General features: G+C 47.2%; 59 protein-coding genes, 2 tRNA genes and 2 pseudogenes (1 of these 63 only partly in view). 35 read left to right on the top strand and 28 right to left on the bottom strand.

The genetic code is table 11. The features are described 5' to 3' along the window. The 7 genes and pseudogenes from ACQ4M5_RS17785 to ACQ4M5_RS17815 all read left to right on the top strand — a co-directional run. Positions 1-648 (top strand): hypothetical protein (locus tag ACQ4M5_RS17785; protein WP_430676996.1); only part of this gene is annotated, 648 nt, incomplete at its 5' end. Further along, a complete protein-coding gene (locus tag ACQ4M5_RS17790) occupies positions 648-914 on the top strand; it encodes a hypothetical protein (RefSeq protein ID WP_430677192.1) in 267 nt (88 codons plus the stop codon). The genes ACQ4M5_RS17785 and ACQ4M5_RS17790, both read left to right, overlap by 1 nt. A gap of 53 nt (positions 915-967) precedes the next feature. Continuing rightward, positions 968-2,200: pseudogene (locus tag ACQ4M5_RS17795) on the top strand (ISKra4 family transposase). 382 nt (positions 2,201-2,582) lie between these two features. Then, a tRNA-Met gene (locus tag ACQ4M5_RS17800) sits at positions 2,583-2,655 on the top strand. Between the two features lie 127 nt (positions 2,656-2,782). Then, the gene (locus ACQ4M5_RS17805; protein WP_430676997.1) at positions 2,783-3,943 is read left to right on the top strand and encodes a tyrosine-type recombinase/integrase; all 1,161 of its coding nucleotides are present in this window, start codon (positions 2,783-2,785) and stop codon (positions 3,941-3,943) included. An 891-nt stretch (positions 3,944-4,834) separates the two neighbouring features. Then, complete coding sequence (locus tag ACQ4M5_RS17810) at positions 4,835-5,092, top strand: hypothetical protein (protein WP_430676998.1); 258 nt, start codon at positions 4,835-4,837, stop codon at positions 5,090-5,092. Positions 5,093-5,489: 397 nt separating this feature from the next. Continuing rightward, positions 5,490-6,521 (top strand): AAA family ATPase, encoded by a 1,032-nt coding sequence (locus ACQ4M5_RS17815; protein ID WP_430676999.1) that lies wholly within the window; start codon positions 5,490-5,492, stop codon positions 6,519-6,521. Positions 6,522-6,723: 202 nt separating this feature from the next. On the opposite strand, the pseudogene ACQ4M5_RS17820 reads toward ACQ4M5_RS17815, so the two are convergent. The 7 genes and pseudogenes from ACQ4M5_RS17820 to ACQ4M5_RS17850 all read right to left on the bottom strand — a co-directional run. Then, positions 6,724-7,539: pseudogene (locus ACQ4M5_RS17820) on the bottom strand (type I restriction enzyme endonuclease domain-containing protein); the annotation flags it as partial. Positions 7,540-7,771: 232 nt separating this feature from the next. Beyond that, positions 7,772-8,167 (bottom strand): hypothetical protein, encoded by a 396-nt coding sequence (locus ACQ4M5_RS17825; protein WP_430677000.1) that lies wholly within the window; start codon positions 8,165-8,167, stop codon positions 7,772-7,774. Between the two features lie 75 nt (positions 8,168-8,242). Further along, positions 8,243-9,628 carry a tetratricopeptide repeat protein gene (locus tag ACQ4M5_RS17830; RefSeq protein ID WP_430677002.1) on the bottom strand — a complete coding sequence of 462 codons (1,386 nt, stop codon included), beginning with the start codon at positions 9,626-9,628 and terminating at the stop codon, positions 8,243-8,245. 3 nt (positions 9,629-9,631) lie between these two features. Beyond that, positions 9,632-10,458, bottom strand: a protein-coding gene (locus ACQ4M5_RS17835; RefSeq protein ID WP_430674732.1) for an IS5 family transposase whose coding sequence is annotated in 2 segments (ribosomal slippage) — positions 9,632-10,071 and positions 10,071-10,458 — 828 coding nt in all. Because the reading frame shifts where the segments join, the coding sequence is not laid out codon by codon here. 75 nt (positions 10,459-10,533) lie between these two features. Beyond that, on the bottom strand, positions 10,534-11,157 hold the full coding sequence (locus ACQ4M5_RS17840; protein ID WP_430677003.1) for a hypothetical protein: 624 nt from the start codon (positions 11,155-11,157) through the stop codon (positions 10,534-10,536). Between the two features lie 139 nt (positions 11,158-11,296). Beyond that, on the bottom strand, positions 11,297-12,046 hold the full coding sequence (locus ACQ4M5_RS17845; protein WP_430677004.1) for a hypothetical protein: 750 nt from the start codon (positions 12,044-12,046) through the stop codon (positions 11,297-11,299). A gap of 152 nt (positions 12,047-12,198) precedes the next feature. Next, on the bottom strand, positions 12,199-12,447 hold the full coding sequence (locus ACQ4M5_RS17850) for a hypothetical protein (RefSeq protein WP_430677005.1): 249 nt from the start codon (positions 12,445-12,447) through the stop codon (positions 12,199-12,201). A gap of 108 nt (positions 12,448-12,555) precedes the next feature. On the opposite strand from ACQ4M5_RS17850, the gene ACQ4M5_RS17855 reads away from it, so the two are divergent. The 3 genes from ACQ4M5_RS17855 to ACQ4M5_RS17865 all read left to right on the top strand — a co-directional run bounded on the left by ACQ4M5_RS17855 (position 12,556) and on the right by ACQ4M5_RS17865 (position 13,548). After that, positions 12,556-12,768, top strand: coding sequence for a hypothetical protein (locus ACQ4M5_RS17855; protein WP_430677006.1), 213 nt, complete (start codon positions 12,556-12,558; stop codon positions 12,766-12,768). A 316-nt stretch (positions 12,769-13,084) separates the two neighbouring features. Further along, positions 13,085-13,279: a hypothetical protein gene (locus tag ACQ4M5_RS17860; RefSeq protein ID WP_430677007.1), complete on the top strand. Its 195-nt coding sequence runs from the start codon at positions 13,085-13,087 to the stop codon at positions 13,277-13,279. 196 nt (positions 13,280-13,475) lie between these two features. After that, positions 13,476-13,548 (top strand) — tRNA-Met (locus ACQ4M5_RS17865). 57 nt (positions 13,549-13,605) lie between these two features. On the opposite strand, the gene ACQ4M5_RS17870 is transcribed toward ACQ4M5_RS17865, so the two are convergent. The 6 genes from ACQ4M5_RS17870 to ACQ4M5_RS17895 all read right to left on the bottom strand — a co-directional run bounded on the left by ACQ4M5_RS17870 (position 13,606) and on the right by ACQ4M5_RS17895 (position 18,256). Further along, positions 13,606-14,424: a site-specific integrase gene (locus ACQ4M5_RS17870; RefSeq protein WP_430677008.1), complete on the bottom strand. Its 819-nt coding sequence runs from the start codon at positions 14,422-14,424 to the stop codon at positions 13,606-13,608. Positions 14,425-14,520: 96 nt separating this feature from the next. Beyond that, positions 14,521-16,947 carry an AAA family ATPase gene (locus ACQ4M5_RS17875; protein WP_430677009.1) on the bottom strand — a complete coding sequence of 809 codons (2,427 nt, stop codon included), beginning with the start codon at positions 16,945-16,947 and terminating at the stop codon, positions 14,521-14,523. A gap of 151 nt (positions 16,948-17,098) precedes the next feature. Then, entirely contained in the window at positions 17,099-17,320 is a 222-nt protein-coding gene (locus tag ACQ4M5_RS17880; protein WP_430677010.1) for a hypothetical protein, read from the bottom strand. Beyond that, on the bottom strand, positions 17,317-17,640 hold the full coding sequence (locus ACQ4M5_RS17885; RefSeq protein ID WP_430677011.1) for a hypothetical protein: 324 nt from the start codon (positions 17,638-17,640) through the stop codon (positions 17,317-17,319). Before ACQ4M5_RS17885 ends, ACQ4M5_RS17880 begins: the two co-directional genes overlap by 4 nt. Positions 17,641-17,729: 89 nt before the next feature. Then, complete coding sequence (locus tag ACQ4M5_RS17890) at positions 17,730-18,002, bottom strand: hypothetical protein (protein WP_430677012.1); 273 nt, start codon at positions 18,000-18,002, stop codon at positions 17,730-17,732. After that, positions 17,999-18,256 (bottom strand): hypothetical protein, encoded by a 258-nt coding sequence (locus ACQ4M5_RS17895; RefSeq protein WP_430677013.1) that lies wholly within the window; start codon positions 18,254-18,256, stop codon positions 17,999-18,001. The genes ACQ4M5_RS17890 and ACQ4M5_RS17895 overlap by 4 nt, the downstream gene beginning before the upstream one ends. Positions 18,257-18,530: 274 nt before the next feature. Between ACQ4M5_RS17895 and ACQ4M5_RS17900 the strand changes: the two genes are divergently transcribed. The 5 genes from ACQ4M5_RS17900 (at position 18,531) to ACQ4M5_RS17920 (ending at position 21,393) form a co-directional block, all read left to right on the top strand. Next, positions 18,531-18,770: a helix-turn-helix transcriptional regulator gene (locus ACQ4M5_RS17900; protein WP_430677014.1), complete on the top strand. Its 240-nt coding sequence runs from the start codon at positions 18,531-18,533 to the stop codon at positions 18,768-18,770. A 241-nt stretch (positions 18,771-19,011) separates the two neighbouring features. Further along, on the top strand, positions 19,012-19,206 hold the full coding sequence (locus tag ACQ4M5_RS17905) for a hypothetical protein (RefSeq protein ID WP_430677015.1): 195 nt from the start codon (positions 19,012-19,014) through the stop codon (positions 19,204-19,206). Further along, a complete protein-coding gene (locus tag ACQ4M5_RS17910) occupies positions 19,190-19,579 on the top strand; it encodes a hypothetical protein (protein ID WP_430677016.1) in 390 nt (129 codons plus the stop codon). The genes ACQ4M5_RS17905 and ACQ4M5_RS17910 overlap by 17 nt, the downstream gene beginning before the upstream one ends. Next, the gene (locus ACQ4M5_RS17915) at positions 19,576-20,871 is read left to right on the top strand and encodes a hypothetical protein (RefSeq protein WP_430677017.1); all 1,296 of its coding nucleotides are present in this window, start codon (positions 19,576-19,578) and stop codon (positions 20,869-20,871) included. The genes ACQ4M5_RS17910 and ACQ4M5_RS17915 overlap by 4 nt, the downstream gene beginning before the upstream one ends. Before the next feature lie 195 nt (positions 20,872-21,066). Then, positions 21,067-21,393, top strand: a complete 327-nt coding sequence (locus ACQ4M5_RS17920) for a hypothetical protein (protein WP_430677018.1) — start codon at positions 21,067-21,069, stop codon at positions 21,391-21,393. 146 nt (positions 21,394-21,539) lie between these two features. Here the strand turns inward: ACQ4M5_RS17920 and ACQ4M5_RS17925 are convergent, their stop codons facing one another. Next, positions 21,540-21,986, bottom strand: coding sequence for a hypothetical protein (locus ACQ4M5_RS17925; protein ID WP_430677019.1), 447 nt, complete (start codon positions 21,984-21,986; stop codon positions 21,540-21,542). 117 nt (positions 21,987-22,103) lie between these two features. On the opposite strand from ACQ4M5_RS17925, the gene ACQ4M5_RS17930 reads away from it, so the two are divergent. The 10 genes from ACQ4M5_RS17930 (at position 22,104) to ACQ4M5_RS17975 (ending at position 29,021) form a co-directional block, all read left to right on the top strand. Further along, a complete protein-coding gene (locus tag ACQ4M5_RS17930) occupies positions 22,104-22,406 on the top strand; it encodes a hypothetical protein (protein WP_430677020.1) in 303 nt (100 codons plus the stop codon). Between the two features lie 81 nt (positions 22,407-22,487). Beyond that, positions 22,488-24,848, top strand: a complete 2,361-nt coding sequence (locus ACQ4M5_RS17935) for a hypothetical protein (protein ID WP_430677021.1) — start codon at positions 22,488-22,490, stop codon at positions 24,846-24,848. Beyond that, positions 24,849-25,682 (top strand): hypothetical protein, encoded by an 834-nt coding sequence (locus tag ACQ4M5_RS17940; protein ID WP_430677022.1) that lies wholly within the window; start codon positions 24,849-24,851, stop codon positions 25,680-25,682. It abuts the gene before it with no gap. 121 nt (positions 25,683-25,803) lie between these two features. Beyond that, positions 25,804-26,334, top strand: a complete 531-nt coding sequence (locus ACQ4M5_RS17945; protein ID WP_430677023.1) for a hypothetical protein — start codon at positions 25,804-25,806, stop codon at positions 26,332-26,334. Further along, positions 26,334-26,618 (top strand): hypothetical protein, encoded by a 285-nt coding sequence (locus ACQ4M5_RS17950; protein WP_430677024.1) that lies wholly within the window; start codon positions 26,334-26,336, stop codon positions 26,616-26,618. The genes ACQ4M5_RS17945 and ACQ4M5_RS17950 overlap by 1 nt, the downstream gene beginning before the upstream one ends. Continuing rightward, complete coding sequence (locus ACQ4M5_RS17955; RefSeq protein ID WP_430677025.1) at positions 26,615-27,064, top strand: hypothetical protein; 450 nt, start codon at positions 26,615-26,617, stop codon at positions 27,062-27,064. Before ACQ4M5_RS17950 ends, ACQ4M5_RS17955 begins: the two co-directional genes overlap by 4 nt. After that, positions 27,061-28,368, top strand: coding sequence for a hypothetical protein (locus ACQ4M5_RS17960; protein ID WP_430677026.1), 1,308 nt, complete (start codon positions 27,061-27,063; stop codon positions 28,366-28,368). The genes ACQ4M5_RS17955 and ACQ4M5_RS17960 overlap by 4 nt, the downstream gene beginning before the upstream one ends. Further along, a complete protein-coding gene (locus ACQ4M5_RS17965; protein ID WP_430677027.1) occupies positions 28,365-28,520 on the top strand; it encodes a hypothetical protein in 156 nt (51 codons plus the stop codon). Before ACQ4M5_RS17960 ends, ACQ4M5_RS17965 begins: the two co-directional genes overlap by 4 nt. Further along, complete coding sequence (locus ACQ4M5_RS17970; RefSeq protein WP_430677028.1) at positions 28,507-28,833, top strand: hypothetical protein; 327 nt, start codon at positions 28,507-28,509, stop codon at positions 28,831-28,833. The genes ACQ4M5_RS17965 and ACQ4M5_RS17970 overlap by 14 nt, the downstream gene beginning before the upstream one ends. Continuing rightward, on the top strand, positions 28,830-29,021 hold the full coding sequence (locus ACQ4M5_RS17975; RefSeq protein ID WP_430677029.1) for a hypothetical protein: 192 nt from the start codon (positions 28,830-28,832) through the stop codon (positions 29,019-29,021). The genes ACQ4M5_RS17970 and ACQ4M5_RS17975 overlap by 4 nt, the downstream gene beginning before the upstream one ends. A 340-nt stretch (positions 29,022-29,361) precedes the next feature. On the opposite strand, the gene ACQ4M5_RS17980 is transcribed toward ACQ4M5_RS17975, so the two are convergent. Continuing rightward, on the bottom strand, positions 29,362-31,182 hold the full coding sequence (locus tag ACQ4M5_RS17980; RefSeq protein WP_430677030.1) for a peptidoglycan DD-metalloendopeptidase family protein: 1,821 nt from the start codon (positions 31,180-31,182) through the stop codon (positions 29,362-29,364). A 794-nt stretch (positions 31,183-31,976) separates the two neighbouring features. Then, positions 31,977-32,438, bottom strand: coding sequence for a tRNA (cytidine(34)-2'-O)-methyltransferase (locus ACQ4M5_RS17985; RefSeq protein WP_430677031.1), 462 nt, complete (start codon positions 32,436-32,438; stop codon positions 31,977-31,979). An 804-nt stretch (positions 32,439-33,242) separates the two neighbouring features. Here ACQ4M5_RS17985 and nadA point away from each other — a divergent pair. Then, positions 33,243-34,202 (top strand): quinolinate synthase NadA, encoded by a 960-nt coding sequence (gene nadA, locus ACQ4M5_RS17990; protein ID WP_430677032.1) that lies wholly within the window; start codon positions 33,243-33,245, stop codon positions 34,200-34,202. 114 nt (positions 34,203-34,316) lie between these two features. After that, positions 34,317-35,651 (top strand): D-alanyl-D-alanine carboxypeptidase/D-alanyl-D-alanine endopeptidase, encoded by a 1,335-nt coding sequence (gene dacB, locus ACQ4M5_RS17995; protein WP_430677033.1) that lies wholly within the window; start codon positions 34,317-34,319, stop codon positions 35,649-35,651. Between the two features lie 225 nt (positions 35,652-35,876). Here dacB and chlG read toward each other — a convergent pair whose 3' ends face one another. The 3 genes from chlG to petP all read right to left on the bottom strand — a co-directional run bounded on the left by chlG (position 35,877) and on the right by petP (position 38,301). Next, on the bottom strand, positions 35,877-36,869 hold the full coding sequence (gene chlG, locus ACQ4M5_RS18000; protein WP_430677034.1) for a chlorophyll synthase ChlG: 993 nt from the start codon (positions 36,867-36,869) through the stop codon (positions 35,877-35,879). 7 nt (positions 36,870-36,876) lie between these two features. Next, on the bottom strand, positions 36,877-37,974 hold the full coding sequence (locus tag ACQ4M5_RS18005) for a Get3/ArsA fold putative tail anchor-mediating ATPase NosAFP (protein WP_430677035.1): 1,098 nt from the start codon (positions 37,972-37,974) through the stop codon (positions 36,877-36,879). A 72-nt stretch (positions 37,975-38,046) separates the two neighbouring features. After that, positions 38,047-38,301, bottom strand: coding sequence for a cytochrome b6f subunit PetP (petP, locus tag ACQ4M5_RS18010; RefSeq protein WP_430677036.1), 255 nt, complete (start codon positions 38,299-38,301; stop codon positions 38,047-38,049). A gap of 245 nt (positions 38,302-38,546) precedes the next feature. Between petP and ACQ4M5_RS18015 the strand changes: the two genes are divergently transcribed. Further along, a complete protein-coding gene (locus tag ACQ4M5_RS18015) occupies positions 38,547-39,296 on the top strand; it encodes an SH3 domain-containing protein (protein WP_430677037.1) in 750 nt (249 codons plus the stop codon). A 495-nt stretch (positions 39,297-39,791) separates the two neighbouring features. On the opposite strand, the gene ACQ4M5_RS18020 is transcribed toward ACQ4M5_RS18015, so the two are convergent. Together ACQ4M5_RS18020 and ACQ4M5_RS18025 are read right to left on the bottom strand one after the other, a co-directional pair. Further along, positions 39,792-40,412: a superoxide dismutase gene (locus ACQ4M5_RS18020; RefSeq protein ID WP_430677038.1), complete on the bottom strand. Its 621-nt coding sequence runs from the start codon at positions 40,410-40,412 to the stop codon at positions 39,792-39,794. Between the two features lie 276 nt (positions 40,413-40,688). Beyond that, positions 40,689-41,891 carry a M20 metallopeptidase family protein gene (locus ACQ4M5_RS18025; RefSeq protein WP_430677039.1) on the bottom strand — a complete coding sequence of 401 codons (1,203 nt, stop codon included), beginning with the start codon at positions 41,889-41,891 and terminating at the stop codon, positions 40,689-40,691. Between the two features lie 379 nt (positions 41,892-42,270). Between ACQ4M5_RS18025 and ACQ4M5_RS18030 the strand changes: the two genes are divergently transcribed. Both ACQ4M5_RS18030 and glgP read left to right on the top strand, forming a co-directional pair. Further along, the gene (locus tag ACQ4M5_RS18030) at positions 42,271-42,588 is read left to right on the top strand and encodes a helix-turn-helix domain-containing protein (RefSeq protein ID WP_430677040.1); all 318 of its coding nucleotides are present in this window, start codon (positions 42,271-42,273) and stop codon (positions 42,586-42,588) included. A 233-nt stretch (positions 42,589-42,821) separates the two neighbouring features. Next, positions 42,822-45,041 (top strand): alpha-glucan family phosphorylase, encoded by a 2,220-nt coding sequence (glgP, locus tag ACQ4M5_RS18035; RefSeq protein ID WP_430677042.1) that lies wholly within the window; start codon positions 42,822-42,824, stop codon positions 45,039-45,041. Positions 45,042-45,108: 67 nt separating this feature from the next. Here the strand turns inward: glgP and ACQ4M5_RS18040 are convergent, their stop codons facing one another. The 3 genes from ACQ4M5_RS18040 to ACQ4M5_RS18050 are packed head-to-tail and all read right to left on the bottom strand — an operon-like array spanning position 45,109 to position 46,359. Continuing rightward, positions 45,109-45,435, bottom strand: a complete 327-nt coding sequence (locus ACQ4M5_RS18040) for a DUF3593 domain-containing protein (protein WP_430677043.1) — start codon at positions 45,433-45,435, stop codon at positions 45,109-45,111. After that, on the bottom strand, positions 45,432-45,737 hold the full coding sequence (locus ACQ4M5_RS18045; RefSeq protein ID WP_430677044.1) for a DUF2499 domain-containing protein: 306 nt from the start codon (positions 45,735-45,737) through the stop codon (positions 45,432-45,434). Before ACQ4M5_RS18045 ends, ACQ4M5_RS18040 begins: the two co-directional genes overlap by 4 nt. A 52-nt stretch (positions 45,738-45,789) precedes the next feature. Continuing rightward, positions 45,790-46,359 (bottom strand): Uma2 family endonuclease, encoded by a 570-nt coding sequence (locus ACQ4M5_RS18050; protein ID WP_430677045.1) that lies wholly within the window; start codon positions 46,357-46,359, stop codon positions 45,790-45,792. A 96-nt stretch (positions 46,360-46,455) separates the two neighbouring features. Here ACQ4M5_RS18050 and ACQ4M5_RS18055 point away from each other — a divergent pair, with 96 nt between their 5' ends. Together ACQ4M5_RS18055 and csaB are read left to right on the top strand one after the other, a co-directional pair. Continuing rightward, positions 46,456-47,013, top strand: coding sequence for a Uma2 family endonuclease (locus tag ACQ4M5_RS18055; RefSeq protein WP_430677046.1), 558 nt, complete (start codon positions 46,456-46,458; stop codon positions 47,011-47,013). Between the two features lie 141 nt (positions 47,014-47,154). Next, complete coding sequence (gene csaB, locus ACQ4M5_RS18060) at positions 47,155-48,198, top strand: polysaccharide pyruvyl transferase CsaB (protein WP_430677047.1); 1,044 nt, start codon at positions 47,155-47,157, stop codon at positions 48,196-48,198. 197 nt (positions 48,199-48,395) lie between these two features. On the opposite strand, the gene ACQ4M5_RS18065 is transcribed toward csaB, so the two are convergent. Next, entirely contained in the window at positions 48,396-49,979 is a 1,584-nt protein-coding gene (locus tag ACQ4M5_RS18065) for a glucose-6-phosphate isomerase (protein WP_430677048.1), read from the bottom strand. A gap of 370 nt (positions 49,980-50,349) precedes the next feature. On the opposite strand from ACQ4M5_RS18065, the gene ACQ4M5_RS18070 reads away from it, so the two are divergent. Next, on the top strand, positions 50,350-50,712 hold the full coding sequence (locus tag ACQ4M5_RS18070) for a hypothetical protein (RefSeq protein WP_430677049.1): 363 nt from the start codon (positions 50,350-50,352) through the stop codon (positions 50,710-50,712). 54 nt (positions 50,713-50,766) lie between these two features. Here the strand turns inward: ACQ4M5_RS18070 and ACQ4M5_RS18075 are convergent, their stop codons facing one another. Together ACQ4M5_RS18075 and ACQ4M5_RS18080 are read right to left on the bottom strand one after the other, a co-directional pair. After that, positions 50,767-51,069: a cytotoxic translational repressor of toxin-antitoxin stability system gene (locus ACQ4M5_RS18075; protein WP_430677050.1), complete on the bottom strand. Its 303-nt coding sequence runs from the start codon at positions 51,067-51,069 to the stop codon at positions 50,767-50,769. Beyond that, positions 51,066-51,284, bottom strand: coding sequence for a hypothetical protein (locus ACQ4M5_RS18080; protein ID WP_430677051.1), 219 nt, complete (start codon positions 51,282-51,284; stop codon positions 51,066-51,068). Before ACQ4M5_RS18080 ends, ACQ4M5_RS18075 begins: the two co-directional genes overlap by 4 nt. A gap of 113 nt (positions 51,285-51,397) precedes the next feature. Here ACQ4M5_RS18080 and ACQ4M5_RS18085 point away from each other — a divergent pair, with 113 nt between their 5' ends. After that, on the top strand, positions 51,398-52,519 hold the full coding sequence (locus ACQ4M5_RS18085) for a branched-chain amino acid ABC transporter permease (RefSeq protein WP_430677052.1): 1,122 nt from the start codon (positions 51,398-51,400) through the stop codon (positions 52,517-52,519). A gap of 2 nt (positions 52,520-52,521) precedes the next feature. After that, positions 52,522-53,286 carry an ABC transporter ATP-binding protein gene (locus tag ACQ4M5_RS18090; RefSeq protein WP_430677053.1) on the top strand — a complete coding sequence of 255 codons (765 nt, stop codon included), beginning with the start codon at positions 52,522-52,524 and terminating at the stop codon, positions 53,284-53,286. A gap of 2 nt (positions 53,287-53,288) precedes the next feature. Here the strand turns inward: ACQ4M5_RS18090 and ACQ4M5_RS18095 are convergent, their stop codons facing one another. Then, positions 53,289-56,373, bottom strand: the 3' portion of a protein-coding gene (locus ACQ4M5_RS18095) for a response regulator (protein WP_430677054.1). It continues 77 nt past the right edge of the window; only the last 3,085 of its 3,162 coding nucleotides appear in the window; its start codon lies off the right edge, out of view; its stop codon occupies positions 53,289-53,291.

Genomic DNA, 56,373 nt, shown 5'->3' on the forward strand with positions numbered 1-56,373 from the left:
GGAGCCATGACGGTTTCGGAGGGTTGGGCGAAAAGTCGTCACAAGTATGCAGGCAAAGACTTCAAAATCCTGGATGATGAATCTGTGGAATGTCCTGATGGGCATCGCATGTACCGCCGTGAAATTCGCTATACACGTCGGGGCGATATGCAAATGCTGTTTAGTATGAATCCGCGCATTTGTGCCAATTGTCCCGTGAAGCAACATTGTCTGTCCGAAGATTCCAAAAACACCAATGGCAGAAGAATTTCGGTGATGCGAACGAAGCTGCCTCCGGTTCCGACGGTTGCATTAGAACCTGAGATTACGATCATTGCTCAAGCTCCGATACAGACCGTACAGGGGACCCAAGCTTTGATCTGGACAGACATTCCAGCCACTCTACTGCGGCGAGAAATTCGACAACACTTGAGGCGACACCAAACTCGAATTGAACACCGCGAGTCAACCATTCAGACTATCGAATCCGCGATCTCCTGCTTGACTCGCAGCCAACGCGCTCATCGACGACTTGCTTGGGCAGAACGATTGAAACGAAATGCAGCCCGATCCAATACACGACAGATATCTGTTGAGATTTTTGGCGTGTCGCCCAGGTTGATTGATTTACTCAACCGTCTATCTGACAAGCGTTCTGAGTCCTCTTAATGCACTGGTTGCGTATCTCGTGGGGACAACACCAGTTAGCCGCCACGCTTCTCACGCTCAACCTTCTGGCATTCCTCTTTCACACCGTCTTGCACCTCGTTGATGACTCCTATCAGCAGATGCGGCTCAAGCGCGGAACCCGCAAGGACTTTTTCCAGGATATTCTCGCGCTGACCAAGTACCTCTGGTTTGAAAGCTGGCAACATCTCTTGGATTTCATGCGCTCTGACTCCCCACTTGCTCAAACGGGTGCGACCTCTACTTGATTTAGCGATTGATTCATGATATTACATCAGTAATGCGACTAAGAGAGGGAAGGATGGGTGCCCAGTTGCTAGGTCAATCCGGGACGCAGGTGACGATAGAAGTGACCATCGAACTGAGTCATTCCCTGCTGACAAGTGAAGAAACCATTCAGGCAAGCCTCAACGATGCAGGTCGTGTTGCAACCAAAGCCGCTCTTGAGTATTTGGACACCGATGGTTCTGCCATCGAGATTGCCGGAGAGGTGATGCGAACCAAAGGCAAGCAACCGAAAGCGTATCAAACTCCCTACGGAGAAGTGGTAATTGAACGCCATGTCTATCAGCGCTCTGGAGGAGGCAAGACGGATTGTCCATGAGAGTGAGCGTCCAGAATCATCATCACCTCGACTCCTATGTTTGCGAAACAAGTGTCCTCGAAACTTGCCTATGGTTCGGCACGAGAGGTGCAACGAGATCTTGATGAGAATCATCAACGTCCGGTCGCCGTTTCCTACATTCAACGAGTCAGTGAAGCGGTCGCCACGATCATTGAAGTGAAAGAAGAAAGCTGGAACTATGTTCCCCCTCAATTAGAAGTGGAAATTGCCAGTGTCGCCATCGGCTTAGATGGCACTGGTATGCTGTTGTGTGAAACGGGATGGAGAGAGGCAATGGTCGGAACCATCAGTCTTTATGACGCATCTGGAGAACGAGAACACACCATTTTCGGAGCCACCCCTGAATATAGCAAGACGAAGTTTCTAGAGCGGCTAGAGCGAGAAATTGCGCGCACGAAAGCTCGTTATCCCCAAGCCATCTATGTCGGGATTGCGGATGGGGCAGCCTCAAACTGGCAATTCCTCAAGCCCCATGTTCATGAACAAGTGCTGGATTTCTATCATGCCTCTGGTGATCTAGGTGCGGCGGCTATAGCACTCTATCCCACTGACTTAGCTCAGCAACGACACTGGCTTCAGCAGAATTGTCATCCTCTCAAACACGATCCAGGAGCCGCCGTCCAACTCTATCAACAGATGCTGGAGTTATCTCAATCCTCAGAACGCTCGAAGACGATTCAGGACAACTTGGCAGCAGCAGTGACCTACTTCCAAAATCATCACCATCAGATGGACTATGCCCTTTATCGAAGCAGAAACTATCCGATTGGTTCTGGAGTGACGGAAGCTACCTGCAAGACAGTGATTAAGCAACGCTTATGTTGTTCCGGGATGCGTTGGAAGGAGAAAGGAGCTGCCGCGATTCTGAGTTTGAGAGCCTTGGTCTTAACCTCAACTCGTTGGAATTAATTCTGGAATAAGCTGAATCAATACGGTTTCTCCATTACGCTCTAAGAGGGTGTTTGAAAAGTATAAAAAGCGGCTTTGCTGCGTTGCCAGTCCGCCCGGAAATGAATCTCCGGGCTAATGGAAGAAACCCCGCTGAAGCGGACTGGGAGAATCATTCGGAGTTCTTAGCCCAGTTTAGTGGGCTTCCCTGATTAGCCCGGAGATTCATTTCCGGGCGGGTGAATGCGATGAACGATTACTTTTCAAACACCCTCTAAGGGTATCAAATAGAGGTCGCGCCCGCTCAAACTGCCGATTCTTCCTAGTTTTTGAATTTAGAATTGCTGATTTTTTGTGCGATCGCTTTGTTCGCGTTCTCAGTTATGGTACTATTACTTTATACGGCTCAGTAGCTCAGTGGTTAGAGCAGGGGACTCATAAGCCCAAGGTCGCAAGTTCAAATCTCGCCTGAGCCATTCTATAATTCAATCCTGGTAAGGGTTTCAACCGATAGTCAAGATTCGGACTTATCGGGATTCGTATCGAAAATCTGAATTTTGACTATGAAATGACTACGCAAAAAGTTCTTTCATAGTCGGCATCATGGACAAGCAAAAACGATCGTCAAAAGGATCTGTAGGAGTTGAAACCTTCCAGAATCGGTTACGGCTACGCTTACCGCGTCAACTCTTTGACGGTAAGCAGAAATATTTAACGCTGGGACTTGAAGACACGATCGCGAATCGAAAAATCGCTGAAGCGAAAGCGAAGCAGATCGAATCTGATATCGTTCTAGAAAAATTTGATTACACGCTAGAAAAGTATCGACCAGATCACTCTAAATCCGTTAGTTCGGAAAAAGTGATCGATCTTTCCGAGTTGTGGAGTCGTTACACACAATTCAAATCGACTCAGGTAGAAAAGACAACGCTGATCCGAGATTATGGCAAAATCGAGAAACGAATTCGCAAGTTTCCCAAGCGGGATTTAGATTCTGCCGTCATTATTCGGGATTATTTGCTTAAGACCTATTCCGCTGAAATTGCTAAGCGAACGCTAAAAGAGCTTAACGCTTGCTGTAATTGGGCTGTGCGCTCCAAATTAATCGACTCTAATCCGTTCCTCGGAATGGTCAGAGAAATCAGAACTAAGAAATCAAGCAATTCCTCAAGAACACCCTTCGCTAGAAAAGAGAGCGAAGCGATCATCCAGGCTTTCGAGAATAACACTTACTGTTCTCGATTTGCGCCATTGAAGCACTCCTATTACGTACCCTATGTAAGATTCCTTTTTCTAACGGGTTGTCGTCCAGAAGAAGCGATCGCGCTGAAGTGGAAACATATTCAAGGTAACGAGATTATCTTCTGTGAGGCTGTAGCAACCGATTTGCGAATTAGGAAGGACACAAAAACACACGAGTCCAGGTCTTTCCCGATCAACGCTCAACTAAGAGAGTTGCTAGAAAATGTCAAACCTATGGGTATTGATGCAGAAGCTTTAGTGTTTCCAGCTAGGGGCAATAAGGAGATCGACGCTCATAATTTTCTGAATCGGACATGGAAGCCGATCGTTGAACGTCTTGTCGAAGACGGGAAAGTGAAGCAATATCTTCCCCAGTACAATTGTCGTCACACATTCATTACGCTGTGTCTAGAAGCGGGTGTTAGCGTTGTTCAAGTTGCAAAATGGGTAGGAAACAGCCCAGAGGTGATCATGAAACACTATGCAGGGATCATCAAGAACGTTGAAGTTCCAGAGTTCTAAATGGCTACATCAGTTTGAATCTGTTTCGGCACGTCCAGGGTGTTGGTCGTGTCGATTTCTGTAACTGCACGACACGATCAACAGGATTTCACTTCGGACAGCTACTAGCCCATAAACTGCATGAGAAAGATTCGTATATTGCTAGTGAGCGAAATAAAAAACCGTAAAATCCCTGATTTTCTTCAAGGGTAGAACTGCGACAATAGGAAATATAGCGTGTTATCGCGCTTTCTTCAGAGTTGTCGGGGATATAGCAGAAAGCTTTTTCTTGTTGTTATCCGACAAACTTATTTAGAAACGTCAGCAACAAATAATTTTGTCGGTACGGCTTCTGCTAATACGACACGTTTCTAGGACAGCACTATTTTGTAAAGGGTAAGGAAAAGTAGATCAGTCGATAAGGGCAATCCTGCGGCGTTTGATCTACCGCTATTTTCCCTAAACTTCTTCAGAATTAACGCTGTCATTTCTCTACAAGGGAAACGTATGTCAACATCCAAGAGGTACATAGCTACTGTTTGTTTCACGGATTGAACGAAAAAAGCTTGAGCTTTTCAATGCAAGTTACCTTTTCTGGTTTGGCAGTCCATCAAAGCCGATTCCAGGAGTTAATAGGCGTGTGAAAGACTCATTTCTTTCAAGGTGAAAGGGCTGTTAGTTTAATAGCTGGTGGTTCTGTTCATCCGACTTCTCTCAAACGTATCGCTCTGAAAATTAACGTCTGTGCGTCGCTATGACTGAGTTAAGCATGGATGAGAGTTTCTAGCGATCTAATTCGGTTGAGTCTAGTTCGATTCATTATCTAGATTCGGCTGAATTATTTAACGCATTAACAGCACACGGATCATGTTTTACAGCATGGTCTAGTTTCCCATTAACTTGAGGTACGTGATGAAGACCGAAAACACTACGAATTGGCTCGATTTTCACTTTCAAGACAGATTCTCTCTACACGAAGATACCCAAAGTATCTATTTCAACTTAGAACCCTTTGATGTCAATGAGGTTCAGGAGTTCGCTTTCGAGGTGCTAGGAACATGGATGGACGATGAGTCTATCCATGAAATTGCTCGTTGCTACGCAGCTAAGAATACTTACGCATCGCTCGAAGAGGAACTTAAAGCAGCGATCGCGGACTGGTATAGTTGATGAACTAAATCGCAAGCTTCATCGGGTCTCGCAACTTGACTCAATCAATCGGTAGTTGAGGGGCGCGTATGATCCGATGGAGCTACAAGAAGTGTTTTCTACAGCTTTGATTAGTTGCATCGACAATTTTCGTAACTGCAATCCTCTTTCTCAAAGATCGTTAGAAAACGATTAAAGGCATCTTTGTGATCTTGATAGTTCAACACTTTGATCACTGCGTTGTCCATGACAGGCAAAATTCTGTCTGTCCACTCTTCTGCTTGTAAACTCAGCGCTTAATTTACACGTCTTGTAGGGAACTGAGAAGCGTTTTATAACGCCTCGCATTTTCTCATGCCCTACTGACTTGTAAACAGAAGTGCTTAATTCTTTATGCAAACAATCCAGGATTTTCAAGATGGAAAATTACAACACCGCTCTACAGACCGAAACAAATTTCTCCAACGCTCTTACGAAGAGCGACAGTGACAACGTTGCTCAACCTACTCCCTCTTTGTTGTCACTAGAATCATCTGCTGTTGGATCTCCTCAAAAGCTTAAAGTGGGACATCGTTTATCAGACCTAGTACTGAATGATGTTTCAGTTGATTACGTTGCTGGTATGTTTCCGAGAGGTAAAGTTTCTGCATTAATTGGAGAATCAGGTAAGGGCAAAAGCTGGGTACTTCCAGCAGCGGCTCTGACGATCACCGCAGGTAAGGAATTCTTACCCACGGACAACTACGATTTGAAAAGCGATCGCAAAGTTTTAATCGTTGACACTGAAGGACGGATTACAGCTTATGCAGGAAGAATCCAAGCACTAGGAGGAACGTTAGAAAATTTTATCGTTCCTGCCCTAGCATCAAGAATCTTGGGATTCAATTCAACTGATCGAAAATTGATCGAGAGCGTGATCGAGGAGAATCAACCCGATTTTGTCATCTTTGACAGCTTCGCTGGATTCAGTGAAGTCGATGAAAACAGCTATGCTGTTGTACCTTGTCTAAAGTGGTTTATCGAGATTGCTGCGAAATACTGTGTAGCAGTTACTTTCACGCAGTTAGCAAATAAATCTGAGTTGAAGGACGGTAGATTGACAATGAAATCTATTCGAGGGTTTAGTGGTATCCCTCAATTTCCAGAGATCATTTGGGCGATCGATACGCCCGACAATTCTGATGAGCGAAAGAAGCGGATTTATCAGATCAAGAACAACATTGAGCAAAAGGATAATGACGACTATATCTTTACCTTGGATCAATCCGTCATTACTTTTACTGGCGAGAAGATTGAAGATCGGAAAACAAAAAAAGCGAAAAGATTGGAGGTTTTGAAAGCAAACCCGAACGCTTCCGATAGTGAAGTTGCTCAATTGATTCGCGAACAGCATGAACCCGATGCTAAGCTAAACAGTCTAGCTCAATGGGTGAGAAGGGAACGAAAGTAAAAATCTAGATGTGCAAGTTAGTGACAACAATTAGAGGCGAGAGCATCTAATGTTGTCACTAACTATCTAGTTTGTGCTGCATACCGATGTGAACTGTTTTTTCTCAAATCTCGATCAAGGGCTACCGATTTTCTAACTGTCTTTTTTCATTCGGAGTCCCGTTTCCTCGTATGAAGATTCTGTTCCATCGAAGCAGGTTAGCTTAACCTGCTTCGTAGATACTTTTTCCTCGTCCTGAGTAGGATTCGTAGATGTGTTGGTAGACCTCATCGCATTTCTGTTGGTACATCTCAGCCGAGTAACTTTCTGGAAGTCGATCGAGGATTTCCTTAATCGTTACCTCGACTGCGGCTTTCGTCTGTTGACGCTTCCGCCAGTCGAGAACTAACTTCTCTCGCTTCGAGGTTTGTAGAAGTGCTTTCGCAAATTGTTTTACGTCTTTCTCTTCTTGAGATGTGAGCGCGAGATCCGGCTTCGTGAGTAGATCGAAGACCGCAAGTTCTTCTTCGCTGAGATTTTGCGCGATCGCTCCTTTATCCTACGCCTCTGAGGTTTGGGCGAATTGGATCAGATCTCGGAAGAAGCCTTCTACATTGCTCGATCCTGAGTTGTAATTCTCGATCATGCGCTGGAAGGTTTCGAGATAGTTCAGACGGGTGCGATTTAGTTGCACCATCTGTTGAAGCTTACGCTGGAGTGTTCCTTTGAGCTTTTCGGTTTCGGTGCGTTTGTAGCCTGTGTTGAATTTTGCTGCGAGTTGATCGAAGTCGAGTTGAGTGAGGTCGATCCGCTGGTTAGACGATGAGATCACAAATTCTCCAGCGGTGATCGATTCGTCGAGTAGACCGCTGACTTCATCCATGACATCGGAAACATCGACATCTGGATCTAAGGATCGGATCTTGTCGGACAGTCGCGCTAGAAGAAATTGAGTTGCGAAGAATTCGTTTGCAGCCGGATCAGGCAGGATCGCTTTGTAGAGTCGATTCACAAATCCGACTAGGGAGAAGAACGTGAGTTTAGAATCTTCGGTGAACTAAAATCGCTTCAACGGCTTCATCCCATAATCGAGCGAGTCATCGAAAAACCTCACCAATTATCAGACATTTTGTAACCGAAGCAGCCTACTTTAAGGAGATTTTAGGGGAATATCAGCAAAACCTTCTTTTTTCTAACGCTTTCAAGATTCGGATTAGGGATGGCTTGCTAGTATCGTCAAGCGAGTTCTAGCAAGCGCATAAAACAAAGGATTACACTCCGCTCTCAATCAAAACTGCCAGCATCGCGAATGTCTCCTCACAGGATGATCCGGCAGTTCCGCTTGCTGTTGCATCTAGAGCTTGTTGCAAGAAGCCCATGTTGTCAAACTCTCGACCTGCTTTGAATAGTCTTTCAGTCATAGCAGCACTCATGTCTGCAATATGTCTAGAATTGCTTGAACAGCGATCGCCCAAAGTATCCAGCACAGGCGTATAGCTATCAGTAGGATACGTATGTCCAAAGCGAACCGAATCAATCTTACTGAGCGCTTGTTCAGGAGTCATGCTTGCAGCATAAGCTCCTGGTTGAAAGCTGATAAAGCTTACTAGAGCAATCAACATCACAACTAAAGCTTTAAGCATTTTGTTGCTTCCAATCCCAATCATAAAAGCTCCTCAAAGGTACTGCTTGAGGGTTCCCTAATCTTCCCAAGGACTTATTAGAGATCGAAGAAGAGCTTGTTATTGCTTACTGTTAGATTGATTGCGAATGTTTGTTGCTTTAGCTGAGGATTTTGATGAAACGGCTGGAATCTTTGTGCAATCACCGTTCACACACACTTGCTCTTCGACTTCACCGGATGGGCTTGTCTTCGTTACTTTACCGCTCAACTTACTGTTCGCAAATTCTCCCTTCCACCTTTCGCCCGTTGGTAACATCAGTACCCCCTTACCGTGAAACTGATTTCCCCGATGCTCACCTTTGTACTGAGTGCGATCAAGAAAGATCGTTACTCCTTCACCGTAAGGTTCACCATCTTTGAAGGTTCCTTCGTAAACAGTTCCATCCGCGAATTGCAGAATCCCTTGTCCGTTTTTCTTTCCGTTCGCGAAACTGCCTTCATACCGAGAGTTGCTGTCATGCAGTACCCCTCGTCCAGTAGTCAGCACATTCTCTCTGAATTCGCCTTCAAGTTTGCTACCGTTTGAATGCGTCCAAACCCCTTTGCCGTTAGCTTTACCGTTCGCGCTTTCCCCAGAAAAACTTCCACCATCGAACTCTACGCCTGATTTTGATGCAAGTGCTGATACAGCTTGCTGGTTAGGTTTAAGCAGAATTCTATCAACCATGAACGGCATAGCTGCAAACAATGCAGAAACCGCTAGAACAGGAGTAGCCGCATAAATTACTTCCTGTTGAGTTAACCGAAGCCCTTTAACCCAAATACCCGCTCGAAGCGAATCCCATCGTGCATTCCAAGGTTGTTTGAGTGCTAAGTATGAAAGACAACGACCATGATACGCGCTTCTCCGAATATCTCGATCCGAACTGCCGCGAGATAAACCCAGTGCTTTCGAGTAGTCAGAAACTGCATTTCGATATTTCTTCAGAGCATGACAAACTCTAGCACGTCCAAGATAGCCTTCAGGATAGTTATCGTTAAGCTTGATCGCCTGATTGAAGTCTTGAAACGCTTCCTCTAACTTTCCTTTAAGCAAGTAGATGTTACCACGCGCTAAATAGCTCAGACTGTATATTGAACACACCTCGATCGCACGACTAAAATCCGCTAATGCGTCTTCAATACGGTTGATTGCGGCGAATGCCATACCCCTTTTGAAGTAATTCTCGCCGCTATGGATACCTAGCTGAGACAGAGTAGTGTAATCTGCGATCGCGCCTTTGTAGTTTGCTTGTGAATATAAAATATCCGCACGTTTTTGATACGCTTCATTATGGGAGGAGTCAAGAGCAATGACTTGATTGAAGTCATGAACTGCATGATCGAGCGCCCGTAGCTTCATGAAGCTGCATCCACGCGCATAGAAGCCTATAGTGCATTGTTTATCTTTATTGACTGCTTTTGAGAAATTAGCAATAGCTGATTTGTAATAGACCTCCTGCACGAATCAAATTGGATGAGCAAGCTCATAGTTCAGCAAGCCTGCGATCAAGTTGAACCGTAGCCCAAATCGCCTGCGACGGTTACGGTAGCGCTCCGATAAGATGCGAAAAATCTTCAACTTGCGAAAGGTATGCTCCACCGTGATACGAACTTGCGCTAATTGTCGATTAAACTGACGTTCTTGCTTGGAGAGCGGACGCTTGCGCGATTTTTTGTAGGGCGTACAACTGTAAGCATGAAGTCTGGCGATGCCTTGATAGCCTCGGTCTGCCACCCAGAGTTGCTCAAGTTGGGTCGGCAACTGCGAGTCCTTGAACAAGCGGAAATCATGCTTGCGCCCTTTGCCAAATGCGGTGCAGACAATTTGACCGCTGAAATAGTCTACGACGACTTGCGCTTTTAGTGTGTGCCATTTTTGCTTACCACTGTAGTAAGGTCGCTGTTTTTTTTTGGACGTTCAATCGGACTTTCGCTGACATCAACTAACAGGAGGTTCCACCCTGCATCAGGCGAGTGCAGCGCCTTCTTGCCCGGAAGCCGAAATTCGCCCGACCGAATCAAACTGTTCTCAACTTTCCGCACAATGCGCCCCACGGTCGTTTCATGAATCCCCCAACTTTGTCCGATGTGGAACTGAGTCCGATACTCGCGCCAATATTCCATCGCAATCAAGAGTTGATCTTCGACTCCAAACTTGCCTTGTCCGCCTCGTTTGCCTTTTCGGATCAGCTTGGGTTTGAGAATTTCAACCATTTTCTCGAAGGTTTCACGCTTCACTCCGCACTTGCGTTTGAACGATTTTGGTGGCAGGTGTTGAATGCGATCGTACATTTGATCAGTCTCCTGAGTGGCATCTAGTCCTCTTTTCAGGAGTTCAAATCTGTGATCAGGATTCGTGCAGGAGGTCTAATCTTGTTCGTCGTAACTCTTCCATCCTTTTTCTAAAAACGTTTCAACCGGGGTGAGCGATTCACCAACTTTCATTCCTAGCCAAAATAGCCCCCCGATCGCTAACGTTTCCAGACTGTCTATCTGTCCATCGTTCATCAAACTACCAGCAACCCCAATACCTCCACCAACGGCTGCACCAATTCGTCCTTCATTCGATGTATTGATAAACTCATTTCCAAGATAAAGTCCCATCACTATGAGTGCTTTATAATGCAGTTTGCTCCATAAAAGCTCTCCAAATTGCTCAATCTGAATTCCATAGTCTACAGGTAGCGCTTGAGAATCTTCTAGATAAATCAACTCTGGAGATGAATCGCTTATCAATTGCTCATGTCCAGCAGTTGTTGTCTCAAATTGACTATAACGAGCTTCCTCGCGTTGTAATATTTCCTGCAAATCTTGAGCGCTGTTATTTAGATCAACTAGCTCTTGGTCTGTAAAATCGCCCCCCTCACCATCTCGATAGCGTCCCCGATCTCCTGGATAAAATCCTTGCTCTCTAAGTTCAGCTTTCCGAGCCTCAATCTGACCACGAATAGCATCTAGTTTTGCTTTGTAGCTTCCTCGATAGTCAACCATTCATCCCTCTTATGTTCATTCTTAGCTCTGCTATTTGCAAAATGCTCAAGTCTGCAATCCAACTTATTCACAAGGAGAATCTTTGCTTTTAATTTCTCTGAACTTTCCAAGTCGTAACGAAAGAGAACGCTATTGTTTTCTAGCGACATCTGTTGTTATATTCGCTTTCAAGCTCTCTCGCCCGTCCGTCTAAATTTTCAACTCTTGCTCCTGCTTGAGCCGTTTCTGCTGATTGTCTAAACCCCAGACTAGGATTACGCGCTCCTCTCTCAATATCTGTTACCTGAGATAAAGCCAAGTCTTCCCTAGCCCGAAGAACTTGATTCTGCGTATATCTGAGAAGATTCTTCAATTGGTTACAGCTTTTACTTGCTCTAGCATCTGTGTCTGACTTAGCATTGTCAGGCTGAGCAACGGAGACAATAACAGTTGGAATTTCAGCTTTAGAATTAGCGACTATACCAGCGCGTGTCTTAACAGCAGCGAGATTCGTCTGATACTCAGCTATTTTGAGTTTTGCATCTTTGTAGTTCGGGCTAGAAGTTGACACCTGTTTCATCAGCTTGATTGCTTGCTGCCACCGATCAGCAGACAAGTCCAAATCATCTTTTGATTGAGCAGATTGACTAATAGTTTTCGCACTGTGAGCTTTATCTAACGCCTCTTGATAGGTTTCAGCTTTATTTGAATCAGCCCTCGGTGCATTAGAAGAAGTAGGTGATGGTTCAGCGGTTGCTTGCTTAGGTACAGCAGTGTTCACATTAGCTTGAGAAGTTGATTCTTTTTCAGCAGATTTTCGGGCAGAACTGTTCACGCAGCCTGTGTTTAACAGAGCTAAGTTAACTGCGAGAATAGCGATCGCAAGCTTGGAAATGTAGGGCTGCAACATGAATCATCTTCCTATGTAGCTATTCCTAGATTTCCCTAAGCTTTACATTCGCTAACAATTCGCGATCCTACAATTTTCTAACGTCTTTCCGGCAGTTGTCGGAGTCCCGTTTCCTTAACGTCTCTAACAACCATGTTTCCTTAGAAGGGTGATTAATTGATCGAGATATTCCGGATCAGAACGCTAACAACCTCTCCAGTTTGCCCTAGAGAACCTGCGATCTGTGGTTTGCTCCATTGTCCCGCTTCTGCATATCCCAGCGTATGCAACAGGTGAATCGTTCTCCTTACGGCTTTCGGTGAACCGACAAGTAAATGTTTGATCTGTTCTCGATCTGATGCCAAACACTGATCCTCATCAGGCGAATCATTCCTGTTTTCTGACGGTAAAAACTCTTCCATGTTCAGTACTCGATACAAGTTGATATTGATTCTAGTACCTTGCGTACCTTTTGTACCGTACAATAGGAGTTTCGATTCGTAACATTTTATGATCGGAGTCTTGATGTAATGGTTGATCAATTTGTGTCTGAAAAACGACCGGGACAAGAATATCTAGGCTTCTATCTGCCTGAAGGCAAGAGAGAGTTATTTAGGGAATATTGTCAGTTTGTCGATAGCAGCATGAAAGACGAACTGGAGCAATTTATCGATCGTTGTATTTCTGATCCCAAGTTTCGACAGTATTTAGAGATGAAGCGGAAATTGCAGCAAGGAGAATAAGTCTTCAGTTAGGGGAGTTTTCAGCCTTGCCCATATTCATGCAAGCCCTATAGAACTCTTTTTCTAACGTCCTCAGTTAAAGCCTGCGATGACTGGATATAGGGTCATCCGGTGAGAAGCGGGTGATACTGAAATGGGTATAAGTGAGATTGTGCTATCGCTTCGTAAGGATCAATCTGCAATATAGGGGATAAAAGCAGCGTAGAATTTGAGTCAGTCTTCGAGTAAACGGTAAAAACACAAACTGTTTGAGATCAATTTGTACCAAATCAAACAATTTTATCTTTAACTGTTTGATCTTGTATATTAGAAAGAAATGACAAATTCAGAATGGAAAAATCAGGGAACAACGATCGCTATTTTCAGTAAGAAGAAAGGAGAATGGGAATATTCTACTTTCGACAATTGGGAAAAAGCGCGAGAAGCTGTCAATGCAGCTAGAAGAGAAGGTAAAGCAGCAGTTTTTCATGATGGTGCGACTCCACCAGAACCGCCAGAAATAATCAGGTAGAAAAATTAGAAAATAGGGTATTTGTGCTTGATATTTAGCTAAATGTATCGGAACCTAAAACAGTGGTGATTTGTTGAATGCTTGCTGTATCTTGCTTTTCTTGATGGATCAGGCGGGATTTGAATTTAAGAGCTTGGGCGTAGTTGACTATGGATTGACTATGAGCGATAATATAGAAAGGTTGAAATGCTTACCAGGCTCAGTAGCTCAGTGGTTAGAGCAGGGGACTCATAAGCCCAAGGTCGCAAGTTCAAATCTCGCCTGAGCCATAGCTTTCAGACATTCAGAACTATAAATATGGGGTAGAAGAAAAACCTTCTACCCCATCAAAATTCTGGTAAGTCAATGTTTGGCTTTCTCGCTGCATAGTGGCGATAAATGACATCTGGTGAATTTCCCACTAACGCGGCAACGTCTTTCACCTCGATGCCCGTTTCGAGAGCCAGCGTGATGAAGGTATGCCGACAGTGTTTCATCGGTAAGTATTCGCGAATCTGCGACTCATCGACTAATTCTTCAAGCACTGGTCTCCAGGTGCGGTTGAGAACGTTGTGAGAGTCGATCGCAACGCCACCGGGTGAAATGAAGACGAACGAATCAGACCGATCGAGACTTTTCAACAGTCGCACTAATCGACCGTTGCATTTGAATTCTCGAATTCTGTGAGTTTTGATATCTCCCAGGATGCGAGTGTCCGCTGGAAGTGCCTCTCGGAACGTTACAGCGGAGCAATCTTTCGCTACATTTCGCCAGTGGAGGGCATTCGCTTCTTCTAACCTGCATCCCGTCCAAAATAAGAACTGGAAATAGGGCAGATAAAACGAGTGTTTCCAATGGCTGTATTTATTCACATACAGATTTGATGCGATCGCATCTTGAACGCGATCGCGTTCATCAGCAGTGAAGGCGCGTCGATCGTGATTGTTGGCTTTCTTACGAAAGTCTTTATCCAATCCCTCGAACGGATTCGCCGCTAGGTAGCGCGATCGCACTGCCCAACCGCAACAGGCAGAGAATTTTTGCATCATGCGACGGCACGTTTCGGTCGAGTAGCGTCTCATGGTCCAGTCCCGAATTGCGATTTCATCGGGCAACTGGGGCATGAGCGCGATCCGCTTGGAAATTTTCCCGTAATCGCGCTTCATCGTGGATTTTTCCAACTGGTGAGACTGAAACTCAGTGAACGCAAGCCAAATCTGGAGTAATTCGTAGGAGTTGATGCTACGCCGTCGCATAGCCCGCTATACGCGCCGCAAATCAACCAGCGGGATAGTTTGGCTCACCATCCAATTGGAATGTTTGACGATCGCTTTGTCGGTCTGCAAATCAAGAATTTCTAATCGACGGTTTCCACAAAGGACGCTAGTCGGTTTGTCCGCTCCGATATAACGAACCGAATCCCCCACTTTTAGCGGTGTCAATAAAGTGTCGGACCTGTGTGACAGTTGGCTATCTTGTCCTAACAATGGGTTTTGGCTGTTAGGACATACAACGCTTACGGGGTCTGGTTTACAGCTTTGTCCTAACAGATTAGGAGAGTGAGGCAAAAAGTGATCATTTTCAGAAAAGTGATCAAGCTTCGCATCCGGAGCAATTTGCTTCGCGCTCGTAGCGTGATCACTTTTCGGGGAATTGATCACTTTTTCAGGCGGATTCTCTTCTAAGTTATTTTTGTTAGGACAAGCTGTATTGCTTGTGGCATCTGGATTTGGCTGTCCTAACAGCACATTGAGTTGTTGGGACAAGTTAGCACTACGCTTGTAATGTGCCAGTTGGCGACCCGTTCCGCCTATTTTTTCGACCATATCTTCACGCTGAAGACGATGCAAAATAGTACAAACAGACCCCGCGTTGAAATTTAATTCAGTGGCAATTTCTTGAATCGTTGCCTCTCCGATTAAGTTGAGATGATCGAGAATTTGCTGTTTCATATCGCCATCGACTCGCGGGTTCCAATTGCCTAATAATTTCCATTCGAGAGAGTCTGGATGAATGCGGACATTCAGATCGAGTCGATCGCTCCATCCGTTCTCGCTGATGAGGCGATACGAGTGTTCACCTGGGAGCATGACCATCGCACCCCGGCAAGTGGAGCGAATCGAGGAATTTCCCCGCAATAGTTTGAACGGGTCATCGTCTTTCTCTAGGGTGGCTTCGGACAAATGGTGAGTCAGAAGAACGCAGACCCCCATATCCCGCGCAAGCTGCTGAAGGGGTTCGAGAATCCGTCCCATTTCAGAACTGCTTTCCTTGGCATTGTCATTTCTGACGCGGCTCAGGGTGTCGAGAACGAGTAGTCGCACGTCTCCGAGTTCTTCGATCAGTTCTCTCATGTCGTCGAGTTCTGAGAGTTTGAATTCATCGAACCAGTAGACGGGCAAATCGTAGCCCCACTGCTCCCAACCTTGGGCAGTCTGACGATATTTCACTTTGGTTTCACCGTCTTCGCAGTTGACGTAAATTACAGACCCTTGGGTGACAGGTCGATCGAGAAAAGTTCCACCCGTGGCGATCGCTTTGGCTAGAGTCAAACAAAACAGCGATTTTCCGGTTCGTGGCGGTGTTCCCAGGATGAAGAGTTCATTCGGAGTGAGCAAGTCCGGAACAAGCCAGTCGATATAATCTGCGGCGCGAGCGATGAGGTCAATATTCTTGACCATTCGCGCTCGTAGCGGGTTTTCTCGTCGTTTCGGTGGCTCTGGTTGAAGGGGAAGTGATTCGGCAGCCGCTTTTTTGAAGTCGTCTAACTGGTAGCCAGAATCGATCGCATTCGAGACATCCCATCCTTTAATCTCGCAGTCGCTACTCATTGGGACTTGGGCAATTCGAGCGCGATCTCCCAATGCTTTGGCAACTTTCTTGGCTCCAATTTCACCGGGGCGATCGCCGTTCTTCAGTGGGGCATCGTTGCGATCGTAAAAGATGACGACTTCACCCGGCAGTAAGTTGAGTTGATCGGATGAAGGGACGTTTCCCGCGCCACTGGTGAAGGATGCACAGGCAATCTCTGAGTCTGCATTTCTGAGCAGTTCACCCAATCGAATCGCGTCCCATTCACCCTCACAGAGATAAGTTTGTTGGGCATTCGCAGGGAGCCAGGTGAAATAAACGCTGTTGGGGATGCCGTACTGAGACCACGGCTTGTACCCTTCGGGCTGATTTTCTGCGGTGAGCCAGGGCGCGACTCGTTTCTTTTGGTAGAACTGAGTGCCGTCAGCATTGGCGGGAACGGGAATCGTGATCGACGGTAAATGCTGCTGATTGTTGACTTTAGTGCGTCCAATGCCGATCGAGTGCCGTTGGATTAAGCCGTCTGTGATGCCGCGATCGTGTAGCCACTTGCGGGGGAATGAATCGGTCGGAAGGTTCAACAGGCGATCGCAGGCTTCTTTCACCTTTTGGGGTGAAATGATGATGTTGGGTGTGGGCTTGGCGATCGCACTTGGAATCTGCCGGGGTTTCTCGGCTCCCAGTGCCGATCGAATTTCGTCAGATGTGCATCCCCGATGACATTTGTAAGCCCCATTCGGTGCAACAGAGAGGTTGCGCTTTCGATAATCCGCACCTTTGGCAGATGCACAACTCGGACAGATAGCGCGATTCTGAGCATCGAATTCAACGAAATTCCGGATATCGAATTGGACGGCGGGGTTATAGCTTGCTACCATTTTGTTCAGTTCCGTATTTTTGTTCGGTTACGTGTTTTCTCGCGTGTGAAACGTCCAACAAAGGCGTATTTGTTGGGTCAATAGATGGAAAATTCAAAAAGCAAAGCCCGGTAGAGAGACTTGTACCTCGCTCTACCGGGCTTTGTTGTTTCTACCAGCGGGTTTCGCGTGGTTTGAGGGATAAGAGAGCGGCAGTTCTGCCTTCGATTTTGGCTCCAGATCGAGTCCACTCCGGAGTCGAGTCGATCGCGGCTAACTCCCCAATAACGAGATGGAGCCGCGCAATTTCATGATTCGCCTGGATGAGTTGCTCAGTCAGAATAGCGACTGTATTTTCTAGCCGTCGAATTCGGTTTTGGTCTAAATCATTCATGAGTTACGGTTTCTCAGGGTGTTGATCAGGACGATCGACAATGCCAGCCGACCATCAGTCGTAAGCTGATCTGCCAGCAGAAGAAAATTGCGCGGCAAGCTTGGCAGTTTGACGAAGCAATCACGAGTGAGTAGGGCAGTGGAGAGGTTAACAAATCGATTGAGATGGGCGACTGACAAAACGGCGAGCGCTTCAGATTGCTCAAGCTCCGTTAGTTGCTCAAGTCGATCGCCAAATTCAAGCGCGATCGCATTCATGATGTCCGAATCACGAACGTCTGAGCAGTAATATCCAAGCGGTTTCGCTGAATTTGTTTGCATAAGCTATCCTCTGTGTAGATTCATGAATCTTTGAAAAAACAACATTTCCTCAACGCGATCGCAGCTTTCCACGGATGCGATCGCGCTTTTTATTTGTCGTGTCGGAGTTGTTCAGCCGTGGCATTGAGAAGCCCTAGCAGGGTGTCAGTCGAAAGAGTTTCGAGATGCAATAGGAGATCAGCCGAAAGTCTTTGAGGTGTTTTGTCAGGTCGATCCCAGATTTCTTGGGCGATCGCTCTAATCAAGCTGATTTTTTCTTCGGGGTTGAGATTTTGCAGTCGATCGCCGTACGTGACGGCAATTTCAGCGATCGTGTCTGAGTCCTCTGGGTCTGAGAGGTAATAGGCGATCGGTTTGGTCATGGCTTCATCTCCGTGACGAGTTGCGATCGCATTTCTTCAATCTGTTCGCGCGAGACGTTGTGAGCAAGCATTTCAGCGAGCGCAACCCCGATCGATTCGGGTGAGCCGTTGAGTCTGAAAGCGACGCTCACTGAGCTTGAATGGAGGCGATCGCGCAGTTGGTCGAGTAGATTTGTCGCCTCCTCGATGTCGGACAATCGAGAGAGCCAGCTTGCGAGTTCATAGAGTCGATCGAGAATTTGCTCATTGGTCATCGGGTTATCCTCATAGCAAAGGTTTTGATTAGCGCGATCGCTTTTCCCGGCAGAGGGAGCGATCGCGTTTTCTTTTGAACCGGATTCCTGTCGCCACTACCACAACTGGTAAGCAGAATCGAACGGGAATCCAAATTCGTTAGATCATTGGTTAGCCGCACGGGAAAGGACGGCTAATCACAACCCGCGCGGATGTCGTTGCGTAAGTCAGCTTACGGTAGACTTTTAGTATCTTACCGTAAGTCGGCTTTCGCGTAAGCTCAATTACGGTAAGATGTCAAAAGAGTCTTCGGGAAAGGCGCTTGTGGAACTTAGAAAAAAGGCTGGAGTAACTCAAAAAGCTGTAGCAGACGCTCTTGGAGTGACTGATCATACGGTTAGGAACTGGGAGAAGGGCAGGGAGGAACCACGCCTGTTCATCTGGCAGGTTAAAACCCTGTGCAGTCTGTATAAGTGCGAACTTGACGATCTTCCGGATCGATTTACACCCACAAACAAAAGCGCTGAAGCGTAGCTGTCATCTACACTTCAGCGCCATAGATCCATAAAAATTGATGGAGCAAGAACCATGAATATTTAGTTTCCACCGCAGGGGAGACGCGCTCCCCTTGCACCCGTCTAGCTACCAACTCACACGGGCATTCACATTATGCAAGTAATCTCAAAATTTGATTGATGAAATGGGCGATCGTGCTTTCTGCGTTGGAAAGTGCGATCGCCCAATTTTATTCCGGACAATTAGAACCCTTTGAATTATGCACGACGAACACCTTTACGCCCAGAACGCCCGTGACCATGCCGAGATTGCCGAATACTGGGCACGTCAGGCAAAGCGCTACGCCCACTCGATCGACTTGCCAGGAGCAATGACTTTATCGATCGCTATTTCACTGCTGATTTTCTCGCTCATTTTGACGATCGGAGGAATGCCCAATGCCCAATGCCGATAATGGAACGCCCAAAATTCTCATCGAAACTAGCTCACTGTTTGGAGATAAACGAGTCGAGCAGGTGAAAGTAGACTCGAACCGACTTGACCCGATCGCCACTGCCAAGACCCGATTGATCGATGCCCTCATTCACCCTTACTTCATTGATGCCGCTGGTGATGCGGTCTGTTGGGTCAGTGGAGTTATGTTTACAGTCCAAGTCGCCCGGTACACCGCATTTCTAGACATTTTCATTGTCCCCATTTCCCTCTTGCTGGTTGTGGCGGCTGCCGGAGCACTCTTCGCGCTGTTCACCATTCCTGAAGTTGCAGGAGCCATTATCTTTCGTGCAGTTCTCATTCTTATCGGCTTGGTTCTAGGAGAAAATCTATGACTCGTAGCCTTCACCCGTCCGAGCTTGCCCAGATCCTACAAAACCGCTTCATCGCTAAATCTGCCGCTGTCTCGGTACTCGTTCTATCGCTGATTCTGCTTGCAGGTGGAACGCGAGCGCAGTTTCCAGAATCGCGGATGTGGCTGTTTGGCTCATCGCTTGCTTGCGCCTTCCTTTCCCGTCAAATTCATCGGATTGCGATCGACGCTGAACGCCAATTCGACGACTCGAAAGACATCTCACTCACCAACTGGCAGAACCAATTATTTAAGCGAACCCGCGACGAACAGCTAACGCTCTCGATCGAACCCGCGACGAAAGAGCCAGAACGTCTACCGCTGTTTGATTGGACGCGATTGCAAGATGAAGATGAACATCCCGTCATTGCGATCGTCGCTCCAATGGGCGGTGGAAAATCCCGTTTAGCGAGATATCTCGCCAAGTATGCGATTTTTGACACACACCCTCAAATCACCGCACTTGATATCTATGCCCGTGATAGCGACTGGGAAAACGCAGCGGTGGAGTATGCCGCAATGCTGCAAGTGATGAAACAGGACCTAATCGAAATTGGCGATCGCATTCCCCGCTATCGCGCCAACGAATCGAACTTTGAGCCGAGATTTCGAGTTCTAGAGGAAGCCGTCGATACGCTTCCCAACATTCGCGCCCTGGGCAAAGACGCGGGTGAGATTGTCGATGACTGGCTACGCAAACACGTTTCAGTAGCGCGTAAGTTGAAATTCCGTCTCTGCCTCGTCTCGGTGAAACTGAACGGAACTTCTATCGGCATTGGAGCCGAATCGCGCGACGATTCCACGGTGATTTTTGCAGGCGCGAAGGGAGTCTCAAAAGCCATGACCGACATTCGCTATCTCAAACTCGGCACACAGCAAAATTCAGAATTGAGATCGCAGCTACAAGCCTCATTAGTTGGTGTGAAACGTCCAGCGATCGTGTTTGCGAATGGCGAATGGTATCCCGCATCAGTACCAGACTTAACCACGTCCGGTGATATTGTTGGAGCAATTTCTATTAGTGAACCAGACGAAGAAACCGATTCTATTGAATTGGTTCTAGATGAAGTTGAAGCACTTGCCGCTCGATTTCAAGGCACAAAGCAAAGCTGCACACCCGGAAATGTCCGCCGCTACATTCGCCTCTGTAAAAGCAATTCTGATGAGGAAATTATCGAATATTTCAAGCTGCTTGAAGAGAGCGGTAGAGGCTACCTCGACAACTCCGGCAAAGTCTCGAAATTCCGCCTAAATCCCGAAAATACTCAGAATTGAAAAATCTGTCGAGGTTGTCGGGGTTGCCTGTTTATCAAGCTTCTAGCTGTCGAGGTTCGTGTCGGGGTTCACCGAGGCTCGACACGAACCTCGACACCAACCTCGACACGTCGATCGCGCTCCTACACATGGAAAATCCCCGGTAACAAACTGCCGGGGATTATAATTTTTGAAACATTGTACTTTGCTCCAATTATGTCAGAACAAAACGAACCGGAAACAATTTCGAGCCTGTCTCAAGCGCTCACGCAGTTTATCGACTATACAGGACAAAACTTTCGCGACCATCGGGTTCAACTTGAATCACAGCAAGAGCAAATTAACTCACTCACTCAATTAACGCGACAGGTTGCAGAGGCTCAAGTCACTTTAATGGAATCTCAAACTCGACTCAGCGATCGCTTTGATCAGGTGCTAGAGCGGATTGATGAAATGCAATCTGAAATTCGCGGACTACAAACCGAGAATCGTCGCACTTTAGAATTGTTAGAGCGACGATTACCGCCTGAGCCTGAATCTTGAAGCCCTGCCTCGTACCGCAAGACTTCACACTCAAAAGCCCATTCTCTCGTTCGATCGTCTCATTGGGACTCACGAGAAAATGGGCTTTTCCATTCATCACCGATCGGTGATTTAGTCCGTTTTTAGTCCAGCGGGTTGAGTCTCATTTATCGGTAGCCGCGATCTCGCTCTAAATCGTGAATCACTTTTTCCCAGATCCACTGCTCTGGGCGATCGGGATTGCGCGATCTCTCGTACTCAGTCAGTCGAGCAACCATCGCCTTATCCCCGCGCACCAATCGATACAAATCGTGTTCTGTGTGGGGTGAAACTCCCTGACGTACTCGTTGCCTTCTTGCAGCTTCCCGCCGGACCTGCTCAAAACTGATTTGCGGTGTGGGTGGCTGTGTCGGTCTCGTTGCTCCTGAATTCGGTTGTGAGTTAATGAATCGGGGCTGCGTTGGCGTTTTCCGAGATGAAGCCGACCTGGGAGTGAATGCTCTTTGCTGCGATCTGGCTCCTGAATGTGGCGCAACGAGACGAAGTAATCGACGGCGATCGGTCCACAGATAAAGCACCCAAATTAACAAACACGCGAACAAAGTAGAAAGCATAGGGAAAACTCGAAAGGCGTTTTTCATGCTCTTTCTGTCATCAGAAGGGGCTTTTCTGCTGTGATTTCAGTCATTCACGGGATTACTAAAAGTGCTAATTGCGTTCTAGGTTCCCTTATGGCTGCGATCAATATTGCGACTCAAATTCCCGCGAACATCAACTCGATCGAGCGTTTAGCGGCGTGGGCACTGCTCACCAACAAAGCCATCTATCCTGATGTCACATTCAATGAATTCGCCAATACGACTGACAACGTGATTCAGACCGGGATTGCTGAATGTGGAGATAAAACCGTTCGATTGATTGTGCGCGGGGCATTCCAGCTTAATCCGGATTACATCACCTCTGAGGACCCGCTTTGGATGGCAGTACGCGAAATTTCAGCCGCACAAATTCCAGCGGCGTATCTGCGATCGTAAATCAGATTCGAGTGGGGTTCAGCGATCGAGGAAGTTCAGGCTTTCTCGATTTTTCTTTAGCAAATTAGGAGATTCAATCAAATGCCGAGAGGACTTAGAGCCATAGCGGATCAGGATGTCATTGTTACCAAAGCAGGTGCTTCTTTCGGTATCGGTGGTGGTGCAAGAATTCAGCCAGGTAGAAGCTTTCACCCAAATCCTTATCCGAGTGGCTTGAATCCGAGCAGTGCTAGACCTGCTAATAACATTCAACCGTTTAGACCTAACCCTAATTCCCTGAGCAATCGCCCCTCATCGGTAAACAATGGGAATCCACCGGGCAATAGTCCTGTTAATCCACCAACTAGCAATCCTCTACCAGGAAATCCCACGACTAACAGACCTCCTGTAGTTACTCCTCCAAGCAGCAATACACCTCCTAGACCCGCCAATCCGACCTCTCCTACTCAAAATCCGACCGTACCGAATCCGAAGAATCCAGCATCACCAAAACCTGTGCCGCCTGGTACTAGCGTCCCTTCTGGTTTACTTCCCCCATTTCGCAATCCTGCTAGTCCTGGTGGTGGCAATGGTGGCGGTTCAGGCAATGGAGCTACGTTCAACTTCCCACCCGTTGAACGTGCCTATCAATTCAATATTCAACTAGGTGCAACCGCTTTTGTCCGTGCCACTGGTCAACCATTTATAGGTAATGGTAGCAATGGTCGGGTTGTTACAGGCTCGTTCTCAGGTCTGGGAGTTCCTGTTTCTTTGCGGCGCTATAGCGTTCCAATTAGTGACGGGATTCGGTATTTTCATGAGCTTACCTTTATCGATATCGCAGGCGCAACGATAAAGAATGTTTCTCAATCCGTAGATGACAACACAGGTTTTAGCGACAGGGGCGATCCGTTAGGATTTGTTCATCGTGATTGGACTATCAGAATCGACAACAACGATCCGAAGCCCGTTGATCCGCAAGCCGCTACACCTGGTTTTAATCCTCCCTCTGTGCCTCCGGGCTGGAATCCCCCTCAAATAGCGAACCCTGCTAGTCCTACTGCTAATCCGAGCACTCCGAGCAATCCTTTAACGAACTCACCTGCAAATCCGTTTAGGGGTCCGACTAACAATCCGAGTCCTGTTCTCAGCCCTAGTGGGAATCCAAATGCTAACCCTCTGAGAAATCCTACTGGTAGTCCTAGCAATAGTCCCTCTACTAACCCAAACAGCAACCCTAACCCTAATCAGGTAAGGAATCCTTGGCAGAGAGTTGGATTGAATCCATTAAGTAATCGAGAGGCTTTTAGTAATCCTACTAGCTCACCTAGCAATGCAAATCAAAATCGATTGACACCTAGCAATGCAAATCAAAATCGTGTCAATCCAAATCCAACTCAGAATTTGAATCCGAATTCAAATCTAAATCCGAATGGCAGTCCTACTCAACAGTTCAGAGAGCAATTAGAAAAACAATTCAAGGAAGAACCAAAGATTGATCCAACTCAGCAATCATGCCGTAATCAGTGTATGGCTGACTTAGGAAACCAGCAGAAAGGAAACAACGAAATGGTTGCTGTGCAAGTCAATCGCTTTCTGTTGTGGAACCGACTAATTGGAAGACCTCAGTACGTGCCTGAAACAATCATGGTTCCAAGAGGTATGGAGCAATTCGCTCGAATGATGGGCAATCGTACCGCAGACATCAGATCGCGCTTTGGACTCGCAGAACTTAGAGCAAGACTCGCTCAGATGATGAACATCATCAATACTGCTGCAACCCTGCATAATGCTGCAATGCTATCGACTAACTTAGCTCAAACGCTTGGAGACTTAGTTACTCAGAGCTTCCAAACATTTGGTCCTATGTTTGGTGTTGATCAATCGGTCGCTGAAACCTTTGATGCGAATGAAGTACTCGGAAAAGCCTTCAACGAAACAATGGAAAAGGCGATCGGAAAAGATGCTTGGAACGGCACTAAAACAGCTTGGTTAAAGCTGAATCGCATTGTTACTACAGCAAGCAACATTGTTTGGACAGTTCGATCGATGGGTGATAGTGCGCGAGAAATTGCAGAGTGGACCGCAGAAAATACCGGAAAGATTGGTAATGCTCTCAAGCGCTTCCGCGTCGTAGGAGAGAACGCCTATAGCTGGATGCCTGAGCGCGTCACGGCTCAAAACCGATGGCAACAGCGAATTCAGCGACTCATGGAAGGAACTGAAAACATTGATGACGCAGCAAGTTCACTGACTGGAGTAGTAGGAGAAGTTCGATCGATCACCGAAGAACTCAATGAACTGAAAGAGCAAAAACAGAGCTTTGATAAAGCAGTCAAAGAAGCTACTCCCAACAACCGACCAGACAATGATGCGACTAAAAAAGCGGCTGATCAGTCAGATCAAGCCAGCAAATCACCCACTCTGCAACCAGCCGATCGTGAAAAAGGAGATGCAGAATAGATGCCATTACCCAACAATTTCAGCCCCGCTGAACACTTGCAAGACACCATCCGCCGCACCTACAACCCTGAAGTGCGCGAATGGTTTGCTGACCTCACAACCGACGATCCAGATATCAGCACTCCGAGAGGCAGCCTCAGAACGGCTTGCACTCACATGGAAAACGACACGATGGACATGACACTATCGCGAATGCTGTTGTTTGACATGGTTGTAAAACAGCGATTTATGCAGGCTCAGTCCAGTTCAACCCGTGATTTGAACTATCGCGTTTTGCGCCGCACACGCCCACAAGTCACGCTCTACTTCCTTGAAGACTTAGAGGACGTAGAACCCGGATACGAACCCGTTGCAGGCGAAATCTCGTTTCGTCTGATGAACCAAACCACGACCACATTTTCTAACTCCGAAGCGATCGCGTTTGCCAACAAAATCAAAACTGAATTCGGAGCAAACAAAGGATTCATCTGGCGCAAAGGTCGAGAACTGTGTTCCTACACCGATTGGGACAAAGGCTATCAACTCCAGTTACTTGCTCGCAGTGAAACCGAGGCACGTGCATTGGTGAACAAAATTCTAGAGCTGCAAAATCACAACCCGGAATGGGAGTTTTTCAACCGCGTCGAAAATGGCGCACCAAGTGAAGCCTTTCCAGTCGTTCCACCGAGAGAGACCATTCTCGGCAAATCCCGCCGTTTGCCCCGTCGTCGTCCGGTTGCTGACGTGCGGTTTCAATACGCCACGGTCAAGCTCGCAGGTCTTGCCAAACCTGTGTACTTATTCGATCGTTCTGGACGTTACAGCAACGCTCTGGTCACGGGCTACCGCACCTAAATTTTTTGGCATTGCTAGGAAAGGTTGAACCTTTCCAGAAACTCGTAATGGTGTTTTTGGTTGGCTAAATTTGGCGCATGCTCATCACACGGCTACTTAACCTCAACTTCTTCTACAACGTATGTCAACAGCACCCAGATTTTCACTGGTTTTACGCGGTTTGCGCGGGCAGACAGCTCGCGATCGCTATCTTCAGTTTCTACAAGGTCTTGCAACTCAAGGCGAGGGCATTGGAACAAAAGGCAACCGTCCCGCACAAATCAAGCTCTATCTTGATCCGTTTGGCTTACCGTTGGGCACAACGGTCAAAATTCAGGCTTCTGCTCTCCAGCCGTCCTGGAATTTGTTTAGTGGCTTGAGTCAGGCAAACAGCCGCGTTACGCCGACGCTGGGCACAAACACCCCGATCAAGATGAGCAGTTACCGCCCTGCTCGCGTGGTTCGTCGTCAGCAATCGAGCCAAACTGGAGTTGCAGCGACTTCCAAGCTGACCGGATTGAAGTACCTGAAGTACAACACCGAGAGCGCATCGATTCCGTTTGGTCGCAAAGATGGCACTGACACAATGGTGGATGCGTTCAACGAAATTGTTGTGCAAGCAAAAGGTTCATCGACTAACTTGAGTTTCAGTTTGATCGAAGAGAAGGTCTAATGCACGTTCTAGAACCACTTCTGACTGATTTGGCACTTACGCCTGATCACAATCTTGCCGACATTGAAGCTGAAATCAATGCCCACTTTACCATTCAGCGCCTCACCGAGCGCTTTATGCGTGGGGATGCGACGATCGATGAACTCGAAGACTGTTTGGCTCAGTTTGGAGTCAATCCCCACGAGTACTGGGGCATTGTCGAAGACAACATCGATGCTGTGATCGATCAGCAAGTGGTTCTAGAAGATGCAGACACGCTGATTCTACTGCCGCCCTACCTATGAGCCGACTAATCATCGATCCCGCAAATAGCACGAACTGGCGGCAGTTGTATCAGCACAAATTTGTCACTCAGCAGATCAAGCCGCGTGAGCGCACCATTATTCCTGCAACTGTTCTACCTATCCAGGCAGAATCGCGCATTCTCGCTGCTAAAACATACAGTCAGTTTGCGAAAGACACTTGGCGCAAAGGTGGAACACTCACGCCGTTAATTAATTGCGGCATGGATGGATTCCAGCAAACCGCACTCGGTAGCTATTCGTTGCCGTGTAACGGAGCAAGATTGCTCATCTTTCCTAAATTCTCAACCACTTACCAGCTTAAGTTTTCGTGTCCGTGGTGGTTTGATGAAATTGAACTCACGCTCTATGAATACATGGGCGCTGAAAGCAACAGTACTGAAGACTTGATTCGAGAACTGCAAACGCAGGTACAGCTATTGGTATGACTTGGAACACGATCGCCACAATTCAAATCACTCCAGAATGGCAGTTCACATCTCCAATTCCCTTAAATTTGGGTTATGTGCGATTGACTTTCTCAACAGCGGGTGTTCCGGTGGCGATCGCCCAGGTTGAGCCGGACTTAGAAAACTGGAGCGATGAGCGTCAGATTATGGCGACTCCGTTTGCTCAAATTCTGGAGTTTTCATCTCCGCTCGTGTTCACAAAACGGGCACTCGCGCTGAAATCTCCCACTTCTACCGCACCATTTGAGGTCCGGATTGAGGTTTCCTCATTGCCGATCGACTTGGGCGGACCTGGCGGCGGGGGAACGATTGATCTGTTGCCTGTGCTGATGGGACAGGCGGAAATTCTAGAGCAACTGCAATCGATCGACGTGGAATTTGACCCGCAAATTGCCGCGAACATTCAATCGATCGTCAATAGCCAAGCATCTCAAAACACGGCTCTCAGTCAGTTGCAGACTCGGCAAATCGAGATTTTGCAAGCGCTCAACTCGATCGACGTGGAACTTGATCCACAAATTGCCGCGAACATTCTATCGATCGTCAATAGCCAAGCATCTCAAACCACCGCTTTGCAACAGATTAGCCAAGCGGTTGCGAGTCTGAATCCCTCAGATCGATCGCCCTACTTCGATTATCTTGATGCGCTTGTCCCCGTGGTTATCGTGCCGCTCAATGACACAACGACGGAGATCAGAAATCGCACCGGGGCAATCGTTGGCGCAATCAGTGGGACTTATCAACAGTCACAACCCTCACTGCTTACCAGTGACGCGGCTGCGCTATCGACTCGTTTCAACGGTGGTAGAATCGCGCTGAGTCAGTCCTACACAGCACCGCAGAACTACACGATCGTGGTTCGAGCGCGAATCACTCCGGGCAATAGCTTTGTGCCGTTCTGCCACTTTGGAGCTAGTTCTGAGTTCAACAATGCAAGCTTTGATCGTCAGTTCTTTATGTATCCGGACGGTCGAGTGGAGGTGTTTAACTTCAATGGCAGTGTAGTGGCAGCGACGAGTACAGCAAGCTTTAACGATGGATTGCCCCACACTTTTGTGGCAAGAACTGGACCGAATGGAATTTCGGTTTTTGTCGATGGCATTTTGGTTGCTAGTCGCTCGAATGCGGGAGCTATTAACCAAACTGGCTTTTGGAAGCTTTTTTGGATGTGGAATGGAATTATTAATCAGCCGAGTCTTGCCAACAATGTGCAAGCTCAGGGAGTGGCAATCTTTCACGATGCCTTAACCAATGGTCAAATCATCAAACTTTCTGCGCTATGAACAAGTTCAAGCTTTTTCTGATTCGATGCTTCTTGGTTCCACCTGCAACTCTGTTTTTGATTGGCTTCCTGATTTGGCTCTATGTGTTCGTTCCCAAATCTAAGCGCGATGAAATGTTTTCTTTAACCCTTCCAACTTATGAGCAAACTTGAGATTGCAATAGGTTTAATCACGATCGTCTCGTCGATCGCAGCCACGCTCATCTTTATTTGGAAACTGGGCAACGCAGTGGCAACGATGCAGTCAGATTTACGATCGCAAATTGCTGCATCGAATTACGAGCGCAGTATGAACGATTTGCGCTTAGAGCATCTACAAGATTCGCTCACGCTTGGATTTAACGGAATGCGGGAGAAATTCGAGCATTTCAGTACGCGATCGCGCTCAGAGTATGAAAAACTCGAATCTCGTGTGAGGCGAATTGAGAACGTTCTACAGAAAGAGTTTGAGAGCTTTGAGCCATGAATGAATTGAACAACCCGGAAAATGTCTGTACGGTTTACTACGCTGTGTTGGGATTGCTGCAAGGACTGAACGAGCTTGCAGACAATCCGATCAGCCTGAAAGAGCAAGCGACGGCGCTAAAGCAAATCGCCTCAAATTTTGAGTCCAGCGCCGATCTGACTGCTGCGTGGAATGCGATCGCCTCATGAATGCACAGCGCGATTTTTTGATCGTGGTTGGAAGTGCGATCGCGCTTTCGTTGATAGCAGTGTTTGTGCTGATCGTTTTGGTGCTAACACCGTTAATTTTGTAACCTCTACGTGCGGACTTGGTATAAGAACTCATAAGCCCAAGGTCGCAAGTTCAAATCTCGCCTGAGCCATCAGTTTCAACTATTCAGAACTATAAATATGGGGTAGAAGAAAAAACCTTCTACCCCATCAAAATTCTGGTAATTCTAAATTTGGTTTTCTCGCGGCATAGTGGCGATAAATTACGTCTGGCGACAAAAAATGGGGAAGATGAATCATCTTCCCCATTTTGAATTAATTAGCTGCGAGATTGGGGCAAGACTGCCATCGGATTCACAGCACCACGACCCGGCAAATGCACCTCAAAGTGCGAATGCGGTCCGGTACTAAATCCGGTGCTACCCATTTCAGCGATTTGCTGACCTTGGCGAACCTGCTGACCGACTCGAACCAAGATGCGGTTGTTGTGAGCGTAGAGCGTCACACTGCCATCTGCATGTTCGACTTCGACGAGCTTACCGTAACCACCATCATTCCAGCCTGCGGTGACAACTTTACCAGGAGCCGCTGCCATGATCGGGGTTCCAACCGGAGCCGCAATGTCGATACCTTTATGCATCCGTCCCCAGCGCCAACCGTAGGGAGAAGTTAGAACACCTTTTGCGGGCCAGATATAGCCGTTGAATCGTTGTCCTGGCATGTAAGAATCGGGACGACCGAGAGAAGGCAGATTCGGGGAAACCGTTTTGCCGACTGGAGAACGCAGAATCGGTGCATACGATTCAGATCTCGCTGGAGCCGCCGCGATCACTTGAGTTTTCGGCTTTGGAGCATCTGCCAGCAGTCGCTCTAACCGAGTTTGACCCGCAGCGGTTGGAACACTTCGACTCTCGGTGCGGAGAGCAGCTACGGGAGCGCTAGGTCTGAACTGCGGATTGACGCGACGCGAGGGCGCTTCAGTGGTTGAAACTTTAGGGGTCTCGCGAGGAGTCGATCGAGAAGACTGATACCGTTCCCGTAGGCGCGAGATTTCTGACAGCAGCGTGTTCACGTATTGGTCATCGCTGCGACGAACCTCTGTCGATCGTGATTCCGAAGGGCGATTCCGAGCAGGGTTTGCGAAGGCGAATTGACGAGCATCACCACCCACTGCCAGCGGAGCATTCGGAGGGACTGGATTTTGAGTCGAGGCAAGGCTCGGAACCGTTGGCACTTGAACAGCCGCCGCAGTCGGAGCTTGAGATTCGGAGGTTGCCGCAGGTTGAGGAAGTGCCTGAGCAATTTTTTGCGGAACTCTAATGAACTGATTTGCTTGCACCAAGTTCGGGTTGCTAAGCCGGTTCAGTTCTGCTAGTTCGCGGGCTGAAATGCCGTGTGCCTGGGCGATCGAGGACAGGGTTTCACCTGGATTCACTCGATAAGTGATGAGGCTCGACGTATTCGACTGGGGCAGGGTTGCAACCTGCACCGGGGTCGATTGGGATTTTGCCGTCTCCTCAGACTTCAACTCCGCCAAACTCTGCTTTAATCGATCGCGATTCTGTCTGAGTCCTTCCAGAGCAGATTGCTTCCGCGTGACGACCACTGAAGGAACGCTTTCCGGTTTACTCACCTGCGGTGGAATTACCGGAACCGCTTTGAGATTGGGCAGCGACTGAATCGGCATACCGCTAATCGCAGTTCGATTCGTAGCGGGGACTTGCAAGACTTGACCGACCGAGAGAACGCTGGTGGTCTGCAAACCGTTTAGGTTAGCCAGCCTTGCTACATCAATGCCGTAAAGTTCTGCGATCTTCCAGAGTGTTTGACCTTCCTGGACTGCGTGAGTGGCAGTCGGGACAGCGGCGGTCGGTTCAGAAACCTGGGGAGCATCCGCTGAGGTCGTCGTGCTAGGTGTCAGGTCAGATGTCGCGGGTTCAGTGGGCGTGGCAGCTTCCGCTTGTTGAGGAGCGGCTAATCCATAAGCGCCGACTGAAAATGCGATTCCGAGCATGGCAGCAGAGGTGCGAACGGTTCGATTTGCCTCTGGTGTGATCTGCCGGGGGTGTTCCTCCGTACTCTCAGAGTCGAGTACGCTAAAAGGAACAGAATTTGGGTCTTGCGGAACTGTTCGTTTCAAAAAAACGACCTCCTAAAGTGTGCAGCATTTAACTGTCATCGAGTCCGAAACTTGGTGCCAGTCACTCGATTAAGTTTTAATCAGACAATTTAACTGAGTTAGCGATGATCCCCAAGCAAGACTACCCTACTTTCCGACTTTTGGAAAATCGGCTCAGTCTTTCCGTATCTATCCGAAGAAATCGATAGCAGATTGTCTGAGTGGCTGTCAACTCGTGAATGCGGACTGGATCGGCTGAATTGTAAGTCACCACAGGGTTGAACTAGATTTTGAAAATCTTGAGCAATCAGGCGATGAGTGAAGCAATTCAACAGATTCATGTGCGGTTTCACGACTGTGAACAGGGTAATCCTTGCGGATGGATCTGACTGAAATCTTTTAGAACAAATTCGAGATTTTAGTCAAGATGTTTCTTGTTCGTATTTGATGACAAGAAGGTAATGTAAACCATACCATCGCTCAACCGTGATTTTATGTAGGCAGTTGCGATTTGTTTTTCTTAGCGCTCTGATAGGAATTGCTGAAATCCCCAGTTATCAAAGAGTTGAACTGCTGATTTGCCTGCCGATCGATTAAATTGATTTGATAAAAAATCCGCAAAATTACGGGCGCGAAGAATAATTTTTTTGATATGAATTTCTTATCGAAAATTCGAGATTTAGTGTTTCAAATCACTAATTCCTGATAGCGGATCTGCGCCTTGCTAATTTGAAAATTAACCGCGATCGTGCGTTAAATGGCGGAATAAAACGCCGATCGCGATTTCATTTCCAGATGTCTATATATATAGATAATTAGCTGAGGTATCCGAGTTGACGACGAGCTTCAAAGAGTCCAAGGGCGGCACTGACGGAGAGATTGTAGCCGCGAACTTTGGGTTGGTCGATCGGAATGTAGGCAAGAACGGGACAAATTTGCATCACGTCTTCAGGCAGTCCATCGGTTTCGCTGCCAAATAAAAGCCAGTCATTGTCCTGATATTCGATTTGGGTAAAATTCTGAGTCGCTTTGGCGCTGAAGCCGATCCAGCGTCCGCCTTCTGAGTCGGAATGGGCTTTAAAGTCTGCGATCGAGTCATGAATTTTGAGCGGGACGAATTCCCAGTAGTCGAGACCTGCACGTTTGAGATAGCGATCGCTGATTTCAAATCCGAGCGGTGCGACAAGATGTAGTTCGGTGCAGGTAGCAGCGCAAGTCCGGGCAATATTTCCGGTATTGGGAGGAATTTGAGGATGAACAAGAACAACTTTAGGCATGGAGTCAACAAAAGAGAGAGAGGTCAGCGAAAGATTACCGTATGGGAAAGTTTGCGTAATGCTGCTTATATACAATTTCTTAATGATTGAAAAGGGGTGATGAAGCATTAGATATTCTAATTACTTTCGAGCGTCTACCTAAAGTGAGAGAGGAAATCAATTTTTGTCATCAATTCTTTATCTCCCAGGGGCGTAAACTGTGGATGTTTATGAGTTAGGTCAGAAGATTGGCGGAAAAAGTTTGGACAAATGGCGGAGATGAAGATTTTAACGAGTTTTGCGAAGAGTTAGTGAAGGGGATGATTTGAGTTGAAGAGCAGTTTTGTCAGGTTGGGCTGAGTTTGGCAAGTTTGAGATTACTTTGTTCGGGGAAAATTTGGGTGTGATGGAGTCGTTTGATGCGATTTCGATCGCTCATGTGTGTTCTTAGAGGGTGTTTGAAAAGTAATCGTTGATCGCATTCACCCGCCCGGAAATGAATCTCCGGGCTAATCAGGGGAAGCCCACTAAACTGGGCTAAGAACTCCGCATTACTCTCTTAGCCCGCTTCAGCGGGGTTTCTTCCATTAGCCCGGAGATTCATTTCCGGGCGGACTGGCAACGCAGCAAAGCCGCTTTTTATACTTTTCAAACACCCTCTTAGCAGGGTGCAAGGTTTTAAGACACATATTTTTAAGACAGATATGAGGTGCAGTCTAAAAATCGCGCCTCCTTTTGGTCTTGGTAAAAATATCCAAAACAACGCTTTTCTTTTTGGTAATTTGAACTATAATTATTGAGACTCTCTACTGAACCGATCGCGCTATGTTTACGACTGCTGCTCCGACAAAACCTACACTGCCACGCGACTTATTTAGCGCGATCGCAGATCTCAAACGCGAATTGAATGCGGTGATTTTGGCGCATTATTACCAAGACCCGGATATCCAAGATGTTGCTGATTATCTCGGAGACTCACTAGGTCTGTCGCAACAAGCCGCTCAAACGAATGCGGATGTGATCGTTTTTGCAGGCGTTCATTTTATGGCGGAAACCGCGAAAATTCTCAATCCAGACAAACTCGTTTTATTGCCAGATTTAGACGCAGGATGCTCACTTGCGGATAGTTGCCCTCCGAGTGAATTTGCTCAATTTAAGACGAAGTACCCAGATCATTTGGTAATTTCTTACATAAATTGCACCGCAGACATCAAAGCAATGAGTGACATCATTTGCACGAGCGCCAACGCGGTCAAAATTGTGAATCAAATTCCTGCGGATCAGCCGATTATCTTCGCGCCCGATCGCAATCTCGGTAAATATGTGATGGAGCAAACCGGACGCGAGATGGTGCTATGGCAGGGAAGTTGCATCGTACACGAAACTTTCTCTGAAAAGAAGATGGTGCAGTTGAAAATTCAGCATCCCGAAGCAGAAGTGATCGCCCATCCAGAATGTGAGGAAGCCGTTCTACGTCATGCTGATTACATTGGGTCAACGACTGCATTGCTCAAATACTGTCAGAAAAGCGATCGACGATCTTTTATCGTGGTGACGGAACCCGGCATCATCCACCAAATGCAGAAAGCCGCACCTGATAAGCAGTTCATTCCGGCTCCACCGCTAAATAATTGTGCTTGTAATGAATGCCCGCATATGCGATTAAACACGCTCGAAAAGTTATATCTGGCAATGAAACACCGATCGCCTGAGATCACCTTGCCAGAATCAACTCGAATTGCAGCACTGCGTCCGATTCAGAAAATGCTTTCCATGAGCGTATAATTATCAGCGATTTCTTGCACGATCGACTGGGGTGTTTTGCGGATCGATCGTGCAACAAATTTCATGGTGTTGTAGTCAATGCCGTAGGAAATGTCACCCGGAAATTTGTCTCTTATGAAGTTCGCTCCGCTGATTTGCGCCTCGCTTGCTTGGTCGATTGCAGTTCAAACGCTCGCAGTTCACGCTCAAACTCCGCTTCCCCTCCCCCCTCGCACTCAGCCTACTCCGCTTCCATTCCCGCCTCGTACAACGACTCCCGCCCGTCCGACCCAAGCTCCCGCCAATGGTGGAATTTGTCCCGCACAATTGGGCAGTCGATTGGATCAAATTGTCGATCGCTTACCCGCAAATTGGAGTGTATTGGTTCAAACTCAGGGTGCTCCCGGTGCTAGACGGAACTTGTACGCTCGCAATCCATTCACCCAACTCGCGCCCGCCTCGAATAACAAGATTTTTACAACCGCTGCTGCATTAACTAAATTGGGTGCACAGTACCAAATTCGCACTCCTGTATTTGGAAATAGCAACACTCCAGACTTAGTAACGCTGCGAGTCATTGGTCAAGGTGATCCCAGTTTTGGAACGGCTCAGTTAAATTCCCTGACGCAACAACTCCGACAGCGTGGAATTCGGCAGGTCAATCAACTGATCGGAGATGACACGGCATTTCGAGGAGCCGAATTTAATCCGAATTGGAATCCCAATCATCGGGGTGAACCTTATGCGCCGCTGATTAATAGTTTGATGCTGAATCAGAACAGCACTTACTCTTATGCGATCTCGAATCCAGGCAACTATTTTGTAGGAGAGTTTCGCAGTCGGTTATCAAGTGCAGGCATTCAGGTGAAAAATTCGACACTTGTAAAACGAACTCCTGCACCTGCCGGAGAAGTTGAATTGGCTTCTATCAGTTCACCACCTTTATCGACTTTGATTCTTGCCACCAATCGAGATAGTGATAATGCCTACGCCGAAGCCTTGTTGAAAACCTTGGGGCGTTTGCAAGATCCGAACAGTTTAGACACAACCACCAGCGGAGTTGCAGCCGTTCGATCGATTCTCACCGAATTAGGCGTGAATCCGAATCGATTCCGGATGGTCGATGGTTCAGGACTCGCTGCCAGCAATCGAGCCAGTGCAGAAGCGTTTGTGCAAACTCTGCAAGCGATGGCACTGAGACCTGATGCAGCAACGTTTCGTCGATCGCTTCCGGTTGCAGGCACGAGCGGCACTTTGAGCAGTCGATTTCAGGGAACACCCGCGCAAGGAATTGTGTTCGCCAAGACCGGAACAATTTCGGGTGTAGTGGCACTATCGGGGTATGTGACTCCGCGAAATTATTCGCCGATCGTCTTTAGTATCTTGGTGAATTCTGGCACTCCTGCTTCGACCGTTCGAGCTTCGGTAGATAGTTTGGTCGTGGCACTGACGCGATTGCAGAATTGTTAGAAGCTCGATCGTATAGCAGTATCTACTTTAGTTAGGACACTTCTAGCAAGCCCCCCAACCCCCAAGTTTGGGGGAGCAAGAGTCTTAAGCCCCCAGAATTGGGGGTTTGGGGGCAACTTCGAGGATGTCCTAATCTAAACTTCTACTGCTATAGAAGCTCGATCGTAGTTTCCACAATAAAAAAGCCCTTCAAATCGAAGGGCTAAAACACATTATTTGACTGCATTACACACCAGCATGTCCAAGTGCTAATGCGGTCACAAGCATTCCAAACACTAAAAACGGTTGAGCACTGGCTTGATATTTGACATCGTTCTGAATCGGATCGCGCAAGAAATACATATCCTGGAATGTAATCTGCGGAATAATCAGCAAGATCAATAACGTTGCATAGAGATTTTGACCGATCGACATCAGATAAGCCGCAACGCCACCTTGAAATACATCGATCATCGCCACACAAATCCAAGCCGCTGTAGAAACACCAAACATCACAGGCAAAGATTTTAAGCCCAATGCTTTATCGCCTTCTACACTCTTGAAATCATTGACGATCGCAATTCCCAGTCCCGAAAAACTATAGAACAGCGTCAGTACAATAATCGTCGGATTCAACTCTCCAAATAGCGCATGACCTGTCCACCACGGAATCGCGATATAGCTTGCACCGAGCGCATAACAGCCAAGCCAACCATTTTGTTTCAGCTTCAAAGGTGGCGCGGAATAGATATAAGACAAGAATGAACCCACGATCGCCAAAACGGTAATCGTCGGAAATTCATGTCCTGCCCAGCGATCGAGCACATACGCTAAACCAATTCCACTAAAAAGCAGCAACCAAATCTGAGTGACCACTTGCGGTAGAGAAATTGCACCAGAGGGAATCGGACGATAGGGTTCATTGATCGCGTCAATTTCTCGATCGTAGTAATCATTCAAAATCTGCGTGTAACCTGTCAGCAAAGGACCTGCCAACAGCATACAAGCCGCAGATTTCAGCACATCTTCTAAAACCCAGTGATAGTTACCCGATGAAGCCGCACCGCACAAGATTCCCCACATCAGCGGAATCCAAGTAATCGGCTTCATCAGTTGCAGTCGAATCTTCCAAATTGAGGACTCTTTGACATCAGCCCCTTTCATACCAAGAAGCTGACGAGTTTTAGCAGAGCGATTCTCTGCGTCGGGGGTCGTTGTCAGGTCAGGAGAATCTGTCATAAAAAGGTTAGAAAGAAATAATGAGATAACCGTCTTGGAATTTTGCGCCTGTTACAGGTTGTCCCCGCAGTGCCGCAGGCAAGTCAATGTTTCGTCGCTGGTCGCCTGCTTCGATCGTGATTTCTGCGCCGTTTTGACTGAGCTTGACTTGCTTCTTATCAAATCCTGGTAAGAATAAGCTTACTTTCCTTTCGGCTACATTGACCGCGATCGGGCGAGGTGCTTCAGAGGTTCGATCGAAGTCTGGCAAAGCATCAATCATTGGTTGCCAATCATTCACAGGTTGAGTGGGAACCGTCGAAACATTTAGCGGCTGGAACGTTTCACCGAGTGCAGCAGAATCCGTCGATCGATTCAAAACAACGCCTGCCACGGTTAATCCAACTTGTTGAGCACTGCCCCAAAGATATTTTGCCGAAGCGATCGAGCTTTCATCATCCGTTGTGACCAAATACGCCGCCATTTGTTTCGGATCATTCACCGCCCGTTTGCCTTGCTCTAACAAGTCATTCACTTGTCCGGTCGGTTGAGCAAAGTTATCGCCCATGAAATTGACGTTATTGAAAACAGCCGCCGCCACAGGTTGAATAAATGGCGAGATCGTTCTGCCTAGATCCGAATCAATAAACAGTTGGCGGAAACGACGAATGTACCAGCTTGCCACTTCAGCGGTTCCGATCATTCGCAGCGTATTTTGATCGCCCGTTCCGTCATACACGATCGCATCATACCGATTACTTTGATTAAATTCTCGCAGCGCATTCAACGCCAGCAATTGATCCAATCCAGGAAAAATGCCCAATTCCTGACCGAACACATTTTTGAAGAACGGCGATCGAAGATATTGCGCCTCCAGCTTTTTCACATCTTCCCAACTGCGCTCTAATAAAGTCGCAGTTTGAAGCTGAACCGCGCTTAAATTCGGTGAAATCTCTTGGGGATCAGCACCAATAGAACTTCCCAATGCCAAACTAAATGCCGGACTCGAATCTTGTCCGACCAGCAACACGCGCTTACCCTGGTTCGCCAACTTCTTCGCGGCTGCGATCGCGATCGTCGTTCGTCCAGTGCCGCCCTTACCCAAAAACGTCAATATAAAAGCCATATCCAATATCCGATCATTGAGAGGAGTCAGAACCCAAAAAATAAGTCCCAACTCCCCTATGGTATCGACCGATTACTCGTACTGTTCGAGTTCGTCCTCAAAAAACCAAGTGGAATACTTATCATCAAACTGAACTAGCATTCCGACCCCTTGCCCATCCACCACTTTGAACTGGCGAATCACACCGATCGCACCGAGCTTTTTAACCACTTCTTGAGGGACGCGATCGCGCAACCGACGAACGCGAACTTTTTGACCGATTTCCATTACCATTTCTGCTACTTGACCATCCTGAAGTGTACCAGAATGTTGCAGCGTATTAAGCACAGGTCAAGCCAGAACTCGCCAAACGTGGGGTGATCCCCCTCATCGGTCAGCCCCCAATTAAACTGTCAAGTGTAAGAACACGATGAATTTGAAACGCTGACTCTATCAGTATTGTTAGGAGTTCTGAACGCAAAGGCGGGAACATTAGGGCAAGCTACAGAAGTAACGACGGAAGTACAGAAATTTGAAGCTTCCTTGACTATTGCCTAAATTAGCCCTGAACAGGATCAGCGTGAGGCATCACCATGTCGGTTAATGTGAAAACTTTTTTGAGATCTCCTCTACGAGTTGGGGCGTGTCTCACCGCAACCGTAACGCTTGTAGGAACCGTGTATGCGCTGAGTCATCCTCGATCGATGGTGAAACGTGCAGAGTCCGCGCAATTGATTCAAGCGAACCGTTGTACAACAATCGTGTTCGATGATCAACCGCCCTTGAATGTGCGACAAGCGCCGAATGATCGATCGGGAAATATTGTTGGAGCACTGAATAATGGGGAAGTGCTCACTGTAGTCGGAGAACAAGATGGTTGGCTGAGAATCACGGCTCCGACAGTTGGCTGGGTATACGAAAGGCGGACACTCAGAACTTGTGAAGGCGATCCACCCGCTGCAACATTGACTCGAAAGCAGGTGAGTGATCCCGTGTTAGCCACGCTTCCCAATGAACCTGGCACTCAGCTTTATCGAGAGGCAATTTCTAAATATCAGAGCGGCAATTTGACAGGTGCGATCGTGTTATTGCGATCGATTTCAGCAGACAGCGCAGCGTATGAACCTGCTCGAATTGCTCTGAGAACAATGCCGCAAACCTGGAATCAGGCAAAAGCAAAATATAAGAATGCACTTGCAGCCCAAGAGCAAAGACGGTGGGGTGACGTTATTGTGATTGCAACGGATTATCCGGATATTCGGCACTGGCGAGAGAAATTAGCACCGATCGTGAAGAAGGCGACTCGAATGCACCATTTCACGACAAATAAAGCAATGCAATAGAGCCTTTGGCATGAATAACAGCGGAATGTGCCAGTCGTTTTTGGAGCGGCTGGCATTGTTGTTGGGAAAGTGTGGGATTTGTAAATTTTGGTGTGTTCGTTAACCCGCAATTCCGCCCGGAAATGAATCTCCGGGCTAATGGAGGGAACCCCACTGAAGTGGGCTGAAACCGCAATCTGAGGGGGCTTCAGCCTCCTTTCTTCCATTAGCCCGGAGCGTTTATCTCCGGGCGGACTCAATCGCAGCGACAAACCATCATCGACCCAAGATTCTAGACAGACGCACCCTACACCCTCTGTAATGTCTTATTTGCTATCTCGCACGAACCGCAATTTAAATAATAAAAACCGACAGTCTTCCTGAGAAATCTGTCGGCCAGTCGTGTGTTCCCTGTTGATGACTCGGCTAAAGTTGAGTCTTCTACAGTATGTCTGTGGTTAATGATACCTTGAGTGATCGAGATCACACAAGTCTGTGATTCTGATCACAGCTATCCTAGTTTCCGCTCATTGCAGCATCGAAGCGGCGATTAATTTCTTCCCAGTTCAAGACATTCCACCAAGCATTGAGATATTCCGGACGACGGTTCTGATATTTCAAATAGTAGGCGTGTTCCCAGACATCGTTTCCAAAGATCGGGGTGTGTCCTTCTGTGAGCGGGTTATCTTGGTTCGGGGTGGAAACGACTTTAAGATCGCCTTGACTAGAGCGGACTAACCAAACCCAACCGCTACCGAAGCGCTTTGTGCCTGCCTCATTAAATTGCTGCTTAAAGGCATCAAAGCTACCAAAGGAACTATTAATTGCTTCGGAGATCGCACCATTTGGTTCGCCGCCGCCATTCGGTCCCATAATTTCCCAGAACATGGTGTGATTCACGTGACCGCCTGCATTATTGCGAACCGCAGCCCGAACATCTTCAGGCACTTGGTCGAGGCTGGTGACGAGTTCTTCAACCGACTTGCTTTGCAGATCGCTGTATTTGTCGATCGCAGCATTCAGATTATTCACGTAAGCCGCATGGTGCTTGTCGTGGTGAAGCTGCATCGTGGTCGCATCAATGTACGGCTCTAGAGCGTCATATCCATAAGGCAGCGGTTTCAATTCAAAAGCCATGAGAAAAAATCTCCTAAATGTGTTGTCAAGAAAACTTGTTCGCTGGTGTGTCGTTTCAGCTTTGATTCTTAAATCATAGTCAGACTGAGTTTGACTTGCATTAGTGCTAACCGTACAAAAACCGAATTGAACGGCTCGATCGCGCTGTCCTAATGCTTTTTCAATACTGGAAAAATCTAGAAAATTCTTTCTCTACACTTGGGCTTAAATTACTGACTTTTATTCTCATTAAAAGAAAGGCAATAAAAAAGGGGCTTTCCGCCCCCAGTGCTCGTTCTAATTCCGTTCCACGCACCGAACAAAAATCTCTACCCCCATACCGAGCGCAGTTTCATCAAAATCAAACCTGGGATGATGATGCGGAAAATCGAGTCCAATCCGCGAGTTAGCAGAACCCAGAAAGAAGTAGCATCCTGGAACTTCCTGCAAGAAAAAGGACATATCTTCGCCGCCCATTGTTTGACAATTTGGAACCACACCTAGCGGAGATTCGACGACGGTTTCTGCCACCGATCGCACTAAATCTGCGATCGCGCCATCATTAATCACGGGCGGATACAACGATTGATAATTCAATTCATACGTCGCTCCATGTGCCTGACAAATGCCCGCTACAATCTGCTCAATCCGCTGTTTGAAATATCCCGCATAATTCGGATTGAAATAGCGCACAGTGCCTTTAAGACGTGCTGAGGCGGCAATTACATTACAAGCATTACCCGCGTGAAATGCGCCGACAGTGACAACCGCAGATTCGATCGGATCAACATTTCGAGCCACGATCGTTTGGAGCGCGTTCACAATTTGAGAACCGACGACGATTGAATCGATCGTTTGTTGTGGAATCGCGCCATGTCCACCTTTGCCGAGAATCACTAACTCAAACGTTTCCACTGCCGCCATTAATGCCCCAGTGCGAACGCCAACCGTTCCAAGTGGCAGGTTATTCCACAAATGCAACCCGATAATGGCATCAACATCAGGATTTTTCAAAACCCCTGCTTCGATCATCGGTTTCGCGCCTCCAGGACCTTCTTCGGCAGGCTGAAAAATAAATTTCACCGTTCCCGAAAAATCTCGATGCTGAGATAAGTAATATGCGGTTCCAAGGGCGATCGTCACGTGCCCATCATGTCCACAAGCGTGCATCAATCCATCATGCTGCGACTTATACGGCACATCATTTTGCTCTTGAATCGGGAGCGCGTCCATATCGGCTCGAATTGCCAACACCCGACCCGGACGATTTCCCTCGATCGTGGCAACAATTCCGGTTTTTGCAATTCCGGTTTCGTGCGGAATCTGCCACTGTCGCAGTTTTTCAGTAATAAATTCCGCCGTTAACTCTTCTCGAAAGCCAAGTTCTGGAAATTGATGAATCTGTCTGCGCCATGTCACGAGTTGGGCTTGAAGCGATCGTATCTCCAATCGAATCTGCGATAAATCAACCGATGGCGAACTAAGAAACGTTGAAACCATAATTAGAACCTTTGCAATGCGGCAATCTATTGTGTGATCCCAAAGATTTTCTCTGAATTCATCTTGTGAGATCTCCACTATCGCAAATTTGGCAAACAGCGGGAAAATTATCAGAGCAATTAGAACCATCTGAACTGCGATTTTTAATTGCCTTAATACTGAAGATTGCTACAGGTATTCAGATAAGAATTTTGAGCAACTAGACCAGTCTTACAAACAAGATTAGTAAATCAAATTGGCATTCTTTCTGACATGAAACGGATGCGATCATAAATGTCTCGATCGCCGTTCTCAGTCTGTAACCGCAACGCTTCTCCACGTCATTCTCCAAGCAAAGCGCAGTAACGATCTCGCCATTCGAGGCTACGTGATTCGACTGATGTTGCTATTTACAACCATTTACGAACGCGATTCGCTTTGCCAAAATCTCGACATGGGAAAAGCAGGAAAGGCACTACGACAAGTACTCTCGACCTATGGGATCAGCCAAAACCGATTGGCGGTCACAATGGGAATCAATCGATCGACTGTGCATCAGTGGGTCAACGAAATCAGTGATCCCCTGGCTGAAGCCGTCACGCACATGATCAAAGCGTTGCGAGAAATCAATAGCACTGCTGCGGAAGACTTTATCGATTTGTATCTCGAACGTCAATCTTCGCAACCTTCATCCGATCCGCCTGAAGACAATCTGTAATTCTGCGTTATCCATCGTTAAATAGTGCTAGAAAACGATAAGACAGGTCTGATGTAATACGGCTTACGATCCAGAACACCGATCGCGCTTTGAACGTTAGGATACGCTCTGTCCACTTATGAGTTCGATTTTTGGGCGGATTCGGTTTTTCTGGGAATCAGACAAGCTACAGCATCAAGCCCCCGGAATTCTCAGAATTCATTGTTTAAGAAAAGCAAAGAGATCTTCAACCTATGACCTATACTTCAACTGTCAATCCGGCTGACAGACTGAGTGCGCGTTTACCCCAAGCCCTTAAGCCTCTGGCGGAAATCGCCTATAACTATTGGTGGTGCTGGAATCCGGATATGATTTCGCTCTTTCAGTCGATCAATCCCGATGAATGGGAACGCTGCGGGCACAATCCGATCGCACTACTGGAAACGATCAGCTTCGATCGTTTAACGCAATTGGCTTCTGAACCGAACTACATGAGTCGGCTCAAAGACCTTGCCGAACAATTTAACCAATATGTAAATTCAACCGATACGTGGTCGAGCCGCATTGCTCCTCAGATTACACGGGATCACCCAATCGCCTATTTCTGTGCAGAATTCGGACTACACGAATCCTTGCAAATCTATTCTGGTGGTCTCGGCATTCTAGCTGGGGATCATCTGAAATCAGCTTCTGATTTGGGTGTTCCGCTGGTTGCAGTTGGATTGCTCTATCGCCAAGGTTATTTTCGTCAAAAACTAAACCAAAGCGGTTGGCAAGAAGACTATTACATCAACAATCCATTTGAGCATTTACCGCTGCAATTGTTGACGGATGCGAATGGTCAGCCCCTCGTGTTTGAAGTGCTGGTGCGGCATCGCAATGTCAAAGTTCAAGTTTGGAAAGCGCAAGTCGGACGAGTCAGCTTGTTCTTGATGGATACCGATCGAGAAGACAATGATCCCATCGATCGCTGGCTGACAGGTCACTTGTATGGCGGTAATCAAGAGACTCGGATTGCTCAAGAAGTGATTCTTGGTATCGGTGGCGTTCGGGCACTTAAAACGGTTGGAATTGAACCCTCGGTCTATCACTTGAACGAAGGACACGCCGCATTCTGTTTGCTCGAAGTCTGTCGCCAAGAGATTCAGAAGACGGGTAAATCTTTCTATGACATTGAAAAACCAGTCCGCGATCGCTGTGTGTTCACGACTCATACGCCTGTTCCCGCAGGTCATGACGTGTTCTCAGCCGATTTGATGGATTCGTTCTTCGCCAAGTACTGGGGAGAATTAGGACTGTCTCGCGAACAGTTCCTTGCACTGGGCGCACGTCGATTGGGCGATCCCTGGGAGCCGTTTGGCATGACCGTGTTGGCATTAAGATTATGTCGATCGGCAAATGGCGTGAGTGAACTACACGGCGAAGTGTCGCGCAAAATGTGGACCGTTCTCTATCCTGAAAAGAGCGAAGACAATGTGCCGATCGGGTACATCACGAATGGGGTTCATGCTTCGACTTGGACTTCTGCAATGATGGCGGATCTATACCGCAAGTATCTGGGTGAAGACTGGACAACGAAAGTACTTGATCCCCAAACTTGGGCGAAGATCGACAACGCACCTGACGAGGAAATTTGGTGGAGACATCAAATTCTCAAAGAACGGTTAGTGGCTCATACTCGCCAGAAAGTGAGAATCTCCCGACAAAATCGGAACGAAGATTGGAGCTTGATCCAAGCAACCGATCATTTGCTTGATCCGAAGATTCTAACGATCGGCTTTGCTCGTCGATTCAGCCCTTACAAGCGGGGCGATCTGTTGCTAAGAAATGTTGAGAAAGCACTTCAAATCTTTAGCAATGATGAGCGTCCAGTTCAGATTATCTTCTCTGGTAAAGCTCACCCTGCTGACGAAGAAGGCAAACGGATCATTCAGCGAATTATGGAATGGTGTAAGACTCATTCAAATGTTCGCGATCGCGTTGCATTCATCGAAGACTACGATATGCACACCGCCCGTAAATTGGTGCAAGGAGTTGATGTCTGGCTGAACAATCCCCGCAGACCTTTGGAAGCTTCGGGAACCAGTGGTCAGAAAGTCTGCTTCAATGGTGGGCTGAACTGTAGTGTGCTGGATGGTTGGTGGTGTGAAGGCTACTTAACCGATGCCAATGGAAAACCGTTGAATGGTTGGGCGATCGGGGAAGATGCTCACACCAGCGATCAAGCATTACAGGACAAGATCGACTCTGATTCACTGTATGATCTGTTGGAAAACCAAATCATCCCGCTCTACTATGACCAGGATGAAAATGGTGTGCCACATGGTTGGATTCAGATGATGAAAGCCTCGATTAAGACCAACTGCCCCGCATTTAATACGCATCGCATGATCGCGGATTATGTGGCTCAAGTGTATGCTCCAGGTGTTAAGTCGAATGTGCCACTAACTTTGGCGAAAGTGCCACAAAGTTAGGGTACTAATCACTCAAATCTAGCCCGCTCAATTCCTTGAATGTTTGGAGTTGGGCGGTTTTTTTAGATTAAGCTTTTGATTCTGCATTATCCTTAACAGAATTAGCAGGCTGATTCGTCCCAAGAATCGCTTGCCGAAATCCAAGAACGACTAGAATATTCGACAGCGTGAGAAACGATTCTGCGCTGCCATGAAGCCAATCTACATCTGCTAATTGTTTCCCATAATGCACTTGAGCATAGATTCCCGCAGGAATCGTAATCGCTACAAATACAAGTGTCATGTAGAAACCAATCAAAGCAAGACGCGGGGTTTTTTGCGATCGCGTTAAAAACCACAAAAATCCCAAATACGGAAACAACGAGATTGCAAATAAAGTTTCTTTAGAAATCATGATTCAATCTTTTCTCTAGAACGCCAAATCCACCAGCCCGCCGCACAGCAAGTACAATTTCCCACGACTGTCATCGCGGCTTGAAGCGTCACGAGCCAATCGAGCGCAGGCGGATTATCGAAGAAATGCCAGGTACAGGCACACATCGCACTGACAAGCGCAGGAAGCATTCCGAATGAAAGCGATCGCCAAACTCGATCGCCGCTAATATCCGCATAGCGCCAAATCAGCCAAATCGCCGCAATCCATTCAATCACGCTAGAAATATGGATAATCCAAGTGGGAATTGAGAGAGCCGTCATAGTAGAGTGAAAGACACTCGTTCAATTCTAGAAGGTCTGCGCGATCGCTAGTCTATGAATTTCCAAGTTTCAGCCAGTTAAACAAATCACCCACGGTTATTTGCAAGGCTGACATAAAAGCAGGGACCGGAAGTAACTGTTCTGACTCTTGAAGGAACTCTGGTTGTTGACCGGATGGATAAGCAAAAATTGATTTCATCTTTGGGTCAATCAACCATCCCATTTGAGAGCCAAACTTGAGACAATGCAAAATGTTTGCGGTCACTTTTGACTGATTCTGATCTGGGGAAAGAATCTCAATTGTCCAATCAGGAGCAGCATTGAACGCATTTGCAATATCTCCCTCTTCATCTAAGGGAATTCGACCCCAGGTAAAGACGGCAATATCAGGAACAATCGATCGATTGCCAAAGGTGCAGCGTAATTCTGGAAGCGCTAACGCAATCTGTTCTGATTCAGCAACGCGATTGATCTCTGTGACGAGTTTTCCCTGTAGCTTGCTGTGCTTTCCTTGCGGCATGGGTTTCTGTATCAATTGACCTTCGATATATTCAGTCGCAGGCTTGGTTTCTGGAAGCTGCAAAAACTCTGCCAGCGTTAGCGTTTTTTCAGAAGTTTGCACGATCGTCAATTCCTCAAGTTGCTGCTAATTTGAGATATTTCACTATAGTAGAATGAACTTAGTGTCTGGGCATTACAGCAATGCGGGGTAATTCAGATGACGATCGCAACTTATCGGTGGGAGATCGACCGTTATCACCGAGCCGTAGAAGCTGGCGTATTTGAGAATCAAGCTGTCGAATTATTGAGAGGGGAATTGGTACTGATGTCACCTGAAGGAACTCCTCATGCCTACTACAGCGATCGAGCGGCTCGTTATCTTCGACAATTGTTAGAGCTTCCGGAGTTGGCTTATGTGCGAGAAGCAAAGCCCATTACACTGCCGAATCATTCTGAGCCAGAACCGGATATTGCGATCGTTCAACCGCTGGATCAAGTTTATCTAGAGCATCATCCTTATCCTGAAAATGTATTCTGGATTATTGAGTATTCGCAGTCAAGCCTGACCAAAGATTTAGGAATTAAAAGCAAGATTTATGCAGAAGTTGGTATTGCTCAATATTGGGTGATCAACCTGAAAGACAAGCAACTGATTGTGTTTCGTGATCCAGAAGATGGAGAGTATCAATCAAAAATGGTACTAACAGAAGGTGTGATTACTCTGCTCTCTTTTCCGAATATTCAAGTCAATGTTCGTCGATTGATTACAGTTTAGATGTTTCATAATGAGCGCGATTGCTCACTTTATTTCTGGGTCGCTCTTGAAAAAATATGAATAGCCTAAGTGGGAATTGATAGAGCCGTCATAGTACAGTTAATGTCACCTGTTCAATTCTAGAGGTTCCGAGCGTCGCTTATGCGGGCAGTTCTGTGTGGCTACTATGGCATGGGGAATGGCGGCGATGAGGCGTTACTGGCTTCATTACTGCAAATGTTACCGAATCACGTTGAGCCGATCGTATTATCGGGTGATCCCGTTCAAACCCGCGATCGCTATCACGTCGAAGTGTGCGATCGTAAATTTCTGCCTGCGGTCGTAAATGCGCTCCGAACTTCTGATGCGTTTATTTGGGGTGGCGGAAGTTTGATGCAAGACTCCACCAGCGCAATGAATCCGATTTATTACGGGGGGTTGATGCGATTGGCTCAGATGATGGGACTGAAAACGATCGCTTGGGCACAAGGAATTGGACCGCTTAAACGATCGTGGGTGAAATCTTTTACGCGATCGACGTTCAAACATTGCACCCAAGTTAGCGTTCGCGATCGAGCTTCGGCTGCATTGCTCCACGATTGGCAGATTCCGTTCACTCTCGCACCTGATCCAGTTTGGGCAATGGAATCCTCACCAGTCCAGGGCTTGTGGAATTTACCTGCTCCGAGAGTTGCCGTGAATTTGCGATCGCACCGTCATTTAACTCCAGAACGCTTAGAAGTTTTTACTCGTGCTTTGGTCAATTTTCAGAAAGCGACTCAGACTTGCATTCTCTTACTTCCGTTTCAAGCGAGTCAGGATTTTGCGATCGCTCAGTCACTCCACGAACAATTACCCGAAACCAGTCACATTCTGCAAATCAAACAACCGCAAGAATTGAAAGGTGTGTTTCGAGGTGTGGAAATGACGATCGCGATGAGACTTCATGGACTAATCATGGCAGCCGCAGAAGGATGTCGCTGTTTTGGATTGAGCTATGACCCGAAAGTGACTCAACTCATGAGCGATCTGGACATGGCAGGAGGTGCGATCGCAGATTTGCCCACAGATGCAAATGAGTTGAGTCGAATGTGGATCGATTTATATGCAAACGGAGATGCACTTTCGGATGATCAAATTCATTCGTTAATCGATCGTGCATTGTTCCATCAAGCAGTACTAGAACAAGCCTTAGAGGATGTTTGAGGAGTATAAAAAGCGGCTTTGCTGCGTTGCCAGTCCGCCCGGAAATGAATCTCCGGGCTAATGGAAGAAACTCCGCTGAAGCGGACTGGGAGCACAACCCGGAGTTCTTAGCCCAGTTTAGTGGGCTTTCCTGATTAGCCCGGAGATTCATTTCCGGGCGGGCGAATGCGATGAACAATTGCCTTTCAAACACCCTCTTAGAAAGCACTCACGGTTAAGCTTCCTGGTTTGGATAAATCACCGTGAAGTTTCACCCCTCGATCGTTTGCTGCCAAGTGCCGCACAATCTTATAAATCGACTCCACTTCATCTGGTTTATCCGCTTTGATTGCGAGAGTTTGCAATGGAATTGGCGTTTTTTCTTGCTGCAACACTTCCATCACTTTGCGCTGAATGTCGAGAACCACCGCAGCCGCTTTTTTACCCGCTTCGACACCCGGTTGATGATAGGCATTGATATTGACTAAGAAGCCGTAAAAACCGACTGCTCGATCGTATAAAGCAATCAAAGCACCCACGTGACGCGGCGTAACTTCAGGAATCGTTACGGTAATGGAATCCCGATCGTTCTCATACAATGCTTTGCGTGTTCCTTGAAGCAAGCCAGAGAGATAATCGCCGGAAGTGACACCCGGTTCAACGTCGATCGAAGAGTGCGATCTGTCTTTCAGCACCTCAATAAACGTCAAGAAGAAATTCGGCACACCTTCACGCAACTGTTGTACGTAAGCGTGTTGATCAGTACTGCCTTTGTTTCCATAAACTGCAATTCCCTGATGCACAGTATTGCCATCAAGGTCTTTCTCTTTCCCTAGCGATTCCATCACCAACTGTTGCAGATAGCGGCTGAACAACAGCAAACTATCTTTGTAGGGCAGAACTACCATATCCTTTTTGCCCTTGCCGTCTCCGGAATAGTACCAAGAGAGCGCCAATAACGCGGCTGGATTCGATTTCAAATCTGGAACGCGAGTCGCAATATCCATTTCTCGCGCACCTTCGAGCATTTCTTGAATGTGAATTCCTTGAAGTGCTGCGGGAACAAGTCCAACTGCTGACAGTTCCGAAGTCCGACCACCAACCCAATCGTGCATTGGGAATCGAGCTAACCAGCCTTCCGATTCTGCTAATTGATCGAGTTGACTTCCTCGACCCGTAATCGCGATCGCGTTCTTACTAAAGTCCAATCCCTTCTGCTTGAACGCATTCTGAACTTCAAGCATTCCATTTCTCGGTTCTGGAGTGCTGCCAGACTTAGAAATCACAATCACCAGCGTTGTACTTAAGCGATCGCTTAATTCTTCCAATCGTCGATCGATTCCTGCCGGGTCAGTATTATCAATAAAGTGAATCGCCAATGGAGCTTCTCCACCTAATGCCTCAGCGACAAATTGAGGACCTAACGCTGATCCACCAATGCCGATCGACAAAATATCTGTAAATTTTCCAGCATTCAACGGGTGGATCGCACCCGAATGAATATCGCTGGCAAAAGATTCAATTGCCGCGATCGTATCAATAATATCCTTCTTCAAATCTTCGTTCGGTGCAAGATTGGGATCTCTCAGCCAATAATGTCCGACCATCCGATTTTCGTCTGGATTTGCGATCGCGCCTGCTTCGAGGTCTTTCATCTGGACAAAGGCTTGCTCGAATTTGGGCAACATCGACTCGACAAAGCGATCGTCAAATCGCATTCGGCTGACATCCAAATATAGCGATAAGCCATCGTGATAATACAGCCAGTCTTGATACCGTTGCCAAAGTGCTGAAGCAGTCATAACCGTCGTCCCTCTTGTAGCTCTGTTGCTAGTTTATAAGCCGTTGGGGAGTCGGGAATAGAGAGAAGGGAAGATTTAAGAAAGTGAACTCGATACAATAGTATAAATGACAGTTCTGTTTGAAAATGACGCAATCCATTCGCTCGACAGAGCAGCAATCTCGACTAGAGCGCTGCTTTCCCATATTTGAAAGACTCCGTTCTGAACTAATTCAAAATTACCAAAATTGGTATTTGACGATCGAACCCGATACAGGTGAATGGTTTTTAGATCGCGACCATGCTGCCAATCTGAAGAAAGCAAAGGAAAAATATCCCAATTCAATTTTTTGTACATTCTGCATCAATGAAACCGGAGCCTGCGGCAAGATATGAGGGGACGGTTTGGTGAGCGAGGAGAGTTGTATTTTGAAATCGAACTTATTTCTGCCGACGGCGATGTTCTGGTTATAGAAGCGCTTTTCGATACGGGGTTTACGGGTTGGGTTGCCTTAAATCGCCAGGATGCACAAAGTCTAGGTTGGCTTGAAGTTGATACTGTACTTATGGATACAGCAAGAGGGCTTGCAAGTTTTTCGACTTATGTGGAGCAGATTCAGTTTTCGGGGCAGGAACGCGAAATTGAGATTTTGGGTGGAGAGGATGTCACAGAAGTTCTTATGGGTGTGGCATGGCTGCAAACCGGGCGGTTAGTGGCAGATTTGGCTCAAGGATTATTGACACTGGGCGATTAGTGCTGTTTAGATTTCTTCTGAACCATTCCTAAAAGGATCGGTCAAAGATGATCATTAAATCGTTGGCTCCGGCAAAATTCGTAGAAACTTAATAATTTGCCCCGTGACTTCGATCGCAATCATGTAATGCTCGATCGTAAATCGATACAGGATTTCGCTATTCTCTAACGGCTGAAACTCCGGTAAATCTTGAAGCTGATTTGTTCTGAAAAAGTCCTCAAAAACAAATTGGTGCATCTTTTGTAAGACAGCAGTTTCCAGGCTTTTGAGGTCAATTAGAAAAGCGCGATCGTATCGAACTTCCAAGCGAGCCGGAAGAATCATCCCGCCCACGGACATCGTTTTATTTGTTCTCATAAGCTGCGAGGCGCGGGTTGTAAAAGGGGCAAGAGTTCAATCGCTTCTTCGCGAGTTAAGGTGTCACCCGGTTTGTGGGCGCGACGACCTTCCTCGATCGCTCTTAGCATACAGAAATCAAAATAAGCCGTTTCTAGCACTGCCCAGAACGTTTCGAGTTCAGCATCAGACAATCGATCGATCAGATGATGGGCACGACTACGGTAGAAATTCATAACAGGAGGCAACAATCTTGTCCTCTTGAGAATGCCCACGCTTCTGGTAGGAATTGCCACAGAATCCGTCCCCGCATACGATACGATTTCATACAAACGCGCATTTCATCCCTATGTTGGATTACCTCTTTTCATTTGACCCCGGACTGATTGGCTATCTCGTCTTTTTGATTGTGTCTGTCGCGGTTTATGGCATTTTCAGCTTAGGTCTCAATCTCCAGTGGGGTTACACCGGATTAATTAATTTCGGTCACGTTGCCTTTATGACGGTCGGAGCTTACACCACTTCGCTATTAACCCTTTCAGGAACTCCGATTCTGATTGCGGTATTGCTTGGAGCATTTCTAGCCGCATTCTTAGGGCTACTCATGGGGTTTTCAACATTGCGATTGCGCGAGGATTATTTATCGATCGTGACGATCGGTGTTTCCGAATTAGTCCGTTTGTTTGCGCTGAATGAAGATTGGTTAACCAAAGGCGCATTCGGAGTTCAAGATTTTCCGATTCCCTTGGCGCAGTTTCGTCCGACCGTCGGAACGAGAATTGGCATGATTGCGATCGTCACTCCGATCTTCGGCTTTGTGATTTGGAAACTCGCCCAGCAGATGATTCAGCGATTCAAAAAGCGGCAAACCATTGGCGGGATTTTTTCTGCAATTCTGATTTTTCTGACGCTGCGATTGTTTAGTGTGACTGCGATCGCGCTTTACGACTATGCCAGCAATCAAGCCCGGAACGGTCTTTTATTCCTATCACTCATCACCGTTGCGTTAGTCTACTGGGCGTTAGAACGATTAGTGAATTCTCCTTGGGGTCGCGTTCTCAAAGCAATTCGAGAAGATGAACAGGTTGCAAAAGCACTGGGTAAAAATGTCTTTCTCTACAAATTGCAATCGTTAATGCTTGGAGGATTCATCGCGGGAATTGCAGGCGCGTTCTTCGCATGGCAATTGAGTACCGTGTATCCAACCAATTTTGAACCGATCGTGACTTTCCAAGCTTGGATCATCATGATTCTCGGTGGCGCAGGCAATAACGCAGGAACGTTACTCGGTGCAGGAATTTACTGGGCTTACACTGCATTTACTCGCGATTTAGAACGAGTTCTGCCACTCGGAGCCGACCAAATCGGTGCAATGCGAATCATGCTGATTGGTTTAATTTTGATGGTGCTGATGTTGTTCAGACCGCAAGGCATTTTAGGCAATAAAGACGAATTGACTTTAGGAAAATAACAATGCAGACTTCAGCAGTTCTTTCAGCCAGTGGACTCGTAAAAAGCTTTGGCGGAATCAAAGCGGTGAATGAAGCTTCGATCGAGGTTTCCCCCGGCAGTATCACCGGATTAATCGGTCCCAACGGAGCCGGAAAAACTACGCTATTCAACTTACTCTCGAACTTCATTCATCCCGACCAAGGCAAAGTCTTTTTCGATGGCGAATCGATCGAGTCTCTCCAACCGCATGAAATCGCCCAGCGTGGCATGATCCGAACCTTCCAAGTCGCACGAGTTCTTTCCCGTCTGTCTGTAATGGACAATATGCTGCTCGCGGCTCAGAAACAAACGGGAGAGAATTTCTTAAACACCTGGCTATTCTCGAAACGGATTCGCCAAGAAGAACGAGAAAACCGCGATCGAGCGATCGAAATCCTCCAATCCGTCGGACTCGCTGCGAAAGCCAACGATTACGCGGGCGCTCTTTCTGGCGGACAACGCAAACTCTTAGAAATTGCTCGTGCTTTGATGACGCGCCCGAAACTCGTTCTACTTGATGAACCTGCGGCGGGCGTGAATCCAACTTTAATCAATCAAATCTGTGAGTACATCCAATATTGGAATCAACAAGGACTCACTTTTCTGATTATCGAACACAACATGGATGTGATTATGTCGTTATGCGATCGTGTCTGGGTCTTAGCCGAAGGCACAAACCTCGCAGATGGCAGTCCTGCTGAAATTCAATCCAACTCAAAAGTGCTAGAAGCTTACTTGGGTCAATAAATCTAGCTCACCGCAACGATTTCTGCTGACTGAGACATCGCCTCTTTAAGCGTACTAATTAAGACAGGTTCCTGATAAGGCTTCGTCAAGTATGCCGCTGCCCCTAACGCACTTGCGATCTGTCGATGCTTCTGACTATTGCGAGAAGTCAACATAATCACCGGAAGCGCTGCCTCTCCTAGCTCCCGTCGATACTGGCTCAGAAATTCAAATCCATTCATCTTGGGCATTTCTACATCACAGAAAATCGCCCGAATTTCTGCATTTCTCTGCTGTACCTGGAGTAAGGCTTCCTTTCCATTCTGAGCATGAATGACTTCATATCCTGCTTTTTGTAATGTGGCTGCCAGTGCTTGTCGAGCCGTCATCGAATCATCGACTACTAAAATCGTCTCAGTGGCTCTTTCTTCCACCGCAGGCATTGACAGTGGTTCCATCTCCTGCCAACTCCAAGCCGTCTCATACCCACCCCAATGATGTTGCACTAATGCCTGTCCATCCATGACCGGAACCAGCGATCCATCTCCCAAAATCGTACAGCCATACAAGTAAGGCGGTGGCGAGATGAGCGATCCAAACGGTTTAATCACTAATTCTTGCTGTTGCAGAATTTGATCGATCGGCAGTGCGATTATTTCCGTTTCTCCCGCAATCAACAGCAAAGGAATCGTCCCATCTTGCGGCATCGGAATGCTCGATCGACTCACTCGACTCCGCCGCATCAATGGATAGTGCTGCGAGAGCGAATCTTTTGAGTACACCGGAATGCTCTGATTTTGCCAGCGGTAGACAACTTGATCGTCATCTTGCTCAAACTCTTCGAGTCGTGCAGCAACGATCGCAATCAAACTATCAACCGGAATCGCCATCTGATGCGAATCGATGCTAAACACTAGCAATTCTGCGATCGTCAAAGTCAACGGGAACCGCAAGATAAAACTTGTCCCTTTCCCAACTTCTGATGTGATACTAATCGAGCCTTTCAAGCTGCGAATCTGCGCCATCACTGCATCTAATCCGACACCGCGCCCAGAAAGTTCACTTACCTCTGCCGCAGTTGAAAAACCTGGACTAAACAGAAACTCATACAGTCGCTCTTTAGGTAAGATTGCCGCTGTCTCTTCAGAAATCAGCTTTTGTGCGATCGCTTTCGCCCGAACTCGATCGACATTGATTCCGCCACCATCGTCGCAAACTTCAATGTAGGTCTGATTGCCGCGATGATAAGCACGAACCTCGATCGTTGCTTCAACAGGTTTACCCGCCGCCCGTCGTGCCTCTGGCAATTCAATGCCATGATCAAACGCATTCCGCACTAAATGGACTAACGGATCAAACAATCGCTCTAACACTGATTTATCAACCAGCGTCGAAGTCCCACTAACCTTAAAACTGACTTGCTTATCATACTTGGCTGACAAATCGCGAATCATCCGAGGAAACCGCTGCAAAATATCCCCGATCGGGAACATTCGAGCGCGTAATAGCTGATTCCGAACCTGTTTCAATGTCCGCTGCTTTTGCCGCTGTAATTGGTGTCCCTGCTGCGAAATCAGCGTAATATCACGAATGGCTTCTCCAAGTTGTGCACTCTCTTCGATCAACTCCTGCGCCATCAAGTGCAACCGATTGTAGGAATCCATTTGCAGGGGATCGAATTGAGCACCGAAACCACTATTTTGAGCAGCATGATGAAACCCAGATTGAGCATGAGCTTGCCACTGCACTGAAGAGCGCTGGTTGTAGTCCGTCCAATCTTGCAGATCTTTCGCGACCTGCTCTACATGGGTCAATCGTCTTGTTACCGCTGCAACAACGTTCTGAAGTTGCTGGTTTTGCAGCACAGCACTACTTTCTTCTGTGACCAATTCACCAATTAGGTTATTAATTTTTTCGAGCCGATGCAAATCAACTTTGATCGTGCCTGAAATGTAAGGTGCTTGTGGAGTGGTCGCCAGTCTAGGCTTCGATTCCACTACCAAAGGCTTTTGAACATACGACGAGAAATCGATCGCCGATTCTTCAGATTTAACGATCGATTCCGTCTCATGCAACGGTAAATCAGCATCACTGTTTTCGGAGGCTTTTAGTTCTTCCGCAAGTGCAGAAATCTCAGCAAAAGCATCATCCATGTCTGAAATGTCCGATGATGTTTCCTCAGAAAATAGCGCCTCTAATCCTTCTAAATCAACCGGAGATTTTTCGAGCGTATACTCTGATAATTCTGCCTCTAAGTCTTCAAAAACTTGCTCTGATAAATCGTCCTGTAAATCAGAACTGTCCTGCGATTGTTCCTGAGCGTCCCCAAAGATTGCTTCTAAATCCGAGGCGTTCATATTTACTGCTGATTCAGTTGGTTCAGGCAGTTCCGCGATCGCCTCCTGAGAAAATCCTAACAATGCTGGACTGGGCATTCCGCCCTGCACTCGATCGCCTGCCAAAATTGCAGTTTGCGCCGCTCGAAAATCTGCAAGAGCAATATGTCCAATGAGCAAAAAATTCTGTGGCTGTTGGATCAGTGCATCCAAGGTTGCTCTTGCGATCGAGACAAATCCCGGCAAGTTGACAAGCTGTCCAACGCCAAAAAACACTTCAGCTTGAGCGCGAATTTCTCCAGCAACTTGCTCTGTATCAGGACTCGCTAAAACTCGATCGAGTCGTGCCAGTGCATGAGTAACATCCCCAGTAAAAATCTCATGAACAACGTCGATTCCCAATTCAGCCGCAGTTGGCAGTTTATACTCGCCTCTGAGGGCATCTCCAAGCCGCGTTTCTAATTTTTCAAAAATCGGATTCGCGATCGCAATTGCCGACTCCGCATCGTGTTTTCCCGTCTCAATCTCTTGCATTAAAGGCGATCGTAGCGCATCGTAAGCTTGCAACAAGAGGTCTTCCAAGCTCAGGTCCAGTTCGACTTCCTGATGATACAGCGCCCGAAATACATTCTCTAATCGATGTGCGATCGCTTGGATGCTATCAAGTCCTACTCCAGCGGCTCCCCCTTTGATTGAGTGTGCCGCTCTCATTAACGTGTGAACCTTAGGAATATCACGCGACTCGCGCAAATCCAGAATTCCTGCTTCTAAA

Source organism: Leptolyngbya sp. AN10, assembly GCF_050565645.1.
In the GTDB taxonomy this organism is placed as follows: domain Bacteria; phylum Cyanobacteriota; class Cyanobacteriia; order Leptolyngbyales; family Leptolyngbyaceae; genus Leptolyngbya.

Coding starts and splice junctions, on each gene's coding strand:
- ACQ4M5_RS17790 (WP_430677192.1), top strand. CDS start 648: ATGCACTGGTTGCGTATCTCGTGGGGACAACACCAGTTAGCCGCCACG.
- ACQ4M5_RS17805 (WP_430676997.1), top strand. CDS start 2,783: ATGGACAAGCAAAAACGATCGTCAAAAGGATCTGTAGGAGTTGAAACC.
- ACQ4M5_RS17810 (WP_430676998.1), top strand. CDS start 4,835: ATGAAGACCGAAAACACTACGAATTGGCTCGATTTTCACTTTCAAGAC.
- ACQ4M5_RS17815 (WP_430676999.1), top strand. CDS start 5,490: ATGGAAAATTACAACACCGCTCTACAGACCGAAACAAATTTCTCCAAC.
- ACQ4M5_RS17825 (WP_430677000.1), bottom strand. CDS start 8,167: ATGATTGGGATTGGAAGCAACAAAATGCTTAAAGCTTTAGTTGTGATG.
- ACQ4M5_RS17840 (WP_430677003.1), bottom strand. CDS start 11,157: ATGGTTGACTATCGAGGAAGCTACAAAGCAAAACTAGATGCTATTCGT.
- ACQ4M5_RS17845 (WP_430677004.1), bottom strand. CDS start 12,046: ATGTTGCAGCCCTACATTTCCAAGCTTGCGATCGCTATTCTCGCAGTT.
- ACQ4M5_RS17850 (WP_430677005.1), bottom strand. CDS start 12,447: ATGGAAGAGTTTTTACCGTCAGAAAACAGGAATGATTCGCCTGATGAG.
- ACQ4M5_RS17855 (WP_430677006.1), top strand. CDS start 12,556: ATGGTTGATCAATTTGTGTCTGAAAAACGACCGGGACAAGAATATCTA.
- ACQ4M5_RS17860 (WP_430677007.1), top strand. CDS start 13,085: ATGACAAATTCAGAATGGAAAAATCAGGGAACAACGATCGCTATTTTC.
- ACQ4M5_RS17870 (WP_430677008.1), bottom strand. CDS start 14,424: ATGAAGCGCGATTACGGGAAAATTTCCAAGCGGATCGCGCTCATGCCC.
- ACQ4M5_RS17875 (WP_430677009.1), bottom strand. CDS start 16,947: ATGGTAGCAAGCTATAACCCCGCCGTCCAATTCGATATCCGGAATTTC.
- ACQ4M5_RS17880 (WP_430677010.1), bottom strand. CDS start 17,320: ATGAATGATTTAGACCAAAACCGAATTCGACGGCTAGAAAATACAGTC.
- ACQ4M5_RS17885 (WP_430677011.1), bottom strand. CDS start 17,640: ATGCAAACAAATTCAGCGAAACCGCTTGGATATTACTGCTCAGACGTT.
- ACQ4M5_RS17890 (WP_430677012.1), bottom strand. CDS start 18,002: ATGACCAAACCGATCGCCTATTACCTCTCAGACCCAGAGGACTCAGAC.
- ACQ4M5_RS17895 (WP_430677013.1), bottom strand. CDS start 18,256: ATGACCAATGAGCAAATTCTCGATCGACTCTATGAACTCGCAAGCTGG.
- ACQ4M5_RS17900 (WP_430677014.1), top strand. CDS start 18,531: ATGTCAAAAGAGTCTTCGGGAAAGGCGCTTGTGGAACTTAGAAAAAAG.
- ACQ4M5_RS17905 (WP_430677015.1), top strand. CDS start 19,012: ATGCACGACGAACACCTTTACGCCCAGAACGCCCGTGACCATGCCGAG.
- ACQ4M5_RS17910 (WP_430677016.1), top strand. CDS start 19,190: ATGCCCAATGCCGATAATGGAACGCCCAAAATTCTCATCGAAACTAGC.
- ACQ4M5_RS17915 (WP_430677017.1), top strand. CDS start 19,576: ATGACTCGTAGCCTTCACCCGTCCGAGCTTGCCCAGATCCTACAAAAC.
- ACQ4M5_RS17920 (WP_430677018.1), top strand. CDS start 21,067: ATGTCAGAACAAAACGAACCGGAAACAATTTCGAGCCTGTCTCAAGCG.
- ACQ4M5_RS17925 (WP_430677019.1), bottom strand. CDS start 21,986: ATGCTTTCTACTTTGTTCGCGTGTTTGTTAATTTGGGTGCTTTATCTG.
- ACQ4M5_RS17930 (WP_430677020.1), top strand. CDS start 22,104: ATGGCTGCGATCAATATTGCGACTCAAATTCCCGCGAACATCAACTCG.
- ACQ4M5_RS17935 (WP_430677021.1), top strand. CDS start 22,488: ATGCCGAGAGGACTTAGAGCCATAGCGGATCAGGATGTCATTGTTACC.
- ACQ4M5_RS17940 (WP_430677022.1), top strand. CDS start 24,849: ATGCCATTACCCAACAATTTCAGCCCCGCTGAACACTTGCAAGACACC.
- ACQ4M5_RS17945 (WP_430677023.1), top strand. CDS start 25,804: ATGTCAACAGCACCCAGATTTTCACTGGTTTTACGCGGTTTGCGCGGG.
- ACQ4M5_RS17950 (WP_430677024.1), top strand. CDS start 26,334: ATGCACGTTCTAGAACCACTTCTGACTGATTTGGCACTTACGCCTGAT.
- ACQ4M5_RS17955 (WP_430677025.1), top strand. CDS start 26,615: ATGAGCCGACTAATCATCGATCCCGCAAATAGCACGAACTGGCGGCAG.
- ACQ4M5_RS17960 (WP_430677026.1), top strand. CDS start 27,061: ATGACTTGGAACACGATCGCCACAATTCAAATCACTCCAGAATGGCAG.
- ACQ4M5_RS17965 (WP_430677027.1), top strand. CDS start 28,365: ATGAACAAGTTCAAGCTTTTTCTGATTCGATGCTTCTTGGTTCCACCT.
- ACQ4M5_RS17970 (WP_430677028.1), top strand. CDS start 28,507: ATGAGCAAACTTGAGATTGCAATAGGTTTAATCACGATCGTCTCGTCG.
- ACQ4M5_RS17975 (WP_430677029.1), top strand. CDS start 28,830: ATGAATGAATTGAACAACCCGGAAAATGTCTGTACGGTTTACTACGCT.
- ACQ4M5_RS17985 (WP_430677031.1), bottom strand. CDS start 32,438: ATGCCTAAAGTTGTTCTTGTTCATCCTCAAATTCCTCCCAATACCGGA.
- nadA (WP_430677032.1), top strand. CDS start 33,243: ATGTTTACGACTGCTGCTCCGACAAAACCTACACTGCCACGCGACTTA.
- dacB (WP_430677033.1), top strand. CDS start 34,317: ATGAAGTTCGCTCCGCTGATTTGCGCCTCGCTTGCTTGGTCGATTGCA.
- chlG (WP_430677034.1), bottom strand. CDS start 36,869: ATGACAGATTCTCCTGACCTGACAACGACCCCCGACGCAGAGAATCGC.
- ACQ4M5_RS18005 (WP_430677035.1), bottom strand. CDS start 37,974: ATGGCTTTTATATTGACGTTTTTGGGTAAGGGCGGCACTGGACGAACG.
- ACQ4M5_RS18015 (WP_430677037.1), top strand. CDS start 38,547: ATGTCGGTTAATGTGAAAACTTTTTTGAGATCTCCTCTACGAGTTGGG.
- ACQ4M5_RS18020 (WP_430677038.1), bottom strand. CDS start 40,412: ATGGCTTTTGAATTGAAACCGCTGCCTTATGGATATGACGCTCTAGAG.
- ACQ4M5_RS18025 (WP_430677039.1), bottom strand. CDS start 41,891: ATGGTTTCAACGTTTCTTAGTTCGCCATCGGTTGATTTATCGCAGATT.
- ACQ4M5_RS18030 (WP_430677040.1), top strand. CDS start 42,271: ATGTTGCTATTTACAACCATTTACGAACGCGATTCGCTTTGCCAAAAT.
- glgP (WP_430677042.1), top strand. CDS start 42,822: ATGACCTATACTTCAACTGTCAATCCGGCTGACAGACTGAGTGCGCGT.
- ACQ4M5_RS18040 (WP_430677043.1), bottom strand. CDS start 45,435: ATGATTTCTAAAGAAACTTTATTTGCAATCTCGTTGTTTCCGTATTTG.
- ACQ4M5_RS18045 (WP_430677044.1), bottom strand. CDS start 45,737: ATGACGGCTCTCTCAATTCCCACTTGGATTATCCATATTTCTAGCGTG.
- ACQ4M5_RS18055 (WP_430677046.1), top strand. CDS start 46,456: ATGACGATCGCAACTTATCGGTGGGAGATCGACCGTTATCACCGAGCC.
- csaB (WP_430677047.1), top strand. CDS start 47,155: ATGCGGGCAGTTCTGTGTGGCTACTATGGCATGGGGAATGGCGGCGAT.
- ACQ4M5_RS18065 (WP_430677048.1), bottom strand. CDS start 49,979: ATGACTGCTTCAGCACTTTGGCAACGGTATCAAGACTGGCTGTATTAT.
- ACQ4M5_RS18070 (WP_430677049.1), top strand. CDS start 50,350: ATGAGGGGACGGTTTGGTGAGCGAGGAGAGTTGTATTTTGAAATCGAA.
- ACQ4M5_RS18075 (WP_430677050.1), bottom strand. CDS start 51,069: ATGAGAACAAATAAAACGATGTCCGTGGGCGGGATGATTCTTCCGGCT.
- ACQ4M5_RS18080 (WP_430677051.1), bottom strand. CDS start 51,284: ATGAATTTCTACCGTAGTCGTGCCCATCATCTGATCGATCGATTGTCT.
- ACQ4M5_RS18085 (WP_430677052.1), top strand. CDS start 51,398: ATGTTGGATTACCTCTTTTCATTTGACCCCGGACTGATTGGCTATCTC.
- ACQ4M5_RS18090 (WP_430677053.1), top strand. CDS start 52,522: ATGCAGACTTCAGCAGTTCTTTCAGCCAGTGGACTCGTAAAAAGCTTT.